This window comes from Zhongshania sp., from assembly GCF_041623545.1.
Taxonomy (GTDB): domain Bacteria; phylum Pseudomonadota; class Gammaproteobacteria; order Pseudomonadales; family Spongiibacteraceae; genus Spongiibacter.
The window spans coordinates 1-43,912 of record NZ_JBFJWS010000013.1 but is presented as its reverse complement, the minus strand read 5'-3'; the positions used below and the strand labels follow the sequence as shown (position 1 = coordinate 43,912).

The window sequence follows — 43,912 nt, the reverse complement described above, 5'->3', positions numbered from 1 at the left end:
GCCCGCAATAGTGGTGGCCCGTTTAAAAATCTCTTTGAATTTTGCGAGCGCACTGATCCGCGTAAGGTAAATAAACGCGCGATTGAGGCACTGATTCGCTCCGGCGCTTTCGACGATCTTGGCGAGGATCGAGCGGTACTAATGGCGGCGATGCCTGACGCAGTTCAAGGTGCGGAGCAGGCGGCCAAAAATGTCGAAAGCGGCATGATGGATTTGTTTGGCGGCAGCCTTGCCGTTGAAGATGAAGCGGGTGATGTCTACGCGAGCTTTAAAAACGTAAGGCGTTGGACGACCAAAGAGCGCTTACTCGGCGAGAAAGAAACGCTTGGACTATATGTTACTGGCCACCCAATCGATGATTACGAAACCGAGTTGCGGCGCTTTGTTCCTAAGAAGATAGTTGATCTCAATCCAGAAAAGCATCCGCAAACTATCGCTGGTTTGGTGATGAGCATGCGCACCATGAAAAACAAGCGCGGCGACACGATGGCGTTTGTGCTACTTGATGACCGCAGTGCGCGAATCGAAGTGGCTTTATTCAGTGACGCTTACGATGAGTGTCGGGAAAAATTGATAAAAGACACGGTAATCGTAGTTGAAGGGGTGTGTAGCAACGACGAGTATAGCGGTGGCAAAAAAATGCGGGTGAAGGCAGTGCGCAGCATTGCCGAGGCGCGAGACCAGCATGCGCGTGAGCTGCAGCTTTCAGTTAGCGCCGAACACATAAGCGAGGAGGCTATTGCTCGCTTAAAAGGGGCATTAGGGGTCGCTAAGGGCGGTCGCTGCCCAGTCGTGATAAATTATCAGCGGCCAGAAGGAAGTGGTAAAATTCGTCTCGGCGACAATTGGCGGATACTGCCAAATGATGAGTTATTACTGCGCTTAGGCGAAGAGTGTGGCGCAAATAACGTGGTCATCAATTACGATTAACGTATAATCAACATATTGAATGGGCCTATTTATCACAGTGGTGGTGTAGGTTTTCACTGACGACAACAAGTGAATAAGTGAGCGATGAATCCCAATTATCTTGATTTTGAACAACCCATTGCGGAGCTGGAAGCCAAGATTGAAGAGCTTCAGCTAGTCGGTAGCGATAATGACCTGAATATTGGTGAAGAAATCACTAAGCTTCGGGAAAAAAGCAGTAAATTAACCGAAAAGATTTTTTCTAATCTCACGCCATGGAACGTTGTTAAAATAGCCCGGCACCCTATGCGTCCCTATGCATTGGATTATATTCGCCGGATTTTTACTGATTTTGATGAGTTACATGGCGATCGGCACTTTGGTGATGATACTGCCATTGTCGGCGGTATCGGCAAGCTCAGTGGTATGCCTGTTATGGTGATCGGTCAAGAAAAAGGCCGTGGCGTTACTGAAAAAGTAAAGCGCAATTTCGGTATGCCCAAGCCAGAGGGCTATCGCAAGGCGTTGCGCCTAATGTTATTGGCTGAGCGCTATAAATTACCTATCGTGACCTTGATTGACACGCCGGGCGCATATCCCGGTATTGATAGTGAAGAGCGCGGTATCAGCGAGGCCATAGCTCAGAACCTCGCTGTGATGTCACGCTTGAAAACCCCCATCGTTTGTGTCGTTATTGGTGAGGGCAGCTCGGGCGGTGCCTTGGGTATTGGGGTGGGTGATCATATCGCGATGCTGCAATACTCTACGTATTTTGTTATTTCCCCAGAAGGCTGCGCGAATATTATTTGGAAGAGCACTGAGTTTGCGCCCGATGCTGCTGAGGCTATGGGTTTGACGTCGACGATTCTAGAGGAGCTGGGCATTGTCGATGCGACTATTCCGGAGCCTCGGGGTGGCGCGCATCGCGATATCGACAGTAGTGCGGAGCGCGTGCGAGAACACGTGCTTGAGCAAATCAAGCGTCTTCAGGCCCTGCCGGAAAAAGAGCTATTAGATACTCGTTATGAGCGTTTAATGGCTTACGGCATGAGCTAATTCCCGAACGTGTAAGATCTGGGTTTACCAAGGGGCAATCACGATGACCGATGTATTGTCCCTTGTTCGTCAAGCCTTAGCACCATTTCTGGTGCGTCAAAAATGGTGGCTTGCCTTTAGTGGCGGCCTTGACTCTCAAGTTCTACTGCACTTGCTGTGGCGGCTTCGCGAAGAGGCGCACGCGGCTAAGGCGCCGTTTCCCGCATTATACGCAATTCATATCAATCATCAGCTTCAGTTGCCGGCCAGCGAATGGGTAGCACACTGCCAGCGTCAGTGCGACGCTTACGCAATTCCTCTTGTTGTGCGGGTGGTTGATGTTGCGGACGTTGGTCGCGGTGTCGAAGCAGCGGCTCGGGATGCGCGATACCACGAGTTCGCTGAGGTTTTGGCCGGCGGCGACGTCCTTTTTTTGGCGCATCACCTTGATGACCAGGCGGAGACCTTGTTGCTGCGTTTACTGCGTGGCGCTGGCGTTACTGGTTTGGCGGCCATGCCGTCTAATCGGCGCCTCGGTGCTGGTGAATTGTTTCGGCCGCTTATGGGTGTCGCTCGCTCAAGTCTAGAGGCCTACGCTGAGGAGTATCAGCTGAGCTGGGTAGAAGACCCCAGTAATACCGACACGCATTACAGACGAAATTTTTTACGCCAACGGATCATGCCGCTACTGGCTGAGCATTGGCCGGACTATCGGGCTGGTTTTGGGCGTGCGGCTCGCTTGCAAGCTGACGCGGCGCAGCTTTTAGACGAATATATTGGCGCGGACCTGCTTGCGCTTATTGACGATAACGCGTCTCTGGATTTGAGATCCTTGGCTAAGCTATCAGAGATACGTCAGCGCGCGATACTGCGTCAGTTTATTATCCAAGGCAGTGGCTTGGCGCTTTCGTCGGCACAGCTCGATACAATTGTTCGTCAGTTTAGCGCCGCGCGCAGTGATAGCCGGCCGGAATTTCGCTTGGCAGGTGGCGGGGTGTTGCGGGCATACCGGCAGCGCTTATTTTGCGAGCGGGTATTGCAAGGGCTTGCGCTGCAGGAGCGTGAGTGGCGAATCGAGCGGCGAATGGTTATCGCTGGTGTGGGTTGCTTAAGTGCTGAACCGGAAGGGGATTTTATGCCGCGCGGACCGCTTCAGATTCGATTTCGCAAGGGTGGAGAGCGTTGTCACTTGGTGGGTGAAAGCCATAGTAGATCGCTAAAAAAGTTACTGCAAGAATGGAAGATACCACCTTGGCAGCGTGAGACGTTGCCGTTGATATACTGCAATGGCGAATTGGCGGCAATTGCGGGTTTGGCAATTTGCGAAGGCTACCGTGCACAACTAGGGGAGTCCGGCTGGAATTTAAACTGGGAGCCGGAGGCGCTGACCTAGTCGCTGAGGTCTGTTAGAATGCGCGGCTTGTAAAAAGAGCGCTGGCCATGACTACTGTAGAGCAACCCCCCGTCAATCCCTTGGATAATATTCGCATTGTTCTGGTGAACACATCTCATCCGGGTAATATCGGCGCGGTTGCTCGCGCCATGAAAAATATGTGTCTAAATCAGCTCTATTTGGTAGAGCCCCGTAAATATCCCCACGACGAGGCCACGTGGCGAGCGGCCAGTGCTGATGACGTGCTGAATGCCGCGGTGGTATGCGAGACCTTGGATGAGGCGATTGCCGACTGTCAGTTGGTGATAGGTACCAGTGCCCGTGAGCGCACGGTACCATGGCCGCTGCTCGATCCGCGCCACTGTATTGAGCGCGGCTATGCCGAGGCGGCGGCGGGGCATAAAATCGCTTTGGTGTTTGGTCGCGAAGATCGCGGTTTAACGAATGAAGAGCTACAGCGCTGTAATTTACACGTGCATATTCCGGCAAACCCAGAATATAGTTCCCTCAATATTGCGATGGCGGTTCAGGTTTTAACCTACGAAGTCCGCATGCAGCATCTCAGCGGCGAGCTCAATAATAATGACATGGCTGACTGGGACGTGCCCGTGGCCGGTGCTCAAGATTTAGAGCGCTATTTAGTGCACCTCGAAGAGACGCTTCGTGATATTAATTTTTTGCGTCCCGAAGCGCCCAAAAAATTGATGACCCGCCTGCGCCGCCTATACCAGCGCACTCGTTTGGATGAAATGGAGGTGAATATCCTGCGCGGCATCCTTACATCTACCCAGTATTGGGTGCGAAAGGCTAAGGCAGAGCGGCCTGACGAACCTAACAGTGGTGTTGACTGGGTAGAGTGATTATAATTCGGGCTTCCCATCGTAATAAGTCCTACTAAAATCCTCGGCTATATAGTTGACCATTTTGCTCGGTTATTGCATAATTGCACCGTAGATTAAACGGGTGTAGCTATGCGATTGACGACAAAAGGACGCTATGCCGTTACAGCGATGCTGGATTTGGCGCTGTACGGCGACCGAGGTCCCATAAGTTTGGCAGACGTGTCCAGCCGACAAGATATATCTTTGTCCTACTTGGAGCAGCTGTTTGCCAAGTTGCGCCGCAAAGAGCTGGTTTCCAGTAGTCGTGGTCCAGGTGGCGGTTACCGTTTAAGCCGTCCTAGTGAAGAGATTTTCGTTGCCGATATTATCGATGCTGTCGACGAGCGGGTAGACGCCACCGGGTGTGCAGGCAGTAGTGACTGTCAAGATGGTCACACCTGTTTGACCCATAATTTGTGGACTGATTTAAGTGATCAGATCCACCATTTTTTAAGTGACATTAGTTTGGCCAGTTTGGTTGAGCGGCGCGATGTGCAATCAGTTTCGGCGCGTCAGTTACAAAAGGCGCGCAATGCGCAGTCAATTATCCTGACTGCGGTAGATTAGTTATTCGCTCGGTAGCGCTATAGTCGTACCGAGGTTTTGGAGAAGTATATGCAATTGCCGATTTATTTGGATTACTCTGCGACCACACCGGTTGATCCCCGTGTGGCCGAGAAAATGATGGCCTGTTTGACCACGACCGGTACCTTTGGTAATCCGGCGTCACGCTCGCATATGTTTGGCTGGAAGGCTGAAGAAGCAGTCGAGAATGCACGCCGCCAAGTGGCAGATCTGTTGAATGCTGACCCGCGTGAAATAGTGTGGACTTCTGGCGCGACAGAATCTAACAATCTGGCTATTAAAGGTGCTGCGCATTTTTACAGCAAAAAAGGTAAGCACATCATTACCTCTAAAATCGAGCATAAAGCCGTGCTTGATACCTGCCGCCAATTAGAGCGTGAGGGTTTTGAGGTTACTTATTTAGACCCAACTGATAAGGGCTTGATTACTGCCGAGGCAATTTCTGCGGCCCTGCGTGACGACACCGTATTGGTTAGTGTTATGCACGCCAACAATGAAATTGGCACGATCAACGATGTAGCTGCGATAGGTGAAGTATGTCGCGCTAACGGTGTGGTATTTCACGTTGATGCTGCGCAAACTGCCGGCAAAGTCGTTATTGATATGGCGACAATGAAAATTGACCTTCTGTCGATGTCAGCGCACAAAATGTACGGTCCTAAAGGTATCGGCGCACTGTATGTAAGTCGCAAGCCCCGTATTCGTCTAGAGGCGCAAATGCACGGCGGTGGTCATGAACGCGGTATGCGTTCAGGTACTTTGCCAACACACCAAATTGTGGGTATGGGCGAAGCCTGTGAACTCGGTCGCTTAGAAATGGCCAAAGATGCTGAACATGCCTTAGCCTTGCGCAACCAGTTTTGGGATGGCTTGAAGGACATGGAACAGGTGTTTGTAAACGGTGACTTTGAACAGCGTTTGCCAGGTAATCTAAATGTCAGTTTGGCTTTTGTTGAAGGCGAGTCATTGATCATGTCGTTGAAAGACTTGGCGGTGTCATCGGGTTCTGCGTGTACCTCAGCAAGTTTGGAGCCTTCTTATGTACTGCGGGCGCTGGGTTTGAATGACGAGCTGGCGCACAGCTCATTGCGCTTTTCCTTCGGTCGTTTTACCACGTCAGAGGAAGTGGATTACGCCATTAAGCAGGTGCGCGCTGCAGTTGAGAAATTACGAGAATTGTCGCCCTTGTGGGATATGTACCAAGACGGCGTCGATTTAGACAGTATTGTATGGGCAGCTCACTAAGCTGTTCCGATTGAGAGGACGAGATCATGGCCTATAGCGAAAAAGTACTCGATCACTACGAGAATCCACGCAATGTCGGTAAATTCGATGATAGCGCGGATGAAATCGGCACCGGTATGGTCGGCGCGCCGGCTTGCGGTGACGTAATGCGCCTGCAGATCAAGGTGAATGAACAGGGCATAATTGAAGATGCCAAGTTTAAAACCTACGGTTGCGGCTCGGCGATTGCGTCTAGCTCCCTGTTAACTGAGTGGGTTAAGGGTAAGACTCTTGACGAAGCGGCGCAGATTAAGAACACCGAAATCGCTCAAGAGTTGGCGCTGCCACCAGTGAAAATTCACTGTTCAGTGTTGGCCGAAGACGCGATCAAGGCCGCGGTTGCTAATTACCGCGAGAAAAAAACCGTATCTTGAATTAGGTACCAGTGAGTAGATATTAGGGGAGAGTGCATGCCAGTTTCAGTAAGCAGTGCAGCGGCTAGTCATATAAAGAAGCAAATGCTCGGTCGTGGCCGGGGTTTGGGTATTCGCATTGGCGTGCGGACTTCTGGCTGCTCCGGCATGGCCTATGTATTGGAATTTGTCGATGAACCCCAAGCCGAAGATCAGGTCTTCGAAAAAGACGGGGCTTCAGTGTATATCGACCCTAAAAGCATGGTTTATTTAGATGGTACCGAGCTGGATTATGTAAAGGAAGGCCTTAACGAGGGGCTGAAGTTTAATAATCCCAATGTGTCGGCGGAGTGTGGCTGCGGTGAGAGCTTTACCGTTTAGCGGCCTTGCTGGCTGGCCATAAACTTATGTCTGTATTTAATCCTCAAGAAAATTATTTCGCGTTGCTGGGCGTGCCTGAAACCTATGAGGTTGCGATACCCGAGTTAACGAGCAGCTACCGAGCGTTGCAGCGCGAAGCCCATCCCGATCGCTTCGCCAATGGCTCCGAACGCGATTTACGTTTGGCGGTGCAACAGTCCTCGTTCATCAATGAAGCCTATGAAACCCTAGTTTCGCCTACGCGGCGTGCCGCTTACTTGTTGAAATTGGCGGGGGTAAATAGCGATATGTCGTCAACTACCTTCCAAGACCCTGAATTTCTTATGCAGCAAATGCAGCTTCGTGAGGAACTTTCGGAATTGCACGATGCTAGCGATCCAGAGCAAGCGCTTGACGTGTTTTATCGCGATTTAGATGAGGCCGCTAGCAAACAAAAGCAGGCATTCTCACAATCCTACAATCAAAAGCAGTTCGACATAGCTATTGCGGCTTACGCCAAACTTCAGTTTCTAGAAAAACTGCGCAGTGAAGCTGAGTTGAAAGAGAGCGAGTTGCTCGATTACTGATATTAAGGCGTGAAAATCGCCGGGAGTTCAGAAACCCCTTATGGCCTTGATGCAAATTTCAGAACCCGGACAAACCCCTGAGCCGCACCAGCGTAAACTCGCGGTGGGGATTGATTTGGGGACCACTAATTCGCTGGTCGCCAGCGTGCGCAATGCTCATGCTGTTACCTTGGCCGACCTTGATGGTGAGCATTTACTACCCTCGGCGGTACACTACACTGAGGCGGGTGAAACAATGGTTGGTGCAGCGGCATTGGCGGCTGCAAGCGAGGACCCGCGCAATACGCTTTTATCCGTTAAGCGATTTATGGGGCGCTCTTATGCTGATTGCTCGACCGCTGCGGGTGCTAAAATGTTGCCCTATGAGTTGCTGGATCAAGGGCAAGATATGGTCAAGATCCGCACTCGTGCTGGTGATTTATCGCCGGTACAGGTATCCGCGGAAATTTTGAAAAGTCTTGCTCGTCGCGCAGAAGAAACCTTAGGCGGCGAGCTAACTGGCGCGGTGATTACGGTGCCGGCGTATTTCGATGACGCGCAGCGCCAAGCGACCAAGGATGCGGCCAAAATTGCTGGTATCCACGTACTGCGCTTACTCAATGAGCCAACCGCTGCGGCTGTGGCATACGGCCTTGATCAGCAAGATGAAATGGCCATCGCTGTTTTTGACTTGGGTGGCGGGACTTTCGATATTTCTGTACTGCAGCTTACCAAGGGCGTATTTGAGGTGCTGTCTACGGGTGGCGACTCGGCCTTGGGCGGTGATGACTTCGATCACGCCATTGCAGATTGGTACGTTGCCGCGACGGGTTTGCAAGATCTGGATATGTTTCAGCAGCGCAGCTTATTGACGGCTGCGCGCAAAGCTAAAGAAGCCCTAAGTGATGCAAATGCGGTTGATGTGGTATTGGGTGAGATACGGGAAAGCCTAAGCCGCGAACAGTTTAATACATTGGTTGACCCATTAATTGACACTGCTATTCGAGCCTGTAAACGCGCTTTGCGCGACGCTAAATTACGCAGCGCAGACATCGCCAATGTTGTAATGGTTGGTGGCTCCACGCGGGTACCGCGAGTGCGGGAACGTGTGGCAGAGTGGTTTGGGCGTGAACCATTGGTGGATTTAGACCCCGATCGAGTCGTGGCCTTGGGGGCCGCTCTGCAAGCAGACCAGCTCGTTGGTAATCGCAGTGGCGATGAAATGTTACTTCTCGATGTGATACCGCTGTCACTCGGCATAGAGACGATGGGTGGGCTGACTGAAAAAGTAATTCACCGCAATACCACTATTCCGGTGGCGATGGCGCAGGAATTTACTACTTTTAAAGATGGTCAAACGGCCATGGCCATACATGTGGTGCAGGGCGAGCGTGAGTTGGTTGAAGATTGTCGCTCATTAGCGCGATTTGAATTGCAGGGTATTCCACCGATGGTGGCTGGCGCGGCGCGTATCAAAGTTAAGTTTCAAGTTGATGCCGATGGCCTATTACAAGTATTTGCTACCGAAGAGAGTACTGGGGTTGAGAGTCATATTGCGGTTAAGCCCGCCTACGGTCTGAACGACACCGATATCGCAGATATGCTCAAGTCCTCTTGGGAGGCGGCGGCGACAGACAAAGATGCCCGCGCCTTGCGTGAGCAGCAAATTGAAGCGGAGTCTTTATTGCAGGCATTATCCGCAGCGCTGTTGCAAGATGGCGAGGCGATGCTCAGCGAAGCCGAGCAGCAGGATTTACTGGCTAAAATGGAAGTCCTGCATCACGAGCGTGAACACGGCTCGGTGGCGAGTATTGCTAAACATATCGAAATTGTTGGCAAGGCCAGTGAGCTGTTTGCCGAGCGGCGCATGGATGCCAGTATTAACCAAGCACTCGCCGGCCGGCGGGTAGATGAATTGTAAGGAAGCCACGATGCCACGCATCATAGTATTGCCAAATGAAACGCTGTGCCCTGAGGGTGACGTACTGGAAGCCACTAGTGGTGAAACCATTTGCGACGTTATGCTCGCCAATGGTATTCACATCGAGCACGCCTGCGAAAAATCCTGTGCATGTACGACTTGCCACGTGATTGTTCGGGAGGGCATAGAGTCCCTGGACGAGGCGGATGAGCTAGAAGAGGATATGTTAGATAAGGCGTGGGGTTTAGAGCCTGACTCTCGGTTGAGCTGTCAGGCTGTAGTGAGTGATCGTGACTTGGTGGTCGAAATTCCCCGCTACACTATCAATATGGTGTCTGAACAACATTAAAGGCCCGTTGGGCGCAAGAGAGAGGCTTAATATGGGGCTTAAATGGACAGATGTGCTGGATATTGGCATCGAATTGGCGGAGAAATACCCCGATGTTGACCCAACTTACGTAAATTTCGTCGATTTGCGGCAGTGGGTGATGGAGTTGGAGGATTTCGATGACGATCCAAAGCGCAGTGGTGAAAAAGTTTTGGAAGCCATTCAAGCCGCCTGGCTCGACGAGCAAGACTGAAGCCTCGGTGGGGCGGGGGACTATTTCTGGTAGAAAAACCATTCTAGGCCGAAACCCCTGTCATATCCCGCTGTCTGAGCCTCACTCGCGTACCTATTTGCCTCTAATACGCGTATAATTCGACGATTTTTCGCGCCGGGTAAATTTTACCCGTTGTTATTGTTCTACTTTTTTGGAGAAAGACCGATGGGCGTTCAACGCACCCTTTCCATTGCCAAGCCTGATGCCGTTAGCAAAAACGTTATTGGTGAAATCTACAGCCGTTTTGAAAAAGCCGGTTTACGTATTGTTGCTGCCAAAATGCTGCGTTTGAGCCGTGACCAAGCCGAAGGCTTTTACGCTGAGCACAAGGGCCGTCCCTTCTTCCCAGCATTGATTGATTTCATGACTTCTGGACCTGTGACAGTACAGGTTTTGGAAGGTGAAGGCGCTGTACTGAAAAACCGCGATCTAATGGGCGCAACTAACCCTAAAGAAGCGGCAGCTGGCACCATTCGCGCTGATTTCGCTGAATCAATCGATGCCAATGCGGTACACGGTTCAGATTCAGAAGAATCTGCAGCGCGCGAAATCGCCTTCTTCTTCGCTACCAGTGAGCTGTGCGACCGCGTTTAAGCACGTCCACACTCATTGCAGGGCACGATAATGGCAGCAGTAAATCAGACCGAAACCACCGAGCTTGTGCAGCAGCCCCGAGTAAATTTACTCGGCATGTCGCGCAAGAATATGGAAGCTTACCTCAGTTCCATTGGTGAAAAGCCATTTCGTGCCCAGCAGATCCTCAAGTGGATTCACCATTCGGGGATCGACAATTTTGATGAAATGACCAATCTCGGCAAACCCTTGCGGGCAAAGCTTCAGGAGCTTGCCGAGATTCGTCCCCCCACTGTAGTAAAACAGCTCGACTCTATTGACGGCACCCGTAAATGGGCGGTGGAAGTTGGTGGCAATAATCTGGTCGAAACCGTATTGATACCGGACGGCCAGCGCGGCACGCTGTGCGTCTCGTCCCAAGTGGGTTGTAGTCTAGATTGCAGTTTCTGTGCAACGGGCAAGCAGGGGTTTATGCGTGACCTTACTGCCTCAGAAATAATAGGGCAGGTGTGGTTGGCGATTAAATCCTACAATGGGTTTAATAATGGCAATAAGCGCATTGTGACTAATGTGGTCATGATGGGCATGGGGGAACCATTACTCAATTTCGATAATGTGGTTGAGGCTATGAGCCTCATGCTCGACGACTTTGGTTACGGTTTGTCGAAACGCCGGGTTACCCTGAGTACTTCTGGGGTTGTGCCCATGCTCGATAAGCTCGGTGAGGTTTCCACGGTTTCCTTGGCTATTTCGCTGCACGCACCAAATGATGCCTTGCGCAATCAGCTGGTGCCTATCAACAAAAAATACCCTATTGCTGAATTGCTGGCCGCTAGTAAACGCTATATTGCCAAGCAAGAAGATACCCATCGTGTTGTCACTATTGAATACACCTTAATTGCGGGGGTGAATGACAGTGTGGAACACGCTAAAGAACTGGCTGAGGTATTGCGGGACTTGCCGTGTAAAGTAAATTTAATTCCCTTTAATCCGTTTTCTTTGTCGAACTATAAACGCCCAAGCAATAATGCAGTGAATCGTTTTTGGCTTGCAATGACAGAGGCCGGTTATGTAACGACCGTGCGCACGCCGCGCGGTGATGATATTGATGCCGCTTGCGGCCAATTAGCCGGTCAGGTTCAAGATCGCACGAAACGTAGTGAGCGCCACCGTCAAAAGGCAGAATCAGAGTTAGCACAGCCAATTCGTCTAGTTTAATTTTCATTAGGGAGCGTACTGCATGTCGTGGTTAAAAATAAAAGGCATCACCGTATTAGCCCGGTTTTTTCTCGCTGTGTTGTTGATGATATCAATGCAGGCGTGTGTGACGACCAAAAGTGGTGGCTTTGCGTCTAAAGCCGATGAGCAAAAAGCCTTTGAGACCTCTCTGCAGCTGGCGCGAAACTATATTTCCCAGGGCAATTGGAATCAGGCTAAGCGTCATTTGCAGTATGTGGAAGAAAAGGACAAGAATAATCCGGAAACCCTAGAGGCTCTTGCGCTGGTATTTCAGAATACCGGGGAGCTGGAAATGGCTGAAAAATACTATCAGCGCTCGATTGCCATGGCACCAAAGGTATCTCGGGTACGTAATAATTACGCGGCTTTTTTGTATGCCCGGGGCCGCTACGCAGAGGCTGCAAGCCAGCTTGAAGTTGTGGTTCAGGAATTGCTTTATGAAAAGCGAGTAGAAGCTTTTGTTAACCTCGGTCGTTGTTATATGCAGCTTGGGGAGTTGCCCAAGGCGGAAGCGGCATTTAAGCGTGCCTTTCTGATGCAGGGCGACGACGCCAATGTGCTAATGTCCTTAGCTGAAGTGTATTTCCGCATGGGCCGCTTTGCCGAAGCCCAGCGTTACTACGATGCGTTTCGCACTAAGAATGTCAATCAATCCGCAAGCGCGTTGTGGCTAGGGATTCGACTAGCAGACAAGTTTGACGACAAAAACACCCATGCGAGCTTTGCCCTGGCACTTAAGAATTTATACCCTAAATCTGAAGAGTATTTATTGTATAAAGCTTATATCCAGCAAAGTAACGGTGGCGGCCGTTAAGGAACTTTAAATGCCGGGAAAAGATGACTACTACCCGGGACCACCGGGTTCAGTTTTGTATGAAGCGCGGATAAGTGCTGGCAAGTCTGTGCTCGAAACTGCTGAAGCATTGAACTTGCTCAATAGCTATGTGGAAGCGCTGGAAAACAATGACTACTCGCGGTTTAACTCGCCGCTGTTTGCACGTGGCTACATTAAAAGTTACGCCCGCTATATGGGCTTAGATGAAGCGCCACTTCTAAATGATTGCGATCGTATTTGTCGGCGGGAAGAGGTGAATAAAGAGCAACAACCAGTTCGCCCACAGGGAATCGCCAAGGCTCCTGGGAACGCGCCACTGATAACTGCATTACTTATTTCACTTGTTATTTGGCTCGTTGCAGTGTGGATTTACGGCGGCAAGCCTGAGCCTGAGCTGGCAATAAATGTGTTAACTGAGCGCTTTGACCCTTTAAAGACCATCAATGTCGAACCGTCTTTAGGCGAGGTTTTACTGGGCTCTGAAAGTGCGATGAGCAAGCTTGTTACACCTTCCGAGCAGCCGCCAAAGGGCGACGGTACACCGGCGGTAGTGAAGTTTGAGTTTTCAGAGGCCGTATGGCTAGAACTGCGGGATTTTCACAATAACGTCGTGGTGAGTGGTGTGCAGGAAAAAGGCGAAAAATTACGTTTTGACGTGCAGGGGCCGGTGACGATTAATATGGCGTATTGGCCGGCGGTTAGTAGTGAATATAACGGTCAAAAAATAGAATTAAAGACTTTGGTAAATAGTAACGCAGTGCGTGTACAGGTAGGTGAATTATGAAAATGGCTTCTCCGATAAAGCGTCGAGTATCTCGGCAGATTCATATCGGTAATGTTGCCGTGGGCGGCGATGCACCGATTTCTGTGCAGAGCATGACCAATACCGAAACCTGTGATGTCGACGCCACGGTTGCCCAAATTAAGCGCTTAGAAGCGGCCTGCGCCGATATAGTTAGGGTTTCTGTGCCGAGTATGGAAGCGGCGGAAGCGTTTCGCGAAATACGTAAACAAGTGTCGGTGCCCTTGGTTGCTGATATTCATTTTGATCATAAAATTGCAATTAAAGTCGCCGAATACGGCGTGGATTGCCTGCGTATTAATCCAGGTAATATTGGCCGGGAAGATCGAGTTCGGGCTGTTATTGACGCCGCCAAATACCATAATATCCCGATTCGAATCGGTGTGAACGCGGGTTCCTTAGAAAAAGAATTGCAGCGCAAATATGGCGAGCCAACACCTGAGGCCCTGGTGGAATCCGCAATGCGCCATATCGATATTCTCGATAAGCTGGACTTTCAAAATTTTAAACTTAGCGTCAAAGCTTCGGATGTGTTTATGGCCGTCGCCGCCTATCGGCAGATCGCCAGTCAAATCGATCAGCCATTGCATTTGGGAATTACCGAGGCGGGAGGCTTGCGTGGCGGCACAGTTAAATCGGCTGTCGGCCTTGGTCTATTGCTAATGGACGGTATTGGCGACACCATTCGAGTGTCCTTAGCGGCAGACCCTGTCGAGGAAGTGAAGGTTGGTTATGAGATATTAAAAAGTCTCAAACTGCGCACCAAGGGTATCAACTTTATTGCCTGTCCGAGCTGCTCACGGCAGAATTTTGATGTTATCAGCACAATGAATGAACTGGAGGCACGCCTCGACGATGTGACCATTCCCCTTGATGTGGCGGTGATAGGTTGCATCGTAAATGGTCCCGGCGAAGCGAAAGAAGCCGAGATTGGTTTGACCGGCGGCACGCCTAATAATTTAGTCTATGTGGCGGGTAAGCCTGATCACAAAGTGAAGAACGAAGGCTTGGTGGATCATCTTGAAAAATTGATTCGAGAGAAGATCGCCGTTAAAGCAGAACAGGAAAAAGACCTTATAGCGCGCAGCTAAGGCTTTTTGCATTTATTTAGCAGTGCTGCGGAAGCGGCAAAACAGGAATCAGTTTTGGCACGTATACAATCAATTAGGGGTATGAACGATATTCTGCCCACAGAAACACCGTTGTGGCAGTACCTGGAAGGTCGCATTCGGGATGTGCTCAGTCGCTATGCCTATAGTGAAATTCGTTTCCCGATTGTTGAGCACACCGAGTTATTTAAGCGCTCTATCGGCGAAGTAACCGATATTGTCGAGAAGGAAATGTATACCTTCGCAGACCGTAATGGCGATAGTCTAACGCTGCGACCAGAGGGTACCGCCAGCTGTGTGCGGGCCTGCGACCAGAATGGCTTGCTACACAACCAGATTCAAAGGCTGTGGTACACCGGCCCAATGTTTCGCCACGAGCGTCCCCAGAAAGGTCGGCTGCGTCAGTTTCATCAAGTTGGCGTCGAGACCTTCGGCATGGTTGGGCCAGATATTGATGCTGAGTTGATATTGCTTAGTGCGCGGTTGTGGCGAGAACTTGGCATCACTGACGCGCTAACTCTCGAGCTAAATAGTATTGGTAACGCTGAGTCGCGCGCAAATTATCGACAGGCCTTAGTGGATTACTTGGCGGGTTTTAAAGACGATTTAGATGAAGACAGTCTGCGTCGCCTCGAGACCAATCCGTTGCGGATACTCGATACTAAAGATCCGAAAACCAGAGAAATATTGCTGGCTGCGCCTGTGCTTGCAGATTACCTCGATGAGGTGTCGCGCAGCCATTTTGACGGCTTGTGCGCGCGCCTTGACGCTGCGGGAATTAGCTATAAGCTCAATCCCCAATTAGTGCGTGGACTGGATTATTACGGTCTGACAGTGTTTGAATGGACCACAGATAAATTGGGTGCCCAAGGTACGGTATGTGCTGGCGGTCGCTATGATGGTTTGGTGGAGCAATTAGGCGGTAAGCCAACGCCAGCTGTTGGCTTTGCCATGGGAATTGAGCGTCTGTGTTTACTGCTTGAGACCTTAGCGGTAGCGCCGGAAATGCCAGCTTTAGCGGATGTGTTTATTGTCTCCGTTGGTGAGGGCGCTGAGATTGCAGCGCTGAGTTTGGCCGAAGTCTTGCGCAGTGCGCTGCCGACGGCTCGAGTGCTAATAAATTGTGGTGGCGGCAGTTTTAAAAGCCAATTTAAAAAGGCTGATAAGAGCGGCGCTAGAGTGGCAATTGTGCTAGGCGAAGATGAATTGGCGCGTGGCCAAGCGGCGGTAAAATCATTGCGTGGTGCCCAGAGTGAGCAGCAGTTGGTAGCTATAGCTGAGTTACCTGAATATATTAGTAAACATTTTTTTTAAACGCTTCATTTTAAAATACTATTTTTAAGGCACTGCCTACGTCGGAGAGGAAGTTAAGTGGAAACGTTTCGTACAGAAGAAGAACAAGTCGAAGCCATTAAAAGATGGTGGCAGGAAAACGGCAAGTCGACGGTTTTTGGTATTGGCTTAGCACTGGCGATGGTGTTTGGTTGGAAGGGATGGCAAGGGCATGTAAAAGATCAAGCCGCCCAAGCTTCAGCTGTTTTTGACAATTTAATGGTTGCGGATGCCGCAGTGCAGCGCGACGGAACGAGTCGAAGCACTGCTGAACATTTGGCAAATACTTTAAAAGATCAGTATGGCAATTTGAGTTACGGTCAGTTTGCCGCCTTATATAAGGCGAAATACGCTGTGCAAGATGGCGAACTCGACGCTGCGGTAGCGGAGTTGGAATGGGTGCTTAAGCAGGGGCCAGAGCCAGTGTTGAAAGCCCAAGCCCAAGTTCGTCTCGCGCAAGTGCGCTATGCGCTGAATGATTATCCTGCGGCTTTGGCATTGTTAGATGATGTAGCTGGAACGGGCTATGGCGCCCAAGCAGCAGAGTTACGTGGCGATATTTTATTTGCTCAGGGTGATAAATCCGCAGCCTTAACGGCGTATAAGCAAGCTAAAGTTATAGCGCAAGAGCAGGAAGTGCCGAGTAATAACGCGCTGTTGGATTTGAAAATCAGTGATTTAAGCGTTGCCGTTTCTACTGAAAAAGGAACTAACTAATGGTCTTAATTCGCAAGCTCAGTCTCGTGCTAGCTACACTTATGGTTGTTGCCTGTGCCTCGGACCCGACCAGCCGTGAACCCGCCAGACTCACTGACTTTCAGGCTGAGAAGAAACTGAAAGAAGCTTGGTCTTACTCATTAGGCGATGGTCAGGCGGAAGCCTACCACCGCATTACGCCGGTTATAGATGGCGAAGAGATCTTTGTTGCCTCGTCCAATGGCAAAATTGCAGCCTTGAACAAAGTGACCGGTAAAAAAATCTGGAAAAAATCTCACGATTTACGCATATCCGGTGGCGTTGGTGTATCTGGCACCATGCTTTTTGTCGGCACTTCAGACGGTGAAGTGGTCGCGCTAGATCGACTGACAGGGCAGATCATCTGGACTGCGCCAGTGAATAGTGAAGTGCTCAGCGCGCCACAAAGCGACGGTGAGGTTGTTGTTGCCCAAACTTATAGTGGTGAGGTTCACGGTTTTAGCGCCAGCGACGGCAAGTCGCTTTGGACTTACTCTTCACAAGTACCGCGGCTTACCTTGCGCGGCACCAGCACGCCAAAAATCGTGCGTAGCGTAGTCATGGTTGGTTTTGCCAATGGCCGAGTTGTTGCCTTTGATATCGAGAATGGCGCGGTGCGTTGGGAACAGCGGATTTCTGTTCCTCAAGGTAGCACTGAAATTGAGCGTTTAGTGGATGTCGATGGTCGCCTATTGGTGTTGGAAGATGGTCAAACTGTGATAGCTACCGGCTATCAAGGCCAAATTATGGCAATTGATATTGGTAGCGGTCGTCCACTCTGGGGCAAGGAAACCTCTAGCTATGTAGGCGCAGCCAGTGCCTTGGGCAATATCTATGTCGTCGACGCCGATGGCAGCATTAACGCACTTGACGGCAATGGTCAGGGCGCACGTTGGACTCAGACAGTATTGGCCCGTCGCGAACTAACCGAGCCGGTCGCCTTTGATGGCGCGATTGGTGTGGGGGATTTCGAAGGCTATTTACATATGTTGGCACAAGTTGATGGTCATTTGATTGCGCGTACTCGGGTTGATAGTGACGGTTTACGCGCGCCAATGATTGCCGATGGTAAATTATTGTACGTCTACGGAAATAGCGGTGAACTTGCCGCCTATAAACTGCAAGACCTTTGATTTGTTGATTAGTTTTATACCGGCATAGTGCCGCGCAGAGTTGTAAAATATTATGGTTCCAGTAATCGCCTTGGTAGGCCGACCCAATGTCGGCAAATCAACTCTGTTTAACCGGCTAACGAAAAGCCGTGATGCATTGGTGGCTAATTTCCCCGGTCTCACCCGCGACCGCAAGTATGGCGAGGCCAGTCATGGCAATCGTCGCTATATCGTTATTGATACCGGTGGTATCAATGGCGATGAAGAAGGCATAGACGGCCCGATGGCGCAGCAATCAATGCAGGCCATTGATGAGGCTGATGCCGTATTGCTTATGTTGGATTCCCGCGCCGGCTTAATGCCGGCTGATGAAGGCTTGATCAAGCACCTGCGCAGTTGTTCTAAACCTGTATTCTTTGTAGCCAATAAAGTCGATGGCGTTGACGCCGAAGTGGCGAAGGCTGAGTTTTACAAAACCGGCGCGGAACATATCTACCCTTTAACCGCCACTCAAGGTAAGGGCGTGCGCGCCTTAATGGATGATGTGCTGGCTAAGTTTCCCCAAGAGGCGGAAGACAAGCAGGCCTCGCTGGCGACGGGTAAAAAAATTGCGGTAGTCGGCCGGCCTAATGTGGGTAAATCCACCTTGGTTAACCGCATGCTTGGGGAAGACCGTGTTGTGGTCTACGACCAGCCGGGTACGACGCGAGACAGTGTATACATAAACTACCAGCGCGAGGGTGAAGATTACACGCTGATCGATACGGCGGGTATTCGTAAACGTAAGCATATCTCCGAAGCGGTAGAGAAATTCTCTATTGTTAAAACGCTTAAGGCGATAGACGACGCGCATGTTGTTATTCTCGTGATGGACGGCCGCGAAAGCATCGTTGATCAAGATTTGCATTTGCTTGGCCAAGTAGTCGATTCTGGGCGTGCGGTGGTCGTCGCAATCAATAAGTGGGACGGCCTCACCGCAGATCAGAAAAATCATATCAAAAGTGAATTAGATCGCCGTTTACAGTTTATTGATTTTGCTGAGATTCACTTTATCTCCGCGCTGCACGGTACTGGTGTCGGCCATCTTTATGAATCAGTTGAGAAAGCCTATGAATCGGCTACTCGGCAATTACAAACTCGTATGCTCACCACTATATTGGAAGGCGCGGTACACGGTCATTCACCACCAATGATCAATGGCCGCCGTATTAAATTACGCTACGCCCACCCCGGTGGACAGAACCCGCCGATCATCGTTATTCACGGAAACCAGACTGAAAAAGTCCCCGCTAGCTATACGCGTTATTTGGAAAAGGTATTCCGTCGTGAATTGAAGATGATGGGCACGCCTATCAAAATTGAGTATAAAACCTCAGAAAACCCCTTCGAAGGCAAAAAGAACGTGCTCACTAAAAGGCAGATTGAGCACAAGCAACGCCTGAAGACATTTACAGCGAAAAAGTCTCGCAAGAAGAAGTAAGTTGCAGGGCTATTTTTAGCCGCAATCGGAGCTTAGGCTGTGAACCTTAAGCTCCTAGCTTATATCTAAATCTATTATGTCTGAATCTCCAGTAAATACGCGCAAGCCTGATCTCGATAGCCCTGAGCATATCGCGGCTTTTGTCGAGGCCTTCTACGCTCGTCTGCTAGGCGATCCGGGCTTGGCCCCGATATTTATTGATGTGGCCAATATCGACATCGCTGAACACTTCCCTCGTATCAAAGCGTATTGGCAAAAACTGCTACTGGGCGACAATGAGTATCAGCGCCACACCATGAATATACATCGGCAGTTACATGGCAAACAGGCCTTGCGGGCAAGTGACTTCGAACAGTGGCTGCACTATTTTATAGTGACGGCTGATGAGAACTTTAGCGGTGAAAAGACCGAGCGTGCCAAGCGCGTAGCGAGCAGTATCGCTGCGAATATGGCTAAGGCTTTGGACGTCTGACGTCTGGAAGGAAAGCCTTTACGTCCGACGTCCGACGTCCGACCTCAGACACCCGACGCTTTTAGCCTCTCCCGTCCCGCAGTCGTCACTCCTGCGGCTCCGGCAGCCTAATAATATAAACCGAAACCGCCCCCGCAATAATAATCATCGTCACTGAAACCCACATAATCTTTACGATTAAAAAAGCGCTACTCAAAATCATAATCCACAGCATGCAGAGTATTAGCGCTTTAATGCGTCGTGGAATGCCCTGACCGTCCAAAAAATAGCGAATATAGCGGCCCCACCAGCGGTGCTCGGTCAGCCAGAAGTAAAAACGCGGTGAACTGCGTAAAAAGCAGGCCGCGCTAAGCAGTAAAAAAGGCGAGGTAGGCACGACAGGTAGCAGCAGACCAATCATGCCAAGTGCAAAGGAAACCCAGCCCAGGGTGAGCAGCGCATACCGAATAATGGGGTTGCGGTGTTGGTAGGGGGTTTTTGCGGCCATTATCGATCCTATAAGTTTGGATGATCGTTTTTGTCAGCGACTTGATCAGCAGCGACATTGTCTGTTTTTGGTGGCCCAGAGATACTCCTTCTAGAATATCTCATTCTAGACGAAGCTGTTGTAACAACAGTGATTGTTAGCAATCTAGGCACGCGTCGGAATTTATCGTATTTAACCGTGAAGGAGAAATCAGATGGCTGAATCGGCTGAAGTGCTTAGCCAGGCCTTTACCCTCGGGTATACCTATACCCGTTCGACAGGGCCAATTGTCGGTCAGTTCCTGACCTCATTGCGTGAGCGCAAAATGGTAGGTATTAAAGCCAGTGATGGCAAGGTACTTATGCCCCCTGTTGAGTTTGATCCGGTCAGTGCTGAGGCCCTGACTGAATTTGTCGAGCTTCCGGACAGTGGTGTAGTAAAAACTTGGTGCTGGGTAAGTCACCCCCGTAAAGCGCATCCCTGTGATAAGCCTTTCGCGTGGGCAATGATCCAGCTCGACGGCGCTGATACCCCTATGCTGCACTGGGTTGACGCTGGTGACGAGGCTGCAATGAGCACCGGCATGCGTGTCAAAGTGCGCTGGGCCGAGGAAACCAAGGGGCTAATGGCCGATATCAATGGCTTTGTACCGGAAGCGGTAGCCCTGCTGGGTGAGTTAAAACCCAATGACGCGACCGATCCCATTACCGGCATGGAAGCGCCAATCTACCTTACCTATAACTTCACGGCGGGCAAGGCGACGGCGCAGTATTTACACTCCATTAAAAAAGGCCTATTGGTAGGTCAGCGCTGCCCAAATTGCCGCAATGTTTATATTCCTCCGCGTGGCTCCTGTGCAGCCTGTGGCGTACCAACGGTCGAAGAAGTCGTGCTTGGCAATAAAGCCACAGTGGAGTCCTTTACCATTGTTTATATCCCAATTCCTGGCAACCCGATCAAGCCCCCGTATGTTATTGCTAATTTGGTCTTGGACGGCGCAAATTTAAGCTTCTTACACTTGCTCAGTGAATGTAAAAACGAAGATGTGCGTATTGGTATGCGGGTTGAAGCCGTGTGGAAACCTGAGGAAGAGTGGGGCTACGCCATGGAAAACATCAGATATTTCAAGCCGATCGACGAGCCGGATATGGCGGTTAGCGATATCGGTAAATTAATTGAAGAGGGCAAATAAGATGCGTGATGTTGCGATAGTTGCCTTTGCGCAATCCCAATGCCAGCGCGATGCAGGGGCGCAAAACGAAGTAGAATTAATAATGCCGGTGCTGCAGGAAGTTTATAAGCAGGCTGGGATCACCAATGCCCAAGATGTCGACTTTACTTGTTCAGGTAGCTGCGATTACCAGCAGGGCGCGGCGTTCGCTTTTGTTTCTGGCGTCGATGCGCTAGGCGCGGTGCCACCAATAAAAGAATCACACGTTGAAATGGACGCGGCGTGGGCCCTTTATGAGGCTTGGTTGAAAATTCAAATGGGCAGCGCGGAGTCGGCCTTACTTTATGGTTTCGGTAAGTCCTCGCCCGGTGAATTGCCAATTGTTCTGTCTCAACAGTTAGACCCCTACTACCTAGCGCCGCTGTGGGTAGATACGATTGCGTTTGCGGCCATGCAAGCGCGTACTATGTTGGATTCGGGCGATATTACTGAAACTGATATGGCCGAAGTCGTCGCTCGTTCGCGTAATAATGCGCTGAGTAATCCCTATGCCCAGCTAAAAAGTGATGGTGATGCGACGAGTCTATTGGCTGAGCCAATGTATATGTCGCCGCTGCGTCGTCATGACTGCTGCCCAATCTCTGACGGCGCCTGCGCAATGATAATCTGCACTGTCGAAAAGGCCGAAGAGTGGGGTAAGCCCTATGCAGTGATAAAAGGCATTGATCATCGTATTGAAACGCATCACATCGGTTCGCGTGACTTAAGCCGTTCAGTATCAACTGAAATTGCTGGCGAAGCCGCTGGCGTGAGCAACGGTCCAGTCGATGTCGCAGAACTTTATGCGCCCTTTAGTCATCAGGAAATTATTCTCAAGCGAGCCTTGGGGCTGAGTGAGGAAACTGTGATAAACCCCTCTGGTGGCGTGTTAGCAGGGAATGTGATGATGGCGTCGGGCTTGTCTCGTATTGGTGAAGTCGCTATGCGAATTATTCGTGGCGAAGCTAAGCGCGGTGTTGCTCATGCCACCTCAGGGCCTTGCCTGCAACAAAACTTGGTTACCGTATTGGAGGCGAAATAATGGCCCAGTTAGCAGCGGTTGTTGGCGTAGGCCAAACTAAATATAAGACGAAACGCAAAGATGTATCTATTGCCGGCTTAGTGCGCGAGGCGGCTATCGCCGCACTTGAGGATGCTGAGCTGACATGGGATGACATTGATGCCGTTATTCTCGGCAAAGCGCCGGATATGTTTGAAGGCATTATTATGCCTGAGCTGTATCTCACTGATGCCCTAGGGTGTAACGGTAAGCCTATGCTGCGGGTACATACTGCTGGTTCGGTAGGCGGCTCTACTGCCATTGTGGCGGCTTCTTATGTGCAGAGCGGCGTGTTTAAACGCATATTGACTGTCTCATTTGAAAAACAGTCCGAGTCAAACGCGATGTGGGCGTTGTCTAACCCTCAGCCATTTTCGCCGCATTTAAATGCCGGTGCTGGTGGTTATTTTGCGCCAATTATTCGTGAATATATGCGTCGCTCAAACGCGCCCTATGACGCGGGCATTAAAGTTGCGGTGAAGGATCGTTTGCACGGTGCTAAAAACCCCCTGGCGCATTTGCAGCTGCCAAATATCACGATGAAAGAAGTAGAAGACAGCCCCATGCTGTGGGAGCCGCTGCGCTTTTTGGAAGCGTGTCCTTCCTCTGATGGTGCGTGTGCAATGATTATTGCCAATGAAGATTTGGCTGCGAAGTCGCCTCGTAAACCTGCATGGATTCGCGGTACCGCGATGCGCTCTGAGCCCACCATGTATGCCGGTCGCGAGCAGGTTAATCCTCAAGCTGGTATCGACTGCGCCAAAGATGTTTACGCCCAAGCGGGGATTCATAACCCTCGCAAAGACCTTGATTGCGCTGAGGTTTATGTACCTTTCTCTTGGTACGAACCAATGTGGTTGGAAAATCTTGGCTTTGCCGATGTCGGTAAGGGTTGGGAGTTAACCATGAGCGGCGCGACCTCGTTAATAGAGGGTGGCGATATTCCCTGGAATTGCTCTGGTGGGGTATTGTCGTCAAATCCGATCGGTGCGTCCGGTATGATTCGCTTCGCAGAAGCAGCTCAGCAAGTGCGCGGTGAAGCGCATGGGCATCAGGTCGATGGCGCTAAAACGGCCCTAGGGCATGCCTATGGCGGTGGTGCGCAATTCTATGCGATGTGGGTTGTGAGTGCTGATAAGCCTTAATCCTATGTGTTAATAACGCTGGCCCAGGACCTCGTCTCTTGGGAGGATGGTCACCGCCAGCGCTGATTGCTACATTGGGCTTTTTTGAGTACACGTATCGTGGCTGTTGATCGACGTCAGAAATGTCTTGATCGACGGCTGCGGTAGCAATCACACAAAACTGCAGGGCGCGGCGACGTACCGCCTGAAAATAAGAAGGGACTGGCTTATGGGAATGCACTTTAATCTTGCTGATTTATTCGAGGCGGTTGCCGACAAGGTTCCAGAGCGCGAGGCACTGGTTTGTGGTGACCGGCGCAGCAGCTTTGCTGCGTTAGATGCGGGCGCCAATCAAATGGCCCACTATCTCGCGGCACAGGGCGTAAAAGCCGGTGATCATGTCGGTTTGTATATGTATAACTGCAGTGAGTATCTGGAAGCGATGCTCGCCTGTTTTAAAATTCGTGCAGTGCCTATTAACGTAAATTATCGCTATGTTAAAGACGAGCTACTGTATATTTTTGATAACGCCGACATGGTGGCGTGTATCCACCATCGCGAATTTATTCCCGCCATTGCTGAAGTGCGTGATGCGGCTAAAAAGCTGAATATCTTTGTCTCGGTGGCCGACGAAACCAATGAAGACTTGTCTCTTATTGGTGCAGTCGATTATCACAAGGCTACCGAAGCCCAGAGTAAGGCGCGTGATTTTGGCGAACGCGCTGACGAGGATTACTTTATTCTCTATACCGGCGGCACTACAGGTATGCCAAAGGGCGTAATGTGGCCCCACAAGAATGTATTCTTTGCGGCGATGGGTGGCGGTGGTCACTTCTCGCCACTGGGGCCATGCGAAAAGCCTGAGGACATTCGTGAGCGCGTGATGGAAAACCCTTTGCGCGGCATCGCCTTAGCGCCATTGATGCACGGCGCTTCGTGGTGGTACGCCTGTATTCAATTACTGGCCGGGAATACCTTGGTTCTGAATCACAATCGCTCTTTTGATGGTGAACAAGTTTGGCAAATTGTTGCCGATGAGAAAGTGCATGCGGTCCAGATAGTTGGTGACGCTATGGCTATTCCGCTGTTGGACAGCTTGGCGGCAAATCCAGATCGCTGGGATTTATCCAATGTATTTAATGTTGGCTCTGGTGGTGCGATTTTCTCTGAGGCCAAACAAGACGCCTTTAAAAAGTTTTTCCCTAATGTTTTTATCACCAATGCCTTTGGCTCCTCTGAGGGCGGCCAAATGGGTATGGACAATGGCAGTAAAAAAACCGCTTCCGGTTTGGGGAATGTCAGCCGAACTGATTATATGGATGTCATTGTTGAGGAAGAGGGCAAGGCACCACGCCATGCCGAATTGGGAGAAACCGGTATTTTCGCCCGCGCGGGTTATATCCCAATGGGCTATTACAATGACCCCGTTAAAACCGCTAAAACCTTCTTGGAAGTGGATGCCAAGCGCTGGTTGCTGACTGGTGACGCCGCCAAGCTTGAGGACGATGGCTCAATAACTGTATTTGGTCGTGGCTCTAACTGCATCAATAGCGGCGGAGAGAAAATCTTCCCAGAAGAAGTTGAAGTTGCACTTAAAGCGCATGAGGGAATTTTTGATGCCCTTGTGGTCGGGCTTGCTGATGACCGATGGGGCAGTCGTGTTAGCGCCGTCATTCAAGCTCGAGAAGGCGTAACGCTGGATTTAAATAATGTGCAAGAACACTGCCGTAAACATATCGCGGGCTATAAAGTCCCCCGCGAAATACACCTTATTGAAGAGCTGCCACGTGCGCCAAGCGGCAAGCCGGATTACAAAACAGCTAAGGCCTTTGCTGAGAGCGGTAAAGGCGCCGTAGCGTAGGCGGGAGAGGCTTGACGGGAGACGGTAGACGCTGAGCTTAGAAGAAGCTCACATGGCCATCGGGTTTTGCGTCTCCTATTTCCCGTTCAGCATCTAGCAATAATAAAACGGAGTGAATATGCCAACAGAATTAAACATCAGCACCAAACACTGCCTGGTTGAACAAGAGGGCAATGTATTAATTGTGACCTTGAATCGTCCTGAGGCTAAAAATGCCTTTAGTTCAGAAATGCTGCTTGGCATGTACAAGGCGTGGCGCTTATTAGACGAAGACGACAATCTCTATTGCGCTATTATCACCGCCAAGGGTGATACCTTTAGCGCCGGTATGGATTTAAAAGTCGGTCCCGATGGCGACCAAGCCACCGCTGAAGAATTCATGACGATTATGGCCACGGTACCTAATGTGCACTGGCAGGCCTTGCTGCGCGAAAATCGCCCATGCAAGCCTATTATTCTGGCGGTAGAAGGCTTTGCGCTGGCCGGTGGTACCGAGATACTGCAAGGCACCGATATTCGCGTCGCAGCGGAAGACGCCATCTTTGGCGTTACCGAAGTGGCTCGAGGCCTATACCCTATGTCGGGCTCAACTATTCGCCTGCGTAAGCAAATTCCCTACTGCATTGCGGCAGAAATATTGCTCACTGGTGATCGTGTCAGCGCCCAGCAGGCATTGGAGTTTGGCTTAATCAACCGGGTGGTGCCCAAGGGTGAAACCCTGAATGAAGCCAAGAAATTTGCCGCAAAAATTTGCGCTAACGGCCCCTTGGCTGTGAAAGCAGTGGTGCGCTCGCTGCGTGAGCACACAGAGCACCTCAGTGAAGATGAAGCCATGCAAAAGTCAGATGAACTAGCTGGCCCAGTATTCGCGTCTAAAGATGCCAAAGAAGGTATGCGTGCTTTTAAAGAAAAGCGTCCAGCGGTATTTAAGGGCGAGTAAGGCTTGGTCTGGCGTCGGATGTCTGAAGTCCGACGCAATTCGTCTGGCGCGTAATATTTTGCGTGTTTTGCCACCCGACGTCAGACGCCCGACGTCCGACTCAACCGAAGGTTTTCTCCAATGTCCGGCCCCCTAAGCGGTATCCGCGTTATTGAAATGGCAGGCATCGGTCCTGCTCCCTACGCCTGTATGTTATTGGCAGATCTGGGCGTCGAGGTTATTCGTGTGGACCGAGCCAGCGGTGGTGGAATGGGTGATAACCCCGGCGATGTAACGGCGCGGGGGCGGCAATCTATTGCCCTTGATCTCAAAAAGCCTGAGGCGGTCGATATTGTATTACAGCTCCTAGAAACCGCCGATGTGCTTATTGAATGTTTCCGTCCCGGTGTCATGGAAAAGCTGGGGCTAGGACCGGAAGTGTGTGCTCAGCGCAATAAGCGCCTAGTCTATGCGCGAATGACTGGCTGGGGACAGGATGGCCCGCTGGCCACAACCGCCGCCCACGACCTTAATTACATTGCTATAACCGGAATGCTCGACAGCTTTGGCAATGCCAATGAGGCGCCGCCCGTGCCCCTCAACGTGATTGGCGATTTGGGCGGCGGCTCGATGTTCTTGCTGCTGGGAATATTGTCGGCTTTATTGGAGCGGCATCAATCTGGGCGCGGTCAAGTTATCGATGCGGCTATCTGCGACGGCGCAATTTCATTGCTAAGCACTATTCACGGACTCAAGGGCATTGGCTTTTGGGAGAACCAGCGCGAGCAAAATTTACTGGATGGCGGCGCGCCGTACTACCGAAATTATCTCTGTAAAGATGGTCGATCGGTGTCCGTAGGCGCAGTAGAACCTCATTTTTATGCACAGTTGCTCGACAAGCTCGAGCTTGATTTTGGGGGGACAGACTACCTCAATCAAATGAACAAAGCGGCTTGGCCTGAGCGCAGAGCGGCGATGGCAGCGCGTTTTTTAGAGAAAACGCGCGAAGAGTGGTGTGATGTTTTTGCGGGTAGCGACGCCTGTTTTGCACCGGTCTTAGATCTTGATGAGGCAGAGACCTATCCCCATAATCAGCATCGTCAAAATCTCGTGCGCCGTGACGGCGTTTTGCAATCGGCACCCGCGCCGCGGTTTTCGCGCACGCCGGGTGAACTCAAACACGGCCCCATAGCAGAGGGGCAAGACTCCCGCGCACTGTTACAACAGCTCGGCTTTGATGTATCGGCAATTGCAGAGCTATTGGCGAACGGCGCAGTAAAACAGGCAGATTAAGATGGCAGACTCAGCAGCGATATTTTCAGCAGTAGTACAGCAGCGCCGCTCGGTGCGCAGCTTTTTACCTGCGCAAGTAAACCGTGCAATATTGGAGGCAGTATTTGCCACTGCGCAACAGGCGCCCTCCAACTGCAACACCCAACCTTGGCAGGTCGCTGTGGCGAGTGGCGAGAGTATTGAGCGCTTACGCAATAAAATTCCGCAGGCGTTTAATAGCGGCGCCTGGACAATGGATTTTCCCTACGACGGAAAATACGCCGGTGTTTATAAAGAGCGGCAATACGCCGCCGCTGCAACACTGTATGGCGCAATGGGTATTAGCCGCGATGATAAAGCGGCCCGTAACGAACAATTTGCTAATAACTTTACTTTCTTTGGTGCGCCCCACGTCGCTTTTCTCTTCTTGCCTGATGGCTTCGGTCTGCGTGAAGCCGCTGACTTGGGTATGTATGCCCAAACCCTCATGCTTAGCCTCACTGCCCATGGCCTAGCCAGCTGTCCGCAAACTGCCTTGAGTTTTAACTGCGACTTGGTGCGTGAGCAGCTGGGTATCGACCCCAGTAATAGGCTTTTATTTGGACTGTCCTTCGGCTATGAAGACAACAGTGACCCAGTGAATAGCTGCCGAACAGAGCGGGCGGCCTTGGCCGACTGTGTGCGATTTTATGATTAAGGCTGGCTTTGTCGGACGTCCGACGTCAGACGTCTGACGCAAAATTCAGAACCTGTGCGTTGTGATAACACGGCGCCATGTCATATTAAAACAAACCCAAATTGAGGCCCTCAATGAGCGACACCGTACTACAACAACTCGACGACGATGGCGTATTGCTATTAACCCTCAACCGGCCCAAGAGAAAAAACGCCTTTAGTAATGAGCAGTGGCTGGCGTTTCGAGATGCCTTAATTGCCGCTGGAGAGAATCCCGCAGTTGCCTGTGTGGTCATCACTGGGGCAGGCAGCGATTTTTCCTCCGGGGTCGACCTCAATGATTTTTCAGAGTCAGATGGCGAGCATCCCTTTGCGATATCGGCAAAAGCGTTGGTGGATTTCGATAAGCCAGTTGTGAGTGCCGCCTGTGGTGTTGCCGTTGGTGGCGGCGCTACCTTATTGCTGCATACCGATGTGATCTATGTTGGCGAGAGTCTGCGTTTACGCTTCCCCTTTACCGCATTGGGTTTGGTGCCAGAGTGGGGCAGTAGCTACCAATTACAAGCCATTATTGGTGCGCGTAAAGCTGCAGAACTCATGTATACCTCAGAGTGGATTAATGCCGAACGCGCAGTCAGTTTAGGTATTGCCACGGCTCAGTTTAGTGATGAGGAGGTTCTTACCAAGGCGATGGAAAAGGCGCGGGAAATTGCTCAATGGCCGGTCAACTCACTTGTTGAAACCAAAAAGTTAATGCGCAATGTGCACCGCGCTGCCATTCATTCTGCTATGGGTGGCGAAACTGAGGGCATGGCGCGTTTGGCGGGTAGCCCGGAAAATATCGAAGCCGTTATGGCGATTATGGAAAAGCGTAAGCCTGATTTTAAGCAATTTAGATAATGCGCTAATGAAAACGACTAGCCGGCAGGCGCCAGCGTATGTGGTGTGCCGCTTGTGGCGGTATATGGCAGAATTATCATGGGTAAAGCGAAGGGGTTATAGGGAAGCCTAAGAAAAATAGTCCTCGACGATACCTTGTAACTTATCTGCGGAAAGCGGCTTGCTGCAATACGCGGTTACAGAAGCGTGTGACTCTGCGCGTTCATGGTCGATGGGGTTCACTGACGTAGATAGTATGATAATCACCGGGTGGCGGGAGTCTTGGGGAACTATGGCTTCATAGCGCTCAAGAAACTCCCAACCATCAATAACGGGCATATTGATATCTAAAAAAATTAAGTCTGGCAGGCGCTGGCCTTTTTTTATTGCGTCGGAAATAGTATCCAGCGCATCGCTGGCTTGGCTATAGCTGCTTATTGCTTTACAGACTTTTGCTTTTTCGATAATCATCTGATGATAATAATTATCGGCGCCACTATCGTCGACTAATAGAATTTTTTCAAGTTTGCCGGTCATAGTATAATTACCTTGGGAATGGTGAAACAGAAGGTGCTACCCTTGTTTAAACTTGAATCCACCCAAATTTTTCCGCCATGTAAATTAACTACTTTTTTACAGTTGGCTAGACCTATGCCGCTGCCGGGGTAGGTGTCTTGGCTGTGTAGTCGTTTAAATATCATAAAAATCTGATCGAGATATTCAGTTTCAATGCCGATGCCATTGTCGCTGACAGTAAAGCACCAGTCCTTACCCTTATCAACGCAGGCTATATTTAATTGTAATTGAGTGTCAGCCTTCTTGAATTTAAGTGCATTGCTAATAAGGTTTAGGAATAGCATATGCAACTCGGTTTCGTAGCCGCTAATAGTGGGCAGGGAGCCGACACTGATGTTGGTGAGTTGGGCGTCAATGGCGGCGTCTAAATCGGCAATGACGTGAGTTACGAGTGTATTGCAGTTGACTTGAGTGAGGGTCGGCGCGCGGCCAATTCGACTGTAAGACATCAGGCCAAAGACTAAATTACGCATGCGCTCGGCGGCTTCGCTAATAAATTTAACGGAGAGCAATACTCGCTCACTTTGTTCTGTACCGGCGAGCTCTTCCTCTAGAAGTTCACTGAAATTACTTAATGTGCGTAATGGCTCCTGAAGGTCGTGGGACGCGGCAAAGGCAAATTGAGCTAACTCTTCATTGGAAGTTTCAAGGCGCGAAACTGATTTTTGCAATTCTTGGGCTTTGTGTTGATAGCTTTCGGACATTCGCTCGGCAAACATTAGGGCGCGCCGGTTTGCTCGTGATAGAAGTAGAAATAAACTTAGGAGCATGGTGTCGATTAAGATACCACCAATGAGAATTAACATTGGTTGAGCGTTTTGGGTTTCTTTGCGAAACGCGTTAGTTGACCATACATTGATATTCCACTGTCGTCCGTAAACGTCGATGGCGTAGGTTTTTTTGAATTGCGGATTTGGGTCGAAGTCTATTTCATTTTTTTTGTTTTCGTCATAGAGATATTCGCCATTGTCACTAATGCTAATGCCAACTTGGCGGCGATTCTTCTCTAGTGTGCCTCGCATGAGCTTGTGCACCACAAACGGCGCATAGACCATGCCAGCAAATTGATTGCGGCGTTCCTCGAGACTATCGGTTTTTAAATTATCGTAAAAAGGTGCGTAAAATAAGAAGCCGGGAGTTTTCTCGGCATCTTGCACCAAAATTATTGGGCCTGTAATTTGTGCTTCACCGGTATCTCTTGCTTTTAAGGCGGCGGTTAAGCGATTGGTCTCGTGGGCGACATCGAGGCCCACCGCCGCTAAATTGTCAATTTCTGGTTCGATATAACTTATGGGGAGTAAGTAGCCGTTATTGTGTTGGGGGTGAATTCTGTAGTTTGGCCGCATTTGGCGTTGCTGCTGAAGATAGGTATTGAGCTTTTCGCCAGGGACATTGTGGATAACGCCAATACCGTTGATGCCTTTATATTTCACCGGTAGGTGCAGTTCGGTAGCAAATACTTGCCACTGCTGCTTGTTCATGTCGCCGTTGTGGGAGCTGATGGTTGCCACGCCCGACCAGAGTGCGTCTTCGTACTTTTGTAGGCGCTCTGAAATCAAGGTGATGACTTGGTCTGCTTCACGGCTAAAGCGGTTTTCGATTTTCTCCTGTACCTGCACGCGCGAGTATTGCCAAACGCCTAACGTTAGCAGTAGTGATAGGCTGACCACCAACCAGTGAAACCAATGGAGGCCACCCGCTTTTTGAAGGACATGTTGCTCGGTGAGAATGGCGACCTGATCTGTTTCGTGGGTGTCCGTATTACTCATAGGGTGCAGAAATAACCAGTTGTAGGCAAAAGCCTTAGGCTCGTTGTTGATGGCGTAGGGCTTTTTGCCAGTATTGATTTTCAGGTAACCGTGCCGAAAGTGTGTTTCAAATAATTGAACCACATAGATACTACGATATTTCGTCAGGGTTGCAGACAGTATAGGTAGCTAATGACGAGGCTGCTACTCTGTTCGTAGCAAATCAATGAGAAGAGGCGAGGGCAGCGTTGCGACGCAGCCCTGCAAGTGCGGATTAATACTTACTTTTGCGCTGCGCTTTGGCCTGCTCGGCGGCCAAAGTAAGTGACATCGCCCACAGACATACCACTGGCGTAGCCCGCGGCAGTTCTCGGTATTCCAGCGGTGGTTCTGCCGGCGGCGTAAAGTCCGGGGATGATTGTGCCCTCGGGATTTAATACCTGGCCGCTGGGCAAGGTGTCTAATCCGCCAAGTGTGAAAAAAGGATAGAAGGGCCCGCGACCTAATGTGCAGTCTAAGGCAACATACGGGGGTGATAGTGGCCGTAGCCATGCCGCGGCTTTGTGAAATAAAGGATCCTTCCCCTCGCTTGCCCCCGCATTATATTGGTTAACAGTGTGTTGCAAGCTGCCAGCTGGTAATTCGAGTTCTTGCTCCAACTCGACCACACTGTCTCCGGTGCCGGCAACTTGTGCGCCGAGGTAGCTCATTTTCTCGTAATCGCCGTAACCTTCAACATCGGTTATAAAATAAATGCGTTTCGCGTTGCGTTGGGCCATTAGTGCGTTGTAACCGACCCGACCGTGATAGCAGTCTTCGTTTATGAAGCGCTGGGCTTTGTCGTCGATTAAAATACCGTAGGTTAGTGAGGCTGGTGGATAATAGGGTAGGCTGACAAAGCATTCATGCATATTGGTAGTGCCCGCGCCGGCTCCCATCCCCATTAAAATTCCGCTACCGGTATCACCAGGGTTGCCGATGGGAATTAAACCGCGGTCAAAGGTGGGCGCGTATTTGCGGACCATCTCTTCGTTCATGCAAAACCCGCCGGCGCAAAGTATGACGCCGTTGCGAGCGCGAACGGTCTTTTCCTGCTGGTCGATACGAACTACCACGCCCTCAACGTCGCCCTGGTCGTTGCAGATCAATGTCAATGCACGGCTATCGTAGTGCACTTCAATGTGGCGGCTCTGAACTGCTTCGGTAAGAATTTTCATGAGCAGTGGGCCGCCATTATCACCCTCCACTTCAAGATTGTGGCCGCGAGGGACTGGCGTAGCGTGTTCGGTAAAAGGGTAGGCTTTTTCATTGCCGGTGAAGAGTAAACAGTCGTCAGTTAAGGCCATAATGGCTCGCTCTTTGAGCTCGCTCATTTTAAATGGCACGCCAAGGCCGGTGAGCCATTGATAGTGGTTAAGGCTATTTTCGCAGTAGTCGCGAATTTTGCTGTCGTCGGCCTGATTGCCAAAGCAGGCCTTAAGGTAGTTCACCATGTTCTCGGTGTCGTCGTGATAGCCGCAGGCTTGTTGAACGGGGGTGCCGCCATTGCCCCCCATGTATATCTCGGCGCTAGATAGAGCGGTAGAGCCACCGCTGGCACTGGCTAATTCAAAAATAGTGACTTTGGCACCCGCATCTGCCGCTTCGATGGCCGCTGAAGCGCCGGCGCCGCCAAAGCCGATAATGGCAATGTCGGTGTCGATGTCCCATTGTTGAATGTCGCGGCTATTGCGGGGCTTGCTGGGTGAGGATTTAGATACTGTAGTCATGGGGCTACCTATTAAACTTATTGTCTACGTGAATATGTGCCGGTGGGTGAACTAGTACAAATTGTGCGGGGGAGCTAATGCGGGGTAAATGATCTGTTTGCAGTACATAAAAAAGGCTGCCGAAGCAGCCTTTTTATGAGTTTGATTAATACTCGTAAAACAGGTCAAGACCGAAGGTACGGGGCTCGCCCCAGATCACGGAACGGTCAGCTTGCGGTAAATTATCGACCGCTGTTAACTCATACTCGGTATCGAGCAGGTTCTTAGCCCACAAGCCTGCGCCTAAGCGTCCCTCGGCAAAAGCGATGTCGGTGAGACTCAGACGCGCATTGACTAGTTCGTACTGGCGCAGATGAGTGTTCTTCACGTTTTCCGCGCGGGAGCCGCCGTTGCGCTCGTCCATATAGTTCACGCTAATATTGGCACTGGCAGTACCCCAGTCGGCCTGGAACAAGGTGTAATCTGCGGACAAGGTGAATGAGTTCTCTGGTGCGGAGAAAAACACAAACTTATCTGAAGCGTCATTGCCATTAACGTCGGTAGCTTTTGTGACTTCAGTGTGCAGGTAAGCATAATTCGCCAGTAGCAGCAGGTCACGGGTAGCCATAAAGGTAATGTCGGCTTCAAAGCCGTACATTTCGGCTTCACCGGCATTGGTAACCTTGGTGTCTGCTACCGTGCCAGTCAGTATGAAGTTCAGCTGCATGTCTTCGTATTGGCTGTAGAATACGTCGGCATTGATACGCAGGCGACGATCCATCAATTCGCTTTTAAGGCCTAGCTCATACGAGGTGACGTATTCTGCGTCGAAACCGTCAGCGTAGCCAAAGCCGTAGTCATTGCCATCGGTGGCGGGGCCTTGATTGCCGTCGCGCTGTGGGTCGCGGGTATTAAAACCGCCAGACTTATAGGCTTCTACACGCTTACCGTAGATGTTGATATCGTCGGTAATATCGTACTCTGCAACAAAGCTAAAGGAATCATTGGTGAAGTCTTGGCCAGCGGGAATGCTGTCGAAGTTGCGACAGTCGCCATTGCTTGGATCGTTGCCACACTGAACAAAGGACACGTCGATTGCGCCCGCGGCAGTTTCAGCAATAGTCATATCTTGCTGGAATTTAACGGTTTTACGCTCGTCTTCAGAATGCCGGGCACCAAAGGTGAGGTGTAGGCGTTCTTCCAGTATTTTTGGTGTCCAGGTGAACTGGCCAAAGACCGCGGCGGCGCTATTATCAATATCGTATATCTGGCTCAGCATATTGACGGCGCGGAATGTTGTTAGCGGTGCGGTGGGGCCGCCAAGCAAGGCGCTAAGGTTAGGAAGGGCGCCACCAGCTAAAGCGCTGAGGTTCACTGGGCCACTTAGCTGATGATGCAATGGGCCGTTGTTTTCCTGAGCGGTTTCTTCGAAGTAATAGGCGCCCACGATATAGTCAACGCTGCCTTCGAAGGCGTCGCCGCTTAATTGCAGTTCATGGGAGAACTGCTCTTGGGAGACCTTGGGGTAGACCAATGGCAGGCACTGTCCTGCGCCAAGGACAAACTCGGCGGCTTGGCCGCAGTATTCATTTGAGTCTAGGCGATAAACCAATTTACTGTCATTGCCAATGCCGTGCTGGTCCTGGCCGGGTTCTAAGCCTTTACCGCCGCTGAGATCAGCATAAGATTGGTCGTAAAGCTCGCGGAACGCGCCAATGTATTTCAACTGGAAAGTGTCGAAATCCTTGGTCAGGGTAAAAGCGTGACCCTCAATATCAGTGGACGACTGCTCAAAATTGGCAATAGTGGAGACACTTTTTTGGCGAGTAGAGGAATAGCTAGTGTAGGCGCTACCGTCGACGAGGTCGGCCTGGCTGCCGGCGATTGGCGTGCGCTCCCGAACATGCTGATACTGGGTGTTATAGTAGTCAAAGTCAGATTTATCGTAGGCGTAGTCGAGTGCTAAGGTATCGCTAATATCCCAGCGTAAGTCAAACCGGAAACCGCTGACATTGCGATCGCCAAAGTCACCACCAGGGCCATCGTTGGCAACATGGCCGTCTTGCATGGTTTGCAGTGCCGCGACTTTTACTGCGAGATTGTCCGTGACCGGCAGATTTGCCATGGTTTTGGAGGTGAATAGATCGCGATTGCCGAATGTCAGCTTTTGCTTAAATTCAAACATGTCGGCGGAGGGCTTTTTGGTGATCAGGTTAATTGCGCCGCCGGTCGTGTTGCGGCCATAGAGTGTGCCTTGGGGGCCGCGCAGTATTTCAATCCGTTCTAAATCAGCAACGTCTAGGGCTGTGCCTGTTGAACGAGCAATATAAACGCCGTCGACGTAAATACCCACTGGTGGGTCTTGGGTAATTTGGGCGTCGGAGATACCAATGCCGCGAATAAAGATCCGCAAGGTAGCGTTATTGATCGGGAAGGGCTCAATAGTCAGGCTGGGAACTTTGGATCCGATGTCGCCGAGATTACTAATACCTTCTATTTCAAGGCGGTCGCTGCTGAAAGCAGTCAGGGAAATGGGCGTATCCTGCAGCGATTCAGCCTTTTTTTGGGCCGTCACAATCACTTCTTCGAGCGCGAATTTCTCTTGGGCTATGGCGTGTGAGCCAATCGCTGACAAGCTGATACCGCTGATTGCCGCTAGGGATTTTAGCCTTTTTTTATTCATGACTGCCTCTTCCGTATGAATGCATTAATTTGGTTTTGTGGTGATTATATTTATTAATTCGTAATATTTTAAGTTATCTATTACGCATAAATAGTTTTTCGTGCTTTTGGTTACAATGTTGTTACTTTTTGAATCTTACCACATATGGGCGCCGCAGGGTGGTGAAAAATACACGATTTTTGAGATTTTGTTCGCGTTCCCTGCAGCGGAATTGTCGCATTTACAGAGTGTAATCGCATTACTATGTTGACGGTGAGTATTAGTGCGAGGGGATAAGGCTGGTTATAATGCCCGTCGCTGAAATATCTTAATTCAATAATTTGGAGCAGGGACCCTTATATGATCATCAAGCCACGTGTGCGCGGTTTTATGTGTGTAACCACTCACCCCAAGGGTTGCGAGGCCAACGTGAGTCAGCAAATTGACTACGTTAAGGCTCAGGGCGCAATCAGTGACGGCCCCAAGCGGGTTTTGGTTATCGGTGCATCGACGGGCTACGGCTTGGCGTCGCGTATAACCGCGGCCTTTGGTGCAGGGGCTGCTACGCTCGGTATTTTCTTTGAAAAAGAAGGTATTGATAGAAAGCCGGGCACTGCCGGCTGGTATAACTCAGCTGCATTTCACAAATTCGCTGAGGCTGAGGGCTTATATGCTAAGAGTATCAATGGCGACGCCTTTTCCGATGCCATTAAAGAAAAAACCATTGCCCAAATAAAGGCTGATCTCGGCCAAGTTGACTTAGTGGTTTACAGTCTGGCTTCGCCTCGCCGTCAGCACCCTAAAACCGGTGTTGTGCATAACTCGACACTTAAGCCAATTGGTAAAGATGTTACTCAGCGCGGTGTCAATACGGACAAAGAAACCATAGAAAACTTCACCTTAACGGCCGCCAGTGATGAAGAGATTAACAATACCGTTGCGGTGATGGGCGGGGAAGACTGGCAGATGTGGATTGACGCCCTAGACGACGCTGGGGTGCTCGCTGACGGCGCCAAAACCACCGCGTATACCTATTTAGGTGATCGCCTAACTTGGGATATTTACTGGCACGGCACTATCGGTGCGGCGAAAAAGGATCTCGATAAACGAGTGATTAATATCCGCGAGCGCCTTGCCGCCAAAGGTGGTGATGCCCGTGTATCAGTATTGAAGGCTGTAGTAACCCAGGCGAGTTCGGCGATCCCGGTAATGCCACTGTATTTGGCACTATTGTTTAAAGTGATGAAAGAGGACGGTAGTCATGAGGGCTGTATTGAACAGGTTTATGGCCTGTTTAAAAACAGCTTGTATGGCGCTGCACCGGTTCGTGATGACGAGGGCCGACTGCGCGCAGATGGCTTAGAAATGAGGCCAGAGATTCAAGACGCTGTTGCTAAAATGTGGGAGGCTGTTACAACAGAAAACCTCCTTGAGACCACTGATTTTGCAGGCTATAAGCGCGAGTTTTTGCGCTTGTTTGGCTTTGAAATTGATGGCGTTGATTATGATGCCGAGGTTGATCCAGTGGTTGAGATCAAGAATATGGTCTGATACCGCTGGTTTTTGCGTAAAAAAGGAAGCTTCGGCTTCCTTTTTTTATCGCTCAATTGTTTGCGGCAAGGCCCTTGCTGAGCTAGAGTGTGGCGGCTTTTTGCTTCGGAATTCCCATGTCTTCAGTTCCTCGTCAATTATCCCGCCAGGAGTTAAGTGCCCAGTTAAAACTGGCGCTGCCGATCTTTGGTGGCCAGCTGGCTCAGTCGGCAAATGGTTTCGTCGACACGGTGATGGCGGGGCGAGTATCGGCCCTTGATTTGGCCGCCGTGGCGGTGGGTGCAAGCATTTGGGTGCCGGTGTATCTGTTTATGACCGGTATGTTGATGAGTGCAACCTCGGTGCTGGCGCGTCATGTCGGCGCGAAGCAATTGGAGCGTATAAACCCCCTAGTGCACCAGGTTGTCACTATTGCGGTTGTCGCAGGTATCCTTTCCGCAATATTGCTTTGTAATACCGGCCCCTTGCTTGAGTTTATGGATGTTGATCAGACCATGCGGCCACTGGTGGTGGATTACTTAATCGGCCTCAGTTGGGGTATGCCTGGCGTCGCACTGGTGCTGGCATTGCGTAGCTATACTGAGGCCTTGAGTCATACTCGCCCAGTTTTATGGATTAGCGTGATTGGCTTACTGGTTAATATCCCAATTAATTATGTGTTGATCTACGGCAAGCTAGGTATTCCCGCTATGGGAGGGGTCGGCTGCGGGTGGGCTACGGCGATCGTGATGTGGTTGATGGCGGCGATGATGCTGGTCTATGTGCATCGGCACCGCGTTTACCGGAATGTGCGGTTAAGCATTTCGCCATGGCACTGGGAACCGAAAACGATTGCGTACTTACTGAAGTTGGGTCTCCCTGTTGGCATGACCATCTTCTTTGAAGTCAGTGTGTTTTGTATTATTGCCTTGTTTATTAGCCAGGCCGGTGCAGAGATTGTTGCTGGTCATCAGCTCACCCTGAATTTTACCTCTCTTGTATTTATGCTGCCCTTAAGCTTTGCCTTGGCGGCAACCACGCGGGTGGGGTTGGCGAGGGGCGCGCGCGACCCTGAGGGCTTACTGCGAGCAGTGAAGGTGTCATTCAAAATCACGCTGTGTATCGGTTGCTCTGCAATTGTTGTGCTGGTGCTGCTGAGAAACTGGATACCGTTAATTTATACTGATAACGCAGAGGTTATCGCCCTAGCGAGCTATTTGTTGTTGTTCGCCGCACTGTATCAAATTTCTGATGCTATTCAGGTCACTGCAAACGGCTGTTTACGAGGATTTGAAGACACCACAATCCCAATGCTACTGACCTTATTTGCATACTGGGGTGTCGGCTTACCGCTGGGTTATACCTTGGCAATGACCAATATTCTGGTGCCAGCTATGGGGCCGAGTGGCTTTTGGCTAGGTATATTTGCGGGACTTAGCTTTGCGGCTTTATTGCTGGGCCTGCGCTTACGCTGGCGATTAAGCCAGCCCCTGCATTAGGCAGATTATAAACTCTACGGCCAGCAGGCAGTGGGCTGGGTGCGGTCGCCGTTGTGCTATTGTGAATGGCGTAATCCTGACTTAAGGGTGGCTGATAAGCAGAGCGGCCAGTGACGATCCGCCATTTTATTGCCCAGCTAGGATTAATCATTAACTCCTTGGTTAGCTGCATAATGCCAGCTAGTGTTAAACGCAGTGGATTCATGTGCAGGCTGGGTTGGCCGCTGAGGCCCGCGCGGGGCGTGGTGGCACTTAGCGGGCAGTAGGTGCCAAAAATAATATCCCAAATAAACATGGGGCCGCCGCCGAGATTGACCAAGTTTACCGCGCCGCTGCGGCCGCAGTGCTCCGGTTCAGAGGAGTGGTGCATATAGTGATACACGCCGCCGCCGGATAGAAAGCTCGCGAAACGAATGACCCGACTGCGTGACGCGCGGCGATAGAGTGCAGTTTGGTGTCCGAAAATTTCGGGGATCAGTATTAGGCAGTTGTAGATAATAATTTCGGTGTACAGCGGCTCACTACTGAGTAGTTTGGTACAGGCGCCGAGTACTAAATTGTAGGGTAGTACTAAAACCACAAATAGCGGCAGCGCGCTAAATACCGCGAGGGTGGTCGACTGCACCAGACCCGGCGTCATGTGGTGGGGGCGGTGAAATAGCAACCACAGCAGGCGGCTGCTGTGGCCGAGTCGATGAAACCAATAATGGAAGAAGCCCGCGAACACCGCTATACCTACAACTGCTAAGGGCGCAGGCGCATGAATGAGTGTCGGTACGTGGTTCATGACCAGTTGATGTGCCAAGCCGGCATTCAGTTCGATCCAGTGCCAGCCAACGCTAAAGTCGAGACCCGTTAAGCTAGCGAGTAAGGCGAGCGCAAAAAGCATGACGGGGATGGCTGCTGTCGCGAGCATATTACACAGGAAAAACACCACTAACCATTGAATGGGGTAACGCTGCCCCTGTTCCCGCTCATACCAAAAGTAGCCTGCCAGCATCACGATCAGGCGAAAAACGGTGGTAAATGCCAATAAGCCCAGGGCTGCATAGCAAAATAAAGGCTCGTCTTCATACAGGCGAGTTAGGCTGTCTATTAGGGGTTGAAAACTTACTGTGTCGCCAAGGCCAGGGCCGAGGTAGGCGCCGAGGTGCAGGAGTTGTAAAAAACCGACGCTATAGCCAAGCACAAAGACAATGACAAGGCCATTGGCTAGCCAGCGGTAGCGTTCACCGATTTCGGGTATCTCGGCGTTGAATAAAATCGCGAATAGCCGCTTCACAAGTATCCTGCTGTACTTTTCTGTTGACCAGTAAAAACGGAAAGGCTCAGTTTATGCGAGTCATTTGATGGCGTATATGCACACTTTACCATAAATGAGTAATAGCTGGGTGTTTTTTGCTCAATCTTTGGGCGTTGCCCCGCGCTTTAATCTTCTGGCTTGCTATCAGCTAGTGACCCTCTTAATCTGGCCGGTGACAGTTTATGGCCACGCGAGTGGCGGATTTTTTTGTGTGAGAAAGCTTTTATGATGCAAGCAGGCGTGTTGGAAACGATTCTTCCGGGTATTCATCGTTTGGTGGCGCCCAACCCCAGTGTATTGACAGGGCCAGGCACCAATACGTATTTGCTGGGCAATAAATCGATCACGGTATTAGACCCGGGGCCGGATATTCCTGAACATGTCGAGGCCATTGTTGCTGCGATAAAAGACTTGGGCGGTGAGATCGAACGCGTTGTCACCACCCACACCCATCCAGATCATTCGCCCGGGGCCGCTGAGCTGCAATTGCGCTTTCCCGGTGTGCCGGTCATTGGCGCCAGCATTGCTGATGATGGCCACCAAGATCCGCGTTTTGCGCCAACCTCAGGGCTTGGTCACGGTGATTGCTTTACGGTTGAGGGCAATATAGTTAGAGCAATTCATACGCCCGGCCACGTTGCCAATCACTACTGTTTTATCGATGAAGCCAATGGCTGTGTTTTTACCGGTGACCACATTATGCAGGGCTCAACGGTGGTGATTATTCCCCCGGCCGGTGATATGGCGGACTATGTCGATTCGCTGCGGCTTTTACTCGACTATCCCATGCGTTATCTTGCGCCTGGGCACGGCAGCTTAATTGACACGCCACACGCTGAGGTTGAGCGTTTAGTAACGCATCGCCTAGGCCGAGAAGCAACGATTCTTGCCGCGTTTAATGAGGTCGTTAAAGGTGATCTCGATGATCTAGTGGCAGTGGCGTATCGCGACGTAGACGTGAGTATTCACCCCATTGCCAAATTGTCTTTACTGGCGCATCTGCTTAAATTAGAGAAAGAATCTCGCGCCATTCAACATGAGGGTCAGTGGGAGCTAATTAAAGAACATTAGGGTCTATCCTTGTATTAGTTTTGGCAAATTGATTTAACCGGGAGTCGTATGCGGATCGGTGTACCCAAAGAAATCAAAGCTCAAGAGTACCGTGTTGGATTACATCCCCCTGCGGTAGCGGTACTTACTCAACAAGGTCATCAGGTTTTTGTAGAAGCGGGCGCGGGATTGGGGTCCGGCTACAGCGACGATGAATATCAAATTGTCGGCGCCCACGTAATTACCTCAGTTACCGAACTGTATTTGCAGGCGGAACTAATAGTAAAAGTGAAGGAACCCCAGCCGGAAGAGGTTGCTAGGCTGCGGCGTGGGCAGATACTATTTTGTTATTTGCACCTCGCGCCTAATCGGGCCTTGACCGACGCGCTCATTGCCAGTGGCGCGAACTGCATAGCTTACGAAACAATCACTGACGACCAGGGCCGCTTGCCATTGCTTAAACCCATGAGTGAAATTGCTGGGCGTTTAGCCACGCAGGCCGGCGCCCATTGTTTAGAAAAAGCACAGGGCGGTTCAGGTGTCTTGCTCGGCTCGGTCGCCGGCTTAGACCCTGGCCATGTATTGATATTTGGTGGTGGCGTGGTGGGCAGCAATGCCGCTGATGTCGCGCTGGGTATGGGCGCTAAGGTCACGCTTATCGAGCCGTTTGCAACACGCCGAGCGAGTTTGCGTACGCAATTTGCCAATGTCCGTTTCACGGTGCAGGGTAGCGAAAACCTCGATATGCCGAGTCTATTGGCTGACGTCGATATGGTGATTGGCGCAGCACTGGTGCCCGGCGCCGCAGCGCCAAAATTGTTGAGTGCTGAAGATTTGCAATACTTGGCGCCTGGCTCAGTATTAGTGGATGTCGCCGTGGATCAAGGCGGTTGCTTTGCAACTACGCGGCCAACCACGCACTTGGCGCCAACGTATATAGAGGCGGAAATAGTTCATTACTGCGTGGCGAATATTCCCAGCGCGGTGGCGCGCACTGCCAGCCAAGCCTTGAGTCAATCTACCCTTGAATATGTGCTGTTAATTGCTAACAACTGGCCCGGCAGTATCGCAAGTCATTCTGGCTTGGCGGTGGGCTTGAGTGTGGCGGCAGGGAATTTAACTTGCTCAGCTGTGGCCGGTGCTCAGCAGCGGGAATTTACTTCTTGGAAACTTATATTTCATTAGTCAGCAGTTAGTGCTACCAAAAGCGATAAGGCCGCACTCGCCACCGTAATGCAGTGTCGCAACAGTAAAGAAGATAGTCGTAAGCTCAAGTAAATGGGGCTTTAGGGGGCGTGGCGCAGTAAGTGATCAACTCGCGCAAAGGACGACGAAATTAGACGGGAGAGCACGGGGCTTACCCGCCTCTTGCTCTCACTTCGCTATTACGTTGTTTTATTTTTTGAAGAACTGATTGAACAATTGTTTGGCGGCCTCACTGTTCTCGCCACCCATTTTGCGGTCAATCAACTCCTGCGTTTTCTCTTCAATTTTATTTTTGGCTTTTTCCTTGGCAATGTCTTCGATCACGCGGAAGTCTGGTAGGCAGCTGGTGGCACCCACGCTGTCAAAGCTCGCTTTACAGCGAATCGGGATGTCGCGGTTTAGTAGTTTTGCATTGTTTATTTTACAGGCCATGGCCTCTTCATCACCCTGGGCAAGGCGGCTGTTCAGAACGACGTCAAAACTGTCGCTGGTTAAATCGACTTTGCCGTTGCCTTTGAGAGCGAGTTTAGTCACCCCAGCATTGAGTTGTTCAATTTTGGCAATGCCTTTGGTGATCACGATTTTTGTCGTGGTTTCTTTTAGGTCGCTGTATAGCGGCCAATTATTGGGGTCGAAGGGTTCCTGTTGTAAGCGAGTAACCAGCTGGCAGAATGCCCGCTCAATATTCATATTATTTAAACGTAATTGTTGAGCGGTGAGTGCGATATTGCCGTCGAGGTTCTTTTTGAGGCCGCTGATTGTGGCACCGCTGGTGCTTAAGTTGAGATCAACGTCACTGAGTCCAGAAAGCTCCTGACTAATGTCGAGTGCGGTTAATACTTTACCGATAGGTAGTTGCTTGCTATCAGCTGTAAGTTGGAACTTGGCTGCAGTTGCACGGGTATCGATATCTGCCGTGATTTTGAAGGGACTGTCAAAGACCACACCGCTAACGGGGCTAAGCCGAGTCATGCCCTGCTTGGCTGTCAGTTTTAGGTTAAGGTCTTTGAAAGGGAGCTCGCTGACGATGAGCTCACCGGCTTTAACAATGGCTTCTATGTTCAAGCCGTTCAGGATTTCTCTGGGTAGGTTTAGCTCGTCGCTGCTAGGTGCGGGCGCGCTGGCTTTGCCTTTGCTATTGGCGAGAGCGGGATCTTTAGGTGCTGGCGGCGGTAGATAGTGATCAATATTAATCTTGTCTATATTCAGCGCGAGCTTGGTGAGCATGCCTTCGCCCAGTGGCAGCCCGATGTCGCCACTGATGGTGCTCGTATCGAGAGTGGCGTTAAGGCCGGAAACGCTAACAAGCTTGTTGTCGCCTTTTATTGTGGCGCTAACACCGACCTTGCTCAGGCTGCTGGCTTGCGCCATCTCCGGTAAGCTAATGGCGAGGGTTTTGGCGATTTTGCGGAAATTGGCGGGGCTGAGCAGAACGCTGGCCTGATACGCTAAAGGCTCAAGGCTGGCCTTGGCATCACCTTTTAGGCTAATGGTTTCGTCACCAATCGTCGTCGTTAACACGGTGTTTGTACTATTGAAATTATTC

The 43,912-nt window shown here is 50.7% G+C and carries 41 protein-coding genes; 34 read left to right on the top strand and 7 right to left on the bottom strand.

Translation table 11 applies throughout. The annotated features are described in order from the left end of the window. The 22 genes from ABYT30_RS03590 to ABYT30_RS03485 form a co-directional block, all read left to right on the top strand. The coding region (locus tag ABYT30_RS03590) for an OB-fold nucleic acid binding domain-containing protein (protein WP_373095244.1) at positions 1 to 930 on the top strand (930 nt) is incomplete at its 5' end. A gap of 84 nt (positions 931 to 1,014) precedes the next feature. Beyond that, positions 1,015 to 1,965, top strand: a complete 951-nt coding sequence (locus ABYT30_RS03585; RefSeq protein WP_373083259.1) for an acetyl-CoA carboxylase carboxyltransferase subunit alpha — start codon at positions 1,015 to 1,017, stop codon at positions 1,963 to 1,965. 43 nt (positions 1,966 to 2,008) lie between these two features. Continuing rightward, entirely contained in the window at positions 2,009 to 3,337 is a 1,329-nt protein-coding gene (gene tilS / locus ABYT30_RS03580; RefSeq protein WP_373095241.1) for a tRNA lysidine(34) synthetase TilS, read from the top strand. 47 nt (positions 3,338 to 3,384) lie between these two features. After that, positions 3,385 to 4,197, top strand: a complete 813-nt coding sequence (gene trmJ, locus ABYT30_RS03575; RefSeq protein ID WP_373095239.1) for a tRNA (cytosine(32)/uridine(32)-2'-O)-methyltransferase TrmJ — start codon at positions 3,385 to 3,387, stop codon at positions 4,195 to 4,197. A gap of 111 nt (positions 4,198 to 4,308) precedes the next feature. Next, on the top strand, positions 4,309 to 4,785 hold the full coding sequence (locus ABYT30_RS03570; protein ID WP_040803085.1) for a Fe-S cluster assembly transcription factor: 477 nt from the start codon (positions 4,309 to 4,311) through the stop codon (positions 4,783 to 4,785). 48 nt (positions 4,786 to 4,833) lie between these two features. After that, a complete protein-coding gene (locus ABYT30_RS03565; protein ID WP_373095236.1) occupies positions 4,834 to 6,048 on the top strand; it encodes an IscS subfamily cysteine desulfurase in 1,215 nt (404 codons plus the stop codon). 26 nt (positions 6,049 to 6,074) lie between these two features. Beyond that, positions 6,075 to 6,461, top strand: a complete 387-nt coding sequence (gene iscU, locus ABYT30_RS03560; protein ID WP_373083263.1) for a Fe-S cluster assembly scaffold IscU — start codon at positions 6,075 to 6,077, stop codon at positions 6,459 to 6,461. Positions 6,462 to 6,497: 36 nt separating this feature from the next. Further along, positions 6,498 to 6,821: an iron-sulfur cluster assembly protein IscA gene (gene iscA, locus ABYT30_RS03555; RefSeq protein WP_373083264.1), complete on the top strand. Its 324-nt coding sequence runs from the start codon at positions 6,498 to 6,500 to the stop codon at positions 6,819 to 6,821. 26 nt (positions 6,822 to 6,847) lie between these two features. After that, positions 6,848 to 7,387, top strand: a complete 540-nt coding sequence (gene hscB / locus ABYT30_RS03550; protein ID WP_373095233.1) for a Fe-S protein assembly co-chaperone HscB — start codon at positions 6,848 to 6,850, stop codon at positions 7,385 to 7,387. Between the two features lie 40 nt (positions 7,388 to 7,427). Next, positions 7,428 to 9,287 (top strand): Fe-S protein assembly chaperone HscA, encoded by a 1,860-nt coding sequence (gene hscA, locus ABYT30_RS03545; protein WP_373079844.1) that lies wholly within the window; start codon positions 7,428 to 7,430, stop codon positions 9,285 to 9,287. Positions 9,288 to 9,297: 10 nt separating this feature from the next. After that, positions 9,298 to 9,636 (top strand): ISC system 2Fe-2S type ferredoxin, encoded by a 339-nt coding sequence (gene fdx / locus ABYT30_RS03540; RefSeq protein WP_373079842.1) that lies wholly within the window; start codon positions 9,298 to 9,300, stop codon positions 9,634 to 9,636. 31 nt (positions 9,637 to 9,667) lie between these two features. Then, positions 9,668 to 9,868 (top strand): Fe-S cluster assembly protein IscX, encoded by a 201-nt coding sequence (iscX, locus tag ABYT30_RS03535; RefSeq protein ID WP_373079841.1) that lies wholly within the window; start codon positions 9,668 to 9,670, stop codon positions 9,866 to 9,868. Between the two features lie 186 nt (positions 9,869 to 10,054). Next, positions 10,055 to 10,483 (top strand): nucleoside-diphosphate kinase, encoded by a 429-nt coding sequence (gene ndk / locus ABYT30_RS03530; RefSeq protein ID WP_008248907.1) that lies wholly within the window; start codon positions 10,055 to 10,057, stop codon positions 10,481 to 10,483. Between the two features lie 30 nt (positions 10,484 to 10,513). Further along, positions 10,514 to 11,680, top strand: a complete 1,167-nt coding sequence (rlmN, locus tag ABYT30_RS03525) for a 23S rRNA (adenine(2503)-C(2))-methyltransferase RlmN (RefSeq protein ID WP_373079839.1) — start codon at positions 10,514 to 10,516, stop codon at positions 11,678 to 11,680. Positions 11,681 to 11,702: 22 nt separating this feature from the next. Next, positions 11,703 to 12,515 carry a type IV pilus biogenesis/stability protein PilW gene (gene pilW / locus ABYT30_RS03520; protein WP_373079837.1) on the top strand — a complete coding sequence of 271 codons (813 nt, stop codon included), beginning with the start codon at positions 11,703 to 11,705 and terminating at the stop codon, positions 12,513 to 12,515. Between the two features lie 10 nt (positions 12,516 to 12,525). Next, complete coding sequence (locus ABYT30_RS03515) at positions 12,526 to 13,320, top strand: helix-turn-helix domain-containing protein (RefSeq protein WP_373079835.1); 795 nt, start codon at positions 12,526 to 12,528, stop codon at positions 13,318 to 13,320. Continuing rightward, positions 13,317 to 14,429, top strand: coding sequence for a flavodoxin-dependent (E)-4-hydroxy-3-methylbut-2-enyl-diphosphate synthase (ispG, locus tag ABYT30_RS03510; protein ID WP_373079833.1), 1,113 nt, complete (start codon positions 13,317 to 13,319; stop codon positions 14,427 to 14,429). The genes ABYT30_RS03515 and ispG overlap by 4 nt, the downstream gene beginning before the upstream one ends. A gap of 54 nt (positions 14,430 to 14,483) precedes the next feature. Further along, entirely contained in the window at positions 14,484 to 15,761 is a 1,278-nt protein-coding gene (gene hisS, locus ABYT30_RS03505) for a histidine--tRNA ligase (protein ID WP_373079831.1), read from the top strand. Positions 15,762 to 15,818: 57 nt separating this feature from the next. Then, complete coding sequence (locus ABYT30_RS03500) at positions 15,819 to 16,496, top strand: YfgM family protein (RefSeq protein ID WP_373079829.1); 678 nt, start codon at positions 15,819 to 15,821, stop codon at positions 16,494 to 16,496. Next, positions 16,496 to 17,647: an outer membrane protein assembly factor BamB gene (bamB, locus tag ABYT30_RS03495; RefSeq protein WP_373079827.1), complete on the top strand. Its 1,152-nt coding sequence runs from the start codon at positions 16,496 to 16,498 to the stop codon at positions 17,645 to 17,647. Before ABYT30_RS03500 ends, bamB begins: the two co-directional genes overlap by 1 nt. A gap of 52 nt (positions 17,648 to 17,699) precedes the next feature. Then, positions 17,700 to 19,106 (top strand): ribosome biogenesis GTPase Der, encoded by a 1,407-nt coding sequence (gene der / locus ABYT30_RS03490; RefSeq protein WP_373079825.1) that lies wholly within the window; start codon positions 17,700 to 17,702, stop codon positions 19,104 to 19,106. 76 nt (positions 19,107 to 19,182) lie between these two features. Next, positions 19,183 to 19,578 (top strand): group III truncated hemoglobin, encoded by a 396-nt coding sequence (locus ABYT30_RS03485; RefSeq protein ID WP_373079823.1) that lies wholly within the window; start codon positions 19,183 to 19,185, stop codon positions 19,576 to 19,578. Between the two features lie 85 nt (positions 19,579 to 19,663). On the opposite strand, the gene ABYT30_RS03480 is transcribed toward ABYT30_RS03485, so the two are convergent. Beyond that, positions 19,664 to 20,065, bottom strand: a complete 402-nt coding sequence (locus ABYT30_RS03480) for a YbaN family protein (protein ID WP_373079821.1) — start codon at positions 20,063 to 20,065, stop codon at positions 19,664 to 19,666. A gap of 193 nt (positions 20,066 to 20,258) precedes the next feature. Here ABYT30_RS03480 and ABYT30_RS03475 point away from each other — a divergent pair, with 193 nt between their 5' ends. The 8 genes from ABYT30_RS03475 to ABYT30_RS03440 all read left to right on the top strand — a co-directional run bounded on the left by ABYT30_RS03475 (position 20,259) and on the right by ABYT30_RS03440 (position 29,065). Next, on the top strand, positions 20,259 to 21,236 hold the full coding sequence (locus ABYT30_RS03475; protein WP_373095230.1) for a Zn-ribbon domain-containing OB-fold protein: 978 nt from the start codon (positions 20,259 to 20,261) through the stop codon (positions 21,234 to 21,236). Between the two features lies 1 nt (position 21,237). Next, positions 21,238 to 22,296 (top strand): thiolase domain-containing protein, encoded by a 1,059-nt coding sequence (locus ABYT30_RS03470; protein WP_373079819.1) that lies wholly within the window; start codon positions 21,238 to 21,240, stop codon positions 22,294 to 22,296. Then, entirely contained in the window at positions 22,296 to 23,459 is a 1,164-nt protein-coding gene (locus ABYT30_RS03465; RefSeq protein ID WP_373079817.1) for a thiolase domain-containing protein, read from the top strand. The genes ABYT30_RS03470 and ABYT30_RS03465 overlap by 1 nt, the downstream gene beginning before the upstream one ends. Positions 23,460 to 23,667: 208 nt before the next feature. Further along, positions 23,668 to 25,299, top strand: coding sequence for an acyl-CoA synthetase (locus ABYT30_RS03460; RefSeq protein WP_373079816.1), 1,632 nt, complete (start codon positions 23,668 to 23,670; stop codon positions 25,297 to 25,299). Positions 25,300 to 25,417: 118 nt separating this feature from the next. Continuing rightward, complete coding sequence (locus ABYT30_RS03455) at positions 25,418 to 26,239, top strand: crotonase/enoyl-CoA hydratase family protein (protein WP_373079814.1); 822 nt, start codon at positions 25,418 to 25,420, stop codon at positions 26,237 to 26,239. A 120-nt stretch (positions 26,240 to 26,359) separates the two neighbouring features. Further along, complete coding sequence (locus tag ABYT30_RS03450; protein ID WP_373079812.1) at positions 26,360 to 27,511, top strand: CaiB/BaiF CoA transferase family protein; 1,152 nt, start codon at positions 26,360 to 26,362, stop codon at positions 27,509 to 27,511. Between the two features lies 1 nt (position 27,512). After that, positions 27,513 to 28,187, top strand: a complete 675-nt coding sequence (locus ABYT30_RS03445) for a nitroreductase (RefSeq protein ID WP_373079810.1) — start codon at positions 27,513 to 27,515, stop codon at positions 28,185 to 28,187. A gap of 113 nt (positions 28,188 to 28,300) precedes the next feature. After that, entirely contained in the window at positions 28,301 to 29,065 is a 765-nt protein-coding gene (locus tag ABYT30_RS03440; RefSeq protein ID WP_373079809.1) for an enoyl-CoA hydratase-related protein, read from the top strand. Positions 29,066 to 29,173: 108 nt separating this feature from the next. Here ABYT30_RS03440 and ABYT30_RS03435 read toward each other — a convergent pair whose 3' ends face one another. The 4 genes from ABYT30_RS03435 to ABYT30_RS03420 all read right to left on the bottom strand — a co-directional run bounded on the left by ABYT30_RS03435 (position 29,174) and on the right by ABYT30_RS03420 (position 35,799). After that, on the bottom strand, positions 29,174 to 29,581 hold the full coding sequence (locus tag ABYT30_RS03435) for a response regulator (protein ID WP_373079807.1): 408 nt from the start codon (positions 29,579 to 29,581) through the stop codon (positions 29,174 to 29,176). Further along, positions 29,578 to 31,512: a CHASE domain-containing protein gene (locus ABYT30_RS03430; protein WP_373095227.1), complete on the bottom strand. Its 1,935-nt coding sequence runs from the start codon at positions 31,510 to 31,512 to the stop codon at positions 29,578 to 29,580. Before ABYT30_RS03430 ends, ABYT30_RS03435 begins: the two co-directional genes overlap by 4 nt. Before the next feature lie 137 nt (positions 31,513 to 31,649). Then, positions 31,650 to 33,137, bottom strand: coding sequence for an FAD-dependent oxidoreductase (locus tag ABYT30_RS03425; protein ID WP_373095224.1), 1,488 nt, complete (start codon positions 33,135 to 33,137; stop codon positions 31,650 to 31,652). 145 nt (positions 33,138 to 33,282) lie between these two features. Further along, positions 33,283 to 35,799, bottom strand: a complete 2,517-nt coding sequence (locus ABYT30_RS03420; protein WP_373079803.1) for a TonB-dependent receptor — start codon at positions 35,797 to 35,799, stop codon at positions 33,283 to 33,285. 339 nt (positions 35,800 to 36,138) lie between these two features. Between ABYT30_RS03420 and fabV the strand changes: the two genes are divergently transcribed. Beyond that, positions 36,139 to 37,329 carry an enoyl-ACP reductase FabV gene (fabV, locus tag ABYT30_RS03415; RefSeq protein ID WP_373079801.1) on the top strand — a complete coding sequence of 397 codons (1,191 nt, stop codon included), beginning with the start codon at positions 36,139 to 36,141 and terminating at the stop codon, positions 37,327 to 37,329. 116 nt (positions 37,330 to 37,445) lie between these two features. Next, on the top strand, positions 37,446 to 38,807 hold the full coding sequence (locus tag ABYT30_RS03410; protein WP_373079799.1) for an MATE family efflux transporter: 1,362 nt from the start codon (positions 37,446 to 37,448) through the stop codon (positions 38,805 to 38,807). On the opposite strand, the gene ABYT30_RS03405 is transcribed toward ABYT30_RS03410, so the two are convergent. After that, complete coding sequence (locus ABYT30_RS03405; protein WP_373079797.1) at positions 38,743 to 40,089, bottom strand: sterol desaturase family protein; 1,347 nt, start codon at positions 40,087 to 40,089, stop codon at positions 38,743 to 38,745. The genes ABYT30_RS03410 and ABYT30_RS03405 overlap by 65 nt on opposite strands. Before the next feature lie 246 nt (positions 40,090 to 40,335). Here ABYT30_RS03405 and ABYT30_RS03400 point away from each other — a divergent pair, with 246 nt between their 5' ends. After that, the gene (locus tag ABYT30_RS03400) at positions 40,336 to 41,181 is read left to right on the top strand and encodes an MBL fold metallo-hydrolase (RefSeq protein ID WP_373095221.1); all 846 of its coding nucleotides are present in this window, start codon (positions 40,336 to 40,338) and stop codon (positions 41,179 to 41,181) included. Between the two features lie 48 nt (positions 41,182 to 41,229). Next, complete coding sequence (gene ald / locus ABYT30_RS03395; protein ID WP_373084518.1) at positions 41,230 to 42,345, top strand: alanine dehydrogenase; 1,116 nt, start codon at positions 41,230 to 41,232, stop codon at positions 42,343 to 42,345. Between the two features lie 210 nt (positions 42,346 to 42,555). On the opposite strand, the gene ABYT30_RS03390 is transcribed toward ald, so the two are convergent. Next, the coding region (locus ABYT30_RS03390) for an AsmA family protein (protein WP_373095219.1) at positions 42,556 to 43,912 on the bottom strand (1,357 nt) is incomplete at its 5' end.

What these genes read in the sequence shown, in the direction of transcription:
- ABYT30_RS03475 (WP_373095230.1), top strand. Translation starts at nt 20,259, where the DNA reads ATGGCTGAATCGGCTGAAGTGCTTAGCCAGGCCTTTACCCTCGGGTAT.
- iscA (WP_373083264.1), top strand. Translation starts at nt 6,498, where the DNA reads ATGCCAGTTTCAGTAAGCAGTGCAGCGGCTAGTCATATAAAGAAGCAA.
- ABYT30_RS03455 (WP_373079814.1), top strand. Translation starts at nt 25,418, where the DNA reads ATGCCAACAGAATTAAACATCAGCACCAAACACTGCCTGGTTGAACAA.
- ABYT30_RS03460 (WP_373079816.1), top strand. Translation starts at nt 23,668, where the DNA reads ATGGGAATGCACTTTAATCTTGCTGATTTATTCGAGGCGGTTGCCGAC.
- der (WP_373079825.1), top strand. Translation starts at nt 17,700, where the DNA reads ATGGTTCCAGTAATCGCCTTGGTAGGCCGACCCAATGTCGGCAAATCA.
- ABYT30_RS03440 (WP_373079809.1), top strand. Translation starts at nt 28,301, where the DNA reads ATGAGCGACACCGTACTACAACAACTCGACGACGATGGCGTATTGCTA.
- ABYT30_RS03515 (WP_373079835.1), top strand. Translation starts at nt 12,526, where the DNA reads ATGCCGGGAAAAGATGACTACTACCCGGGACCACCGGGTTCAGTTTTG.
- ABYT30_RS03435 (WP_373079807.1), bottom strand. Translation starts at nt 29,581, where the DNA reads ATGACCGGCAAACTTGAAAAAATTCTATTAGTCGACGATAGTGGCGCC.
- rlmN (WP_373079839.1), top strand. Translation starts at nt 10,514, where the DNA reads ATGGCAGCAGTAAATCAGACCGAAACCACCGAGCTTGTGCAGCAGCCC.
- bamB (WP_373079827.1), top strand. Translation starts at nt 16,496, where the DNA reads ATGGTCTTAATTCGCAAGCTCAGTCTCGTGCTAGCTACACTTATGGTT.
- ABYT30_RS03570 (WP_040803085.1), top strand. Translation starts at nt 4,309, where the DNA reads ATGCGATTGACGACAAAAGGACGCTATGCCGTTACAGCGATGCTGGAT.
- ABYT30_RS03480 (WP_373079821.1), bottom strand. Translation starts at nt 20,065, where the DNA reads ATGGCCGCAAAAACCCCCTACCAACACCGCAACCCCATTATTCGGTAT.
- ABYT30_RS03445 (WP_373079810.1), top strand. Translation starts at nt 27,513, where the DNA reads ATGGCAGACTCAGCAGCGATATTTTCAGCAGTAGTACAGCAGCGCCGC.
- pilW (WP_373079837.1), top strand. Translation starts at nt 11,703, where the DNA reads ATGTCGTGGTTAAAAATAAAAGGCATCACCGTATTAGCCCGGTTTTTT.
- hscA (WP_373079844.1), top strand. Translation starts at nt 7,428, where the DNA reads ATGGCCTTGATGCAAATTTCAGAACCCGGACAAACCCCTGAGCCGCAC.
- ndk (WP_008248907.1), top strand. Translation starts at nt 10,055, where the DNA reads ATGGGCGTTCAACGCACCCTTTCCATTGCCAAGCCTGATGCCGTTAGC.
- ABYT30_RS03410 (WP_373079799.1), top strand. Translation starts at nt 37,446, where the DNA reads ATGTCTTCAGTTCCTCGTCAATTATCCCGCCAGGAGTTAAGTGCCCAG.
- ABYT30_RS03400 (WP_373095221.1), top strand. Translation starts at nt 40,336, where the DNA reads ATGATGCAAGCAGGCGTGTTGGAAACGATTCTTCCGGGTATTCATCGT.
- fdx (WP_373079842.1), top strand. Translation starts at nt 9,298, where the DNA reads ATGCCACGCATCATAGTATTGCCAAATGAAACGCTGTGCCCTGAGGGT.
- ABYT30_RS03585 (WP_373083259.1), top strand. Translation starts at nt 1,015, where the DNA reads ATGAATCCCAATTATCTTGATTTTGAACAACCCATTGCGGAGCTGGAA.
- hscB (WP_373095233.1), top strand. Translation starts at nt 6,848, where the DNA reads ATGTCTGTATTTAATCCTCAAGAAAATTATTTCGCGTTGCTGGGCGTG.
- ABYT30_RS03465 (WP_373079817.1), top strand. Translation starts at nt 22,296, where the DNA reads ATGGCCCAGTTAGCAGCGGTTGTTGGCGTAGGCCAAACTAAATATAAG.
- trmJ (WP_373095239.1), top strand. Translation starts at nt 3,385, where the DNA reads ATGACTACTGTAGAGCAACCCCCCGTCAATCCCTTGGATAATATTCGC.
- ABYT30_RS03485 (WP_373079823.1), top strand. Translation starts at nt 19,183, where the DNA reads ATGTCTGAATCTCCAGTAAATACGCGCAAGCCTGATCTCGATAGCCCT.
- ABYT30_RS03470 (WP_373079819.1), top strand. Translation starts at nt 21,238, where the DNA reads ATGCGTGATGTTGCGATAGTTGCCTTTGCGCAATCCCAATGCCAGCGC.
- ABYT30_RS03450 (WP_373079812.1), top strand. Translation starts at nt 26,360, where the DNA reads ATGTCCGGCCCCCTAAGCGGTATCCGCGTTATTGAAATGGCAGGCATC.
- tilS (WP_373095241.1), top strand. Translation starts at nt 2,009, where the DNA reads ATGACCGATGTATTGTCCCTTGTTCGTCAAGCCTTAGCACCATTTCTG.
- ald (WP_373084518.1), top strand. Translation starts at nt 41,230, where the DNA reads ATGCGGATCGGTGTACCCAAAGAAATCAAAGCTCAAGAGTACCGTGTT.
- fabV (WP_373079801.1), top strand. Translation starts at nt 36,139, where the DNA reads ATGATCATCAAGCCACGTGTGCGCGGTTTTATGTGTGTAACCACTCAC.
- ispG (WP_373079833.1), top strand. Translation starts at nt 13,317, where the DNA reads ATGAAAATGGCTTCTCCGATAAAGCGTCGAGTATCTCGGCAGATTCAT.
- iscU (WP_373083263.1), top strand. Translation starts at nt 6,075, where the DNA reads ATGGCCTATAGCGAAAAAGTACTCGATCACTACGAGAATCCACGCAAT.
- ABYT30_RS03425 (WP_373095224.1), bottom strand. Translation starts at nt 33,137, where the DNA reads ATGACTACAGTATCTAAATCCTCACCCAGCAAGCCCCGCAATAGCCGC.
- ABYT30_RS03565 (WP_373095236.1), top strand. Translation starts at nt 4,834, where the DNA reads ATGCAATTGCCGATTTATTTGGATTACTCTGCGACCACACCGGTTGAT.
- ABYT30_RS03420 (WP_373079803.1), bottom strand. Translation starts at nt 35,799, where the DNA reads ATGAATAAAAAAAGGCTAAAATCCCTAGCGGCAATCAGCGGTATCAGC.
- iscX (WP_373079841.1), top strand. Translation starts at nt 9,668, where the DNA reads ATGGGGCTTAAATGGACAGATGTGCTGGATATTGGCATCGAATTGGCG.